We start from the raw sequence: 57671 nt of genomic DNA on the forward strand, positions 1-57671 counted from the left end.
CCAGAGGCGCGTAACTGGCGGTTTCGACCTGATCAAAAAGAGCGGCACCATCGGCGTGTTCGGCCACATGGGTATGCAGCACCGAGGACTTGGGAATGCGTTCCTGCAACAGCAACAAGGTGGCCTGAAACAAGGGGTCGGCGGCAAACCGGCGCTGCATGGGGCGATCCAGCAGCAGGTGCGCCAGCGCCAGCAAACTCATGCCCTGGTGGTGAACCATAAAGGATTGCACCAGTGCACTGGTCTGGCCGCGCGCCAAACGCGAGTCGGTATAGTCCACCGCTTCATAAAAGCCGAACCGCCCTTCTACTCCGGCGCTGGCCAACCGCTCCAGATTTTCACAGGCCGCTTCGGGTGCCACCATCAAGGCCAACACAGAAGCATAAGGGGAGATCACCGCATCCTCCGCCAAGCCGCGCTTAAAGCCCAAACCGGGCACCCCAAAGGCGTGATATTGGTAATTCAGGCTGGCATCAAAGGTGTAGTAACCCGATTCTGATACGCCCCAAGGCAGGCCGCGCTGTTTGCCGTAGGCGATCTGGCGACACACCGCCGCGTGGCAGGTTTGGTCGAGTAAGGTGCCTTCATAACTGGGCATCACCAGCATTGGCATCAAATACTCAAACATGGAGCCGCTCCAGGACACCAATACCGGCTCGCCCTCGGCCATGGTGCGCAAACGCCCCAGAGCGAACCAGCTCTCTTGCGGCACCTGGCCCTGGGCAATAGCAACGAAATTACACAGGCGCGCTTCCGAGGCGAGCAGGTCGTAAAAGCTGTTGTCGCGGCGATAATCGTCGAGGTTGTAACCCACCGCAATCAGGTGACGGGTGCGGTCGTAGAGGAAGTCATAGTCCATCGCGGCAAAGTGATTGGCCTGTGCAGCCAAGTCCACACAACGGGCAATACGTTCGCTGGCACGGGCGCTGGCCGCGTTGATCAAACCACGCAATTCCAGCAGCCATTCACGCTCGGCGGGAGTGCCGGGACGCAGCAATTGTTCATCCAACAGCGGTACCAGTGTCTCGCTGTAACCTGCCAGCCCCTTCAAGGTGGGAATGGCATTGAGCTCAGCAAAGGGCGCGAGGCTGGCCATAAACCCGGTCAATGCCGCAGGGGTAGCACGGAATACTAACCAGGGTGCGAAGAACAACAGTTCATCGCGGGCAGAGCCGCTCTGTTGCGCCAACGCTTGTCCCCAGTGTTTGGCTTCGTCCGCCAGGTTGCCATTGTCCGCGAAGGATGAGCCCATCCTGTCGCTGAGCAACTCACCACTCACCGCCAGGGTTATCCCCGGTTGGGCGGCCAGCCAGGTGTTAATGATGATGGCCGCTTCATTCACCGCTGTCAGGCAGTGCAACACACCGGGAACACTCGCGGTACGGCTACGGTAATCCTGCATACAGGCGCCGGTGAGCAGGCTGCGCAGGCGGATAATGGCATCCTGAATCACGGCGGGCAGTTCATCTTGCAGACGGGCGGCCTGCAGGCTATCGCTGAGCACCAGCAATGTATCGCGCAGGCCTTCAAATACCCGCGCCGCCGGGATTGCCTGCTCCGGCAAGGCGATTAACCCTGCGCGCAGGGTGAGTAAATGGCCCGCGAGGTTGCCACTATCCACCGCCGAAATGTAGCGCGGCGGCAGCGGCTGCAAACTGAGGGTGTCGTACCAATTAAAGAAATGGCCGCGATAGCGCTCCAGCTTGTCCATACTGCCAAAGGTATTGGCGGTGCGCTCAAGCAGTACATCGGCGGAGATAAAACCAAAATCATAGGCCGATAAGTTGCCCAGCAGCGCCAGCCCCATGTTAGTGGGCGAGGTGCGGTGCGCAATCACCGGGCCGGGATTCTCCTGAAAATTATCGGGTGGCAACCAGTTGTCTTCCGCCACCACAAAGCGCTCAAAATAAGCCCATGTTTTGCGGGCGATCCGGCGTAAAAACAGTGTTTGCTGCGGTGATAAACTCGTCTCGCTGCGCACCAGCGGCAGGCCCAGCCACCAGGCTCCCAGCGGGGCAACAAGCCACAATCCCAACAGCGGCAGCGCGACAATCAGGGCCGCAGGCTGCAAAAAGGCCAAGGCAGCCGCCGTTATCAGGGCAATCACTGGTGACGACCACAACAGGCGCCAACTCGCCGACAAACCACCGGCAGCGCCTTGCTCCAGCTCGGCGGAAGCGCGCCATTCCAACAACCGCGCGGGCGCAAACCACAGGCGCCACAAGCTGCGCAGAATCGCCGTCAGGCTATAGCTTGCTTCATGGGGCAAGCAGCTAATGCGGAATAGCGTCTGTATCAGGTGCCGCCCGGCGATAACGCTCACCGCCGCCAAATGCTGGCGCAGGAAGACTTCATCGGGTTTACGCAAGGTATCCAATGCGGTGGTCAGTATGGGTGGCAAAGCGATAAACCCGAGTACAGCCAGGGTCCACGCCAAGGGCGCAGGCAGCAGTACCCAGCCGATTAACAGCAGCAACAGCAGCGCCACCGGTGCCAGGCTGCGCAACAGGTTATCGGCGATTTTCCAGCGCGATAGCAGAGACAATGGATTCACCAACCGCTGCCCATTAGCACCCGGCACCCCCGGCCACAGCCAGCGGGCGATTTGCCAATCGCCGCGAATCCAGCGCTCGCGCCGACTCACATCCAACGAGTAGCGGACGGGCGCATCTTCATAAAGGTGGACATCGCTCAGCAGCCCGGCGCGCGCATAGCAACCTTCCAGCAAGTCATGGCTGAGGATACGGTTGTCAGGAAAGCGTCCGCCCAATACTTGCTCAAAGGCATCCAGGTCATAAATCCCCTTGCCGATAAACGATCCCTCACCAAACAGATCCTGATATACGTCCGATACCGAACGGGTGTAAGGGTCAATGCCCGACTCGCCACCATAAAGTTGCACATAACGCGAACGATTGGCCGCAGACAGTCCCGCCGCCATACGCGGTTGCAAAATGCCGTAACCACGGCGGATGAGGTGTCGTTCCGGGTCGTATACCGGGCGATTGAGCGGGTGCGCCATGGTGCCGACAAACTGGCGGGCGGCATCGCGCGGGAGTTGGGTGTCCGTATCCAGCGTGATCACATAACGCAATTTGGGCAGTGCAGCTATATCGCCCACAATCAGCGAAAAGGCATCAGAATAGCCCTGCCCCTCGCGCAGCAGCTGGTTTAAATCTGCCAGCTTGCCGCGTTTGCGCTCGTGGCCCATCCAGCAATGGGCACAAGGGTTCCACAAGCGCGGGCGATGAAACAGGAAAAAGCGATTCGCGGTGGGGTAGTCGCCCCCGGCACCGGAGGCCTCACCATCCGGTCTGGCATCGGGCGGATAGGCTGTATTGAGCCGTGCGATACCCTCACAGGCATGTAGTAACAAAGCGTTATCGCCGGGCAAGGTCTCGTGGGGGGCATCGCCCAAATCCGTCAACAGTGCAAAATAAATATGCGCATCGCGGTTACCCAAAAAGCGAACCTCAAGGGCTTCCAGCAAATCATCAATCCCGCGCTGATGGGTAAGCAGGCAGGGCACCACCACCAGCGTGGCCAATTCAGGGGGAATACCGCTGGCAAAATCCAGGCGCGGCAAGCGCTTGGGCAATACCCCCAGAGTCACCACCCAATTCACCAGGGTGGAAGCCAGTGGCGCAGTCGCCAGGAGCGCCAACATTGCCAGCAAGCCCCATTGCCAAGGGCCAATATCCGCCCCCTGCGCAAGGCTGAGTAAGCTCAGGCTTGCGCTCGCAACCAGGATCGCAATCGCCCCGAGGTATAAGGACAACCCTGCACCGGCAATCCGGCGGCGCAGGCGCACGATCAAAGGCACCCGCGCTGCCACACGCTGTTCCAATTGCGGCAGGCCGTCATCAATCAGGTAATAGCCCACATGCTGGCTGCACCCGGTCGCGCCACCCTGTTGCGCCAGCAGTATGGCGGCTCTCGCCACTTCGGCTTCTGCCAACTCACTTTGTTTGGCCAAGCGATCAATCACATGGCGGTATTCATCGCGCGTGGCAAAATCCATCTGCCCATAGGCATTGGCATAATTCGCCCCATCGTCCCGGTCCTCGCGCAAGATCTGCTCGACAATGCTCATGGTTTCCACAAACACGCGCCAATCGTAAGCGCCTAAAAACCGCAAGCTGCCGATGCTATTGCTAATAGAAACCTGATCCACCGCCTGCTGCTGGTTTTCGGCATGCACCATTTGTTCAATGGTCAAACTCTCTTCGGCGAGCCGCTGTTCAATCCAGGTCAATGGCAATGCCAACGCCGGGCCGAGGCCTTGTAAACGGCGCACTAATTCAGCGATAAACGCGCTCACCATGGGCGGGTTAGAACGCGCCATATCGGCGATCACAATGATTAGATTTTTCGGATCACTCTCCGCCACCTCCACCATCTGGCTCGCCCATTCGCGCGCCTGATTCAAATAGGCACGCGCAGTGGTAATGCGCAAACTCACACGGCGCAAATTCTCAATCAGCGCCAAGCGCAACATAATGGGAATCGCCCAGAGCTCACCGAGGGTCAGCGGTGTAATGGTTTGATAAGCCGCCACAAAACGGCTCAGCATTTCAGCATCAATACGGCCATCACCATGGGAAATGGCAGACAGCGCCAAATCGTACACGCGCGGCAAACCCGCCGACTGGCCACTGGCCAAACGCGGTAACTCGCGGCTGTAATTTTTAGGGAGATGACGCCTGGCCGTGCGAATTTGCTCTTCGATCATATAAAAATTATCGAGCAGCCACTCACCCGCTGGCGCAATGCGTGAACGGGCTTTTATCGCCTCGGTCAACAGCGCGCAGGCGCGTAACAACACCTGCTCGTTATCATCCAACCGCGTTAACAAACGGTCGCGCGTGCGCACGCTACTCAAGCTATGTTCACTCGCCAGCACTCGCCCAAAATGCTCCATTTGGTCAGCGCTGAATAACTCCGCCCGCAGCGGATTAAGATCCTCCGGCCGCTGTGCGCGCCGGTCATAAATCCCCCGGCGCCACAAACGCAAACTATTACCCACAGAAAAACGAGACAAAAAAGACAGGGACAAGGTTTTACCCCAGCGCGTGTTCAGCATAATGAAAGCCTTGGAAAAGATGGTTCCAACAAGCCTGAACAAATTGCATGGGGTTGTCTGTTCGCTAGCGATCTTTAGTGCGCAATTACTGTTATTTTTTACATTTCCCGTAACACACCTTGCCCTGCGTAGAGCACAACACAAAATTCCTCCAAATTAACGGCATTCAGGTTGCCTAGCGCACAGAGATCCATCATGGATGGGGTCACCCTCTTCATCATTCGCTGAATCACACCAAGGAGAATGCAATGAAGCACCACGACCAAACCCCGACACCACTGCCCGCCATTCAAGCGGCACATGTAGATAACAACAACCAACCTTTAACGACAAATCAGGGAGTGAAAATTGCCGACAATCAACACTCATTAAAAATCGGTTTGCGCGGGCCAACTGCGCTGGAAGATTTTATTCTGCGCGAAAAAATAACGCATTTTGACCACGAGCGAATTCCCGAACGTGTGGTGCATGCGCGCGGTTCGGCCGCCCATGGTTATTTTGAATGCTACAAAGCCTTAAGCGAACTCACCATGGCCGCGCCGTTTAGTGAAGATGGAAAATGCACGCCGGTATTTGCGCGTTTTTCTACCGTCGCGGGCGAACGCGGTTCGGCAGATACCGTGCGCGATGTGCGCGGATTTGCCGTGAAATTTTATACCGATGAAGGCAACTGGGATTTAGTCGGCAATAACATCCCGGTGTTTTTTATTCAGGATGCGATGAAATTTCCCGATTTAGTCCACGCCGTTAAAGCAGAACCGCACAATGCGATTCCACAAGCATCCAGCGCACACGATACCTTTTGGGATTTTGTTTCGCTTATGCCGGAATCCACCCACATGCTGCTGTGGCAAATGTCGGACCGCGCCATTCCGCGTAGCTATCGCACCATGCAAGGCTTTGGTGTACACACATTTCGGCTGGTGAATGCGCAAGGCCTATCCGTGTTTTGCAAATTTCACTGGACCCCCATGGCAGGCACTCACTCATTGGTGTGGGATGAAGCGGCAAAAATTATCGGCGCCGATCCGGATTTTCATCGCCGCGATTTATGGGAGGCCATTGCAGCAGAAGCCTTTCCCGAATACGAATTAGGCCTGCAAATCTTTACCGAAGAAACCGCCAATAGTTTTTCGTTTGATGTACTCGACCCCACCAAACTGGTACCAGAAGAATTGGTGCCCATTACCCCGGTGGGCAAAATGGTGTTGAATCGCAACCCGGATAATTTTTTTGCTGAAACCGAACAAGTGGCATTTTGTACTGCCCACGTTGTGCCCGGCATTGATTTCTCCAACGACCCGCTTTTACAAGGCCGCATTCACTCGTACATAGATACCCAAATTAGCCGCTTGGGCGGTGCTAATTTTCATGAGATTCCCATCAACAAACCTTTAGCGCCGGTGCATAACAATCAGCGCGATGGTATGCATCGCCATGAGATCCATTCGGGCCGTGTTAATTACGAACCCAATTCACTGGCCGGAGGCTGCCCATTTCAAACGGCCATGTCGGGTTACAAAAGTTATCCTGAACCCATTGCCGCCGATAAAGTGCGCGGCAGCCCGGAATTATTTTCCGATCACTATTCACAAGCGCGTTTATTTTGGCAAAGCCAATCGCCGGCAGAGCAAACCCACATTATCAGCGCTTTTCGTTTTGAACTGACGCGCGTGCAAACACTCGCTATTCGCGTGCGCGTATTGTCGCTGCTGGTTAATGTCGATGGGCAATTAGCCGAATCTGTTGCCAAGGGTTTGGGCATAGCCGTGCCGCCACCTATGCCGCTCGCCTCCACTGCACCCATTCCGTCTTATCCCATCTCACCCGCGCTCTCGCTGTTATCGCACCCAGGTACAACCGGTATAGCCACTCGTCAGGTAGCAATTTTAATCAGCAATGGTGTTGACCATCACACAGTTGCGGCGCTCGCAGAAGATTTGCGCAACAGCGGCGCTGTGCCGACCTTAATCAGTTCGCGCCTCGGCAACCTGAAAACGGCGGATGGCAGCACCCTGGATATTGACACCACGCTGGAGGCAAGCGCCCCGGTGCTCTACGACGGAATGATCGTCATCCAGGCGGATGAACAGCTTAAACATAATATCGATGCAATTGATTTTGTGCGGCAACAATATCGCCATTGCAAACCTATTTATGCCATCGCCAGCGATAGCATCTTAGCGGCAGCAGGAATTCCTTCGCGATTTTCTGACGGCACAGTTGATCCAGAACTCATGGTTGATCAAGAAACAATACAAGCCGATTCGCTTACGCAATTCAAAACGGCGCTGGCGGGGCATCGCTCGTTTGAGCGCGAAAAAAATCTACTCACCGGATAAAGACCTTATCCACCAACCTGTGTTTTATTGGAGAAAAATTATGGCTACTGCACAAAAAAATCCCGTTACTGACAACAAACCCAAAGCACAAGAGGCCATTGCCTTACTCAAAGCCGATCACAAACTGGTAAGCATGCTGTTTGAACAGTATGAAACGGCCAAGTCATCCACCAAAAAGAAATCTATAGTGTCGCAAATTTGCACTGAACTCACCGTGCATGCACAACTTGAAGAAGAAATTTTTTACCCGCAAGTGCGGGCAGCATTAAAAGACAAGGAATTAATCCCGGAGGCCATTGTTGAACATGCAACGCTGAAAGAATTAATCGCACAAATAGAGGACGGAGAACCAAGTGATGACCTCTATGACGCTAAAGTAAAAGTATTGTCTGAATACGTAAAACACCACGTAAAAGAAGAGCAGAACGAAATATTTCCCAAGGCCAAAGCCAGCAAATTGGATATGTATGCACTGGGCGAGCAATTACTCCAGCGCAAGGAGCAATTATTGTTCAAACCCTAATTTTACGTTGGCATATAAAACGCCACTGATAAAAATCAGTGCATGCCTTACTTCAAACCTGATACACAAAAACTTACAGGGTGGCAGCCTGACACCCGACTGGAGCTTGAAATGGATACACAATTTGCACAACGCCCGGAGCATAATTATCGCGATGGTGTCATTAGCACTCAGCCAGAAAACGACAGCGTCGTTGCCTGGTGTGCAGTTTTTGCTGGCGCTGTCGCGTCTGCCGCACTATCGCTCATTTTATTATTACTCGGCACCGGTTTTGGCTTAACACTGGTGTCGCCCTGGTCAAGCGAAGGCATTAGCAGCACGAGTTTTGGGGTGTCGAGTATTGTCGGCATCACCTTAATTTCGCTGGTGGCCTCTGCGATTGGCGGTTACATCGCCGGGCGCATGAGAACGCGCTGGATTAACACACCCAACGACGAAGTATACTTCCGCGATACGGCACACGGCTTTTTATCCTGGGCCGTTGCCACACTGGGCACCGCCGCCTTACTCACCTCCGTCATTAGCGGCATTATGGGCAGCGGTATTAAAACCAGTGGCGCCATTGCTGGCAGCGCAGCCGGTATTGCTGCAAGCGGCGTTTCAGCCGCACTCATGACAGACAAGAGTGACAGCAACACCACACTCACCTATATACTGGACGACCTGCTTCGCAAACAACCGAACGCTGCTGCAACCCATTCCCGGCAACAACCGCTCGCTATGGAAAATTCGGTCGATGGGTCACTCACCAGCGAACCGGCACCACAAACCAGTAACAACATGCCCGCCATGCACAAGGACTCACCCAAAGCTGAACTCATGCGCATATTTGTGTATGCCATAGCGACTGATTCCCTTCCACAACAAGACGTGAAATATGCAGGGCAACTGGTAGCGCAAGAAACAGGCATAGATCAACCAACCGCCGAAAAACACGTAACCGATAACTTCACCCTGCTAAGACAAAAATTAGACGAAGCCGAAACCGCTGCACTCGCCGCCGCAGACAAAGCACGCGAACTATCAGCCTACGCCTCGCTCTGGTTGTTTATTTCATTATTAAGCGGTGCGTTTATCGCCAGCTTGATGGCCGTATACGGCGGACGCCAACGCGATCTTAATTAACATTATTTTTTACGGAGAAAAACATGCGTTCAATATTACTTTTCATGCTCGGTATTCCAATCCCCATTATCATCCTCATCGCCATACTCACCTAAGCGATAAAAAAATGGCCCTAAAGTGAATCACTTTAGGGCCATTTTTTATTACTCAACAAACCATCTTTATCAGGCGCAAACCGCCCTCAACAATGATGACGCTTTTTCAGGTAGCACTCCTCCACCCTCTGGCTCACCCATTCGCAGACATGATTCAAATAGGCTTGACCACTTGGCACCAGGCTGGCTGTCAACTGGCGATCATTGAATTGCAAAGGGCGCTGATTCTTCATAATCGGGAATATGTAATGGGCGGTAATTACATTGATGGCGAAGATCTGTTACACAACCCACCAGCACTTGAATGCTCATTTACATTCTTTACCATGCTCAAAAGCACTACCCAGATAAAAACAAATCCTTTATAGTCAACAGCTTAGCGTGTGCGCCCGGGCATATATCCTGCCCCCGCAAGGTAAATAATTCGCATGCTCGTTTTTCACCAGCTGTTGATTAACGCAACTGAGCTGATTTTTTATTTGAATCAATTGCTTAGAAAGGTTTTTTACAAAAAATCAGAAATTAGAAAACATGCATGCGCGGCATACAAATGTTAGGCTTATTGGAGTCGCTATGAAGAAATTTGGCATATTGCTATTTGTTGTCTTAATCTCATTGGTTGGTATTTCATTCGTAATTGCCAAATGCCTAGGACCAGATGCCTCGACAATGACATCACCTATTTGGTCAAATTTCTGGCAAGTCTTAAATAACCTTGTTTTACTGGCAACACTTCTTGTTGTGGCTTACTACACATACGAAACATATTGCCTCCGTAAAGCAGCCGTCGAAAACAATACTCTCTCGTACCGCCCAATACTCATTTTTGATGCAGGAGCCCAATTTTGCACCGTAAAAAATAAAGGATACGGTCCTGCACTAAACACAGCTTTAATTATTTGGGACGGAAAAACCATGAGGGTCACTGCCGATAGCGCAGTGCCAGGTATCATGGCGCCTGGAATCGACTCATACTGTTTCAATGCACATATAGAAGTCGATTCAGCCGGGTTCAAAAAAAGATTGCCGGGGTTCTCTTCCCTAATAGAACGCATTACAGGTACTAACCATGCGCTATTTTGTTTGACATACCGGGATCTCGCTGGAAATCGCTTTTACAGCATAATTAATGGTAGTAACGAGATAAATTATGAGGGCGTGTTTGAGCATGGCAAAATCGAAACGGCCTAACAACTGGCTCAAATCGTTCGCTGCACTCACTGGGACGGGCTAAAGCCTGCTGGTATTTGGGAGTCTAATTAGCTTTGTGGCTCGTATGGGCAGCTTGGCTAATATTTTCCAGCATGCAAGGTTACACTGAGCTGCTTTTATACAAGGTGGCAACAAGCCTAACAAAGTGTATCAACTCGTGCGCTGGACAGTTTTTAAGTCGCGGCTTTGTGGTTTTGCTGCGCAAAAGTAACCCACAAATCCACAACTTAAAAACTGCCGTTGTACACGGCGTTATGAGGGGATTATACCAACTGAAATTATTCAATTTAGGGAAGTTGAAGGAAATGAAAGCTTCCCTTCTCTTTGTGACGAGCTGAGAGAATTTATATCAAATCAGCTTTCCGATTTTAAATATTCATTAATTGCGGATCTTTCTCATATTGATCAGAGGGCAGCAACATACGAAGATCCGGAAATTGAAAGCATTACGCACAAATATGATAATTGTTTTATTCTAAACTATAGCTATGAATACTACATCGACAAAGGTTGTTCTGACTTTAACGAACAAGGAACAAAAAGTGAGTCTGTTAGTTTCACCTTGGATAGGAATGGAACTATAAAAATAGAAATCCCCGACATAACAAATGCGCGAGGCTATCGAATTTACGACTAGTGCGCCCTAAAAACATTTTCATAACAAGCGACTGTGGCAAAAACAGGCAAATACGACATCAAAATCATCACTTTCGCTCACTGAGCATCCCGCCCGCAATTGGCCGATCACGGCTGCACAAGAAAGCCTTGGGCGTAGCAGCCTTTTAATTTTTGTTAAATCTGGCCTGGAGAGCAACCATAGAGCCTAAAGCAAATCGAACGGTTTTCTATCCAAAAGACAGTCGATGAACGCACCCAGGAGGGCTGGTCGATGCTGTCTGCTCGGATAGTAGAGAAACAACCCCGGGCGCGAAATCGACCAGTCCGCGAGGACCTGGACCAAACGTCCCTGGGCCAAAAGTTCACCCACACCATCTCGCTCAAAGTGATAAGCGATGCCGAGCCCGTTTAGTGCAGCAGCAACGCCGATGTCAGCATGATTAGTCACGATGGGGCCGTCTACTGCCACCTCCAGCCGTTGCCCTTTTTTATTGAACTCCCAGCGATAATACCTACCATCCATCTGGAGCCGCCAGTTGATACAGGCATGATCATGCAACTCGGCAGGTGACTTGGGTGTTCCTCGGCGCGCGAGGTAGTCCGGGGACGCTACAGCAATCATGTTCAGGTCTGGCGTGAGGCGGATGGCAACCATGTCTTTCTCGAGCTGTCCGCCCACGCGGATGCCCGCGTCAAATCGGCCAGTAACAATATCAGCCAGCGAGTCGTCGACCACTATGTCGAGGACAACATCAGGATAGGCTTGATGGAAGCGGGAAAGTCGGGGCGCAATGATAGTTCTCGCGGCGATCCCCAGTGTATTGATGCGAAGCGTGCCGCTCATCTGTCCTGTTGCCTCACTGGCTTCAGCGATGGCCGCCGCCATCTCTCGAAACAGCGGCGCTATGCGGTTGTATAGCAACTCGCCACTTGCCGATGGTGCAACACTTCGAGTAGTACGGTTTAGAAGACGTGCGCCGACGCGACCTTCGAGCTGTCGGATGGTCTGGCTGAGAGCCGAAGGCGATAGCCCCAGATGCTCTGCTGCTCGGGCAAAACTCTGACGCTCCACGACAGCCACAAAAGCCTTTAGCTCAGCAAAATCAGATCCACGCATTATGCACTCTTCTCTTCATACTCCATTTCGATTCTATGGTATTCACTAAACTAATGCCAGAACGCATTCTGTGAACTCACCCACCCAACCAAGGAGTTCACAATGTCTGCACTAACTCTCCCCGATCCGATTGCCGCGTATTTCGTGGCAGACACGCGAGCCCCCGACGACGCTCGTTGTTTCACACCACAAGCCTGGAGATAAGGGTATGAGCTTCAACCTTCATTTGAATGGCCTTCGGGCTGTAGTTACCGGCGGCACCCTGGGCCTTGGCGCTGCGGTTGTGAAAACCCTTGTGGAGGCCGGTGCTAGAGTGGCGACATCCGCACGCACTTTGCCTGCGCAGCCAGTAGAAGGAGTGACCTATGTAGCTGCTGATCTATCAACAGCAGAAGGCGTGAATCACTTTGCTCAGGCCATCCTGCAAAAGTGGGGCGGCGTCGACATCTTGATCAACGTGCTTGGGGGCTCCAATACACCCGGAGGCGGTTTCGCGGCGATCAGCGATGAGCATTGGTTCGCCGAGCTGAATCTGAACTTGATGCCCGCCGTACGCTTGGATCGTGCACTACTGCCAACGATGTTGACTCAAGGCTCGGGGGTCATCATCCACGTCAGCTCCATCCAGCGTGTGCTGCCTCTGCCCGAATCCACTACCGCCTACGCCGCAGCCAAGGGTGCCCTCACTACGTACAGTAAGTCGTTGGCAAGAGAGGTAACGCCAAAGGGAGTTCGTGTGCTGAGCGTTGCGCCGGGATGGATTGAGACCGAAGCTTCCGTAGCCTTCGCGGAGCGGATGGCAGCAGAGGCAGGAACGGATTACGAGGGCGGCAAGAAAATCGTTATGGATTGGCTCGGAGGAATCCCAGTAGGTCGACCAGCCAAACCAAATGAGGTTGCTGATTTAATCGCCTTCCTTGCGTCCCCGCGATCCGCGTCGATCACAGGGACAGAATATAGGATCGACGGCGGCACAGTTCCCACCCTATAACCAACAGTCGGAAGAAGATGAGTGGCGGCGAGCCCTATGGCTTGCCGCACTCCCATCCGAGTTCTAAAAGGTAAGCGCCTAAGCTCTCGTGCCCTGGCCGAATTTCATGATGTTCCGAAAGAATATCTGTCGAAATACTTAACAAATAAAAACTCTATCAGCTAGCACCCAACAACCGCTGCATTTCCTTGCGCACTACGGCATAGCATTCGCAAGCATAGCTCTCCAGACTTTTGCGGTTGAGCACCGAGATATGTCCGCGACGGTAGCTGATGCAACCATTTTCCTGCAAGCTCGCCGCCGCTGCTGTCACGCTTTCGCGGCGTACGCCGAGCATGTTGGCGACTAATTCTTGTGTGAGTATAAATTCACCGGAGGTAATGCGATCCAGTGTGAGCAATAGCCAGCGGCTGAGTTGTTGTTCGACTGAATGATGGCGGTTGCACGCAGCGGTTTGGGAAACCTGGGTGATAAGCGCCTGGGTGTAGCGTAACAATAATTGTTGCAATGCAAGATTGCGGACAAACTCGGTTTTTAACAGCGAGCGCTCCAAGCGATAGGCATAACCACTGGTGTGAACCATGGCAGAGCTAGGCGTGGTATTACCGCCCGTAAATAGCGAAATACCCACCATACCTTCATTGCCTACACCGGAAATTTCCACCGAAGCACCCGAGGTGGTGACATAGTGCAAAGAGACAATGGCGCTGGTGGGAAAATAGGCGTGTTGTAATTGGGTGTTGGGCTCGTAAAGCATATCGCCCAAACGCAATGGCACTAATTCCAAATGCGTCGCAAAGGCGTCGAGTTGCGCACAGGGCAATGCCGCTAATAAATGATTTAACATCGGGCGCTGCTGGGATTCTGCAATCGACATCGATGACCCTTTTGGTTTCTGCACCAAGGCAGGTGTGACTACATCCATCTTAACAACTCGCGGTATTGTTGATAGCGGCATTGCTGTACACCATTTGTTTGCATTCAACACCTATGCCGCGATAGCCAATAAAACGGCAAGATTGATCGAACATGGGTTCACCACTCACACGGTAATGTTGCTGCGAGCCATCGGTATAGGTACGGCTAAAAGCAAAATCAATAAAGGGTTGGCGCGCTTCAATTGCTGCATGCAATTGCGCACGTTCGGCAGCATCCCAGCCGTCGTCATCAGTGTTATGGGCGCTGCCATCCAGGCTATCGACACGAATACCTAGCATATCCAATACCGGGCCGGACACTTTAGTGAAGCGACCCGTTTCATCCTGCTCCCAGTACCAGTCCGATGCCAGTTCAGTCAGGCTGCGAAAGCGCGCTTCGCTCTCGCGCAATTCTGCGGTGCGTTCGGCCACTTTGGCTTCCAGTAATTTGCTGTAATCTTCCAATTTTTTATACAACAATCGCACTTCCAACATATTGTTGATGCGTGTTTTCACTTCAATTAAATCAAAGGGCTTACTAATAAAATCTTTCGCCCCGGCTTGCAGTGCGCGTACTTTATGCGCGGGCTGCGCCGTGAGAACAATCACGGGCAAATAGCCGTCGATAATATTGGTTTTCAGTGCTTCCATCACTTGAAAACCATCCATCGCTGGCATCTGCAAATCCAACAGGATTAAATCGTACTGATGTTGACGATGCAGTGCACACACCTCGGTTGGGTTGAGTGTAGATGTCAGGTTTTTATAGCCAGCTTCGCTCAACAATTGCTCCAGCAATTGCACATTGGTGAGCTGGTCATCCACGATCAAAATGTTTGCTTTCAGCAAATCGCCCTGTGTCAGCATCATAGCGCTTGCTCTGGTTGTGCCGGATGGGCAGCGGCATATTTGAGCGTGAGGTCGAGCGTATCCATAAATTCATTCACTTTAATGGGCTTGGTGAGATAACGAAAAAAGCCCGCCTCCAAGCCCTTGGCTATATCGCGCGGCATGGCATTAGCGCTCAACGCCACAATCGGAATATGTTTGGTTGTAGGGTCTTTGGCGAGAATAAGCAGTGCAGTAATACCGCTGATACCAGGCAAATTAATATCCATCAAAATCATATCGGGCAGCGCACTGCGCGCTAGCGCAACACCTTCCAAGCCATCGCGCGCGGTGATTAATTTAATATCGGGGCGGCGGGCAATCAGATCTTCCACTAGCATCAAATTGGCAGGGTTGTCTTCCACATATAACAACAAGTGCTGCTCTTCATTGGTTTGGCGATAAATTTTTGTTGGTTCATCACTGACTTCGCCCACATCCTGCACGCGGGTATTGGTTAAATCCATTTCCACCCAGAATACGCAGCCCTGACCGACAACACTGTCCAAACCAATTGCACCACCCATTAACTCAACTAACCGTTTGGTCATTACCAAACCTATGCCGGTGCCCTCTTCCGCATTGGCCTCCTGCCCAAGGCGATTAAACGGCTGGAATAATTGTTCAATTTGTTCCGGTGCCAGGCCTGAACCGGCATCCTCTACGGAGATGCGAATGCGCCCTGGTATGCGCTCCTCGCAAGTTACTTTGACACTGCCACCAACACTGTTGTATTTGATTGCGTTGGACAGCAAATTAATCAGTACCTGTTTAACGCGAGTGCGATCTGCCTTTACAAAGTAGCGCATGCCCAGGGGGGGAAAAGTGACATGGATGCCGCGCTTATGGGCTTGAGGCTCAATCATGGCCGCACACTCCAGCATTACATCTGCCAAGCCCATAGGCTCAAGCGACAGCGATAATTTGCCCGATTCAATCAAGGCGAGATCGAGAATTTCATTAATCAATTCCAGCAGATACCAGCCCGCTTGCAGAATCTGATCGATGCTGCGTTTTTGCGTGGCGGTCGGTGGAGGATTACCCGATTCAATTAATTGTGCAAAACCTAAAATCGCACTCAACGGTGTGCGCAATTCATGGCTCATGCTGGAGAGAAAATCAGATTTGGCGAGGTTGGCTTTTTCCGCAATCGCCATAGCCTGATTCAACTTTAACTCAGCCTGTTTGCGCTGCGAACTGTCGGTGCCAATCAGCAAATAGCCGATTAAATTATTTTCATCATCGCGCAGCGCCGTTATCGAAACTATCGCCGGAAAACGGCTGCCGTCTTTGCAGATATAGGTGAGATCGTAAATATCCTCGATGCCGCGCGACGCCTTATAGGACAAGGCATCAAACCCCGGATTAATAGCCGCGCCCAACTCCAGGCTCAAGGCTTGCGCGCGTGCCAGTTCTTCTTCCGGATCGTGAATATCACAGGGGGAAATTTTATTGACAATATCGGCGGCGGAATATCCCAAGGTACGCTCGGCACCGATATTGAATAGTTGAATAATGCCCTTTTCATCGGTGGCAATAATGGAAAAGTTGGCACTGGTCAAAATCGCATTTTGCAAGGCGCCGGTTTTTAATAACGCCTGCTGCCGCGCCACCTCTGTTACACACTCCACATTGCGTGGATTCCCCTGGGGCGACGCACTGTTTTCTGCATTAATCATCCACGCATCCCCTAACAATAAATAGTATCAAGCCACACTGGAAAAGCATGAAAGAGACTGCCCTCACCAGAAAACCGCTCATCATCATGACTTTTTATGCCCCTGTCTGTACGCTAGCGAACATAGCCGCAACATAAAGCCCCTGGTGACCCGACATAAAACAAAAAAAGCCAGCACAAGGCTGACTTTTTGATCACTACGTGAGTGCTATCAAACCCTTATTTTTTCGGGTAGCTAAAAATCACATTCACACGGCGATTATCCTGCTGGCCGGCAGCACTGGTGTTGTAAGAGTGACGACGGTTTTTACCAAAACCTTCCGCACTCAAACGTGAACGCTCAATGCCTTCGTTTTTCACCAGGTAATCCACCACATTTTGCGCACGTTTTAGCGAAATCTCTTGCGCCAGTGCGGGCGTGGTTTGCAAATTCGCGGTGTGCCCTTCTACTGTGGCGGTAACCGTTTTGTTTTCTTTCAGGAATTTACCAACCTTGGACAATTCAGTGTGGTACTGGGGTTTAACCGCAGCACTGTTGTTATCAAACTCAATTAACATTCCCATGGTGACGCGTGCAGCAGCAGGTGTCAGGCCTTCTACATCGTTCGCACAAGAAATCATCGCGTTAATACGACGGTTAGCACGCTTACCCGCTTCTGTGGCGTTATCCGCAATGGGGCGAGTATCGCCATAACCGACAGCACTGATGCGTGCACTGGCAACACGTTGATCGCGTACCAAATAGTTCATGGCGCTCTCGGCACGATTGCGCGACAACACCATGTTGGATTCCGGCGTGCCAACATTATCGGTATGACCTTCAATAACCGCTTTGGTATCCGGGTATTTTTTCAGGAAGGTGCCAACAACCGCTAACTGTTCCAAGTCTTCGCGCTGAATTTCTGAATTGTTGATATCAAATTGCACATCCAGAGTGGTGCAATATTCATCGCGCATTTGATCGCGACGGGTTACTGGCTCGTCGTATACAACGGCCGGTGCAACATTATTTTCACCAAAGCGATAGAGTGCGCCGAGTGAATAAAGGTTAATCGCGCCGTTATTGCCCATGACATCATTGATCGCATAACGCTCTGCTTCCAAACGCATTCCGAAGCGTTGGGTGAAGTCATATTGCAAACCGCCGCCCCATTTAAAATTCACATCGCGATCACGACGGTGCGCATCGGTCACAATGACATCGCCGCTGCCTTGAAAGCGATCTTTTGATTCACTGTAGTGTGCACCGGCACGGGCAAAGGCCGACAGTTTTTCCGTCATTGGCAAGGAGCCAACCAAGTCAATATTAAAGCCGCGCGTTTTGGTTCGGGTTTTTAATGCGCCGACTTGATCCTTTATGGCGCGCGATCCAAATTGTCCCAAATCAAAATAACCGCCTTCCAGCGCGAAATTATCATTCAGTTGATAACCGGCAAATACTTTAAAGCCGTTGTCGCGATCATCATCGGTAATAGAAGTTAAACCGCCACCCAATTCATTGTTGGCAATTAAACCGTCGTTAATACTTTCGTGTGTTTGGCCGATGTTTAAACCACCGTACCAATTAGACGTGAGGTCGTATTTGTTGTCGGCCTGCGCTAACAACAGCGGGCTGCCAACCATGGCAACCAAACCAATAGCCAGTGCAAGGCGAGTTGGCTTGAGACATTGTGTAGATAAATGTTGTGGTGTGTGTTTCATGTATAACTCCGGGAGGATATGCCGTCCGTTGTTGCGCGGAGTGCGCAGCCAGACCTTAGGCTCAATAGGCTGAGCGGCTTCTTCGGTGGCCAGTATCGGAGTTTGCACACTGCAAGTCGGTGCGCTGGCAGACACAGTCTTTTAATTATGGCGACATTCTTTCAGCCACAGCACCATCACCCTGCAACACCTGCAAGCCATTGGCTTAAGGCTTCATTAACACGCAGTGGTTGCTCAAGCACAGAGAGATGGCCGCTGTCATTCACAATAATCAAGCCCGCGCCCGGTATTTCATTCACCATTTCCTGATGTAAACCAATGGGCGTAATGCCATCTTCACGGCCACATAACACCAGGCTAGGGCAGCGAATTAAATGTAAAAACGGAAAACTATTAATGCGTTTCGCCATGGCATGTTGCTGACGGGAAAATACCTGCTCACCCAAATCGTTGGCCATACTGTGGATCAGGTTGACCAACCACACATCATCAAAATGCGCAGGCAATAATTGCTTGGGAATTAATTCATCAACCACTTGCTGGAAATGCGTTTGTGCAGACTGAACCGCCGCATAGCGATTCTCCCGCGTGGTGGGCGTATCTGTGCGCGCACTGGTATCCAATAACGCCAGCCCGGTAATACGCTCCGGTGCCTGACGCATCATTTCAAGTGCAACATATCCACCCATGGATAATCCAGCGAGGGCAAATGCACCGGCCGGGGCCCGTGATAATACTGATGCTGCCATACCGGCAATGCTGGTGGCTTTGGTTAAATCGCCCACCGATACGTGGGCGATGTTAGCAAGACCTGCTGTTTGGTGTTGCCATACTCGTGCGTCGTGCAATAACCCGGGCAGTAGCAATAAATGTGGCAACGAATGACTATTCACGACAGCAACCTTGTTAATAAAAACATTATTTAACGCGCATATCATTTTTGACCGATTTAACGCCCTTCACCTGACGTGCCAAAATCACGGCTTTATTGATATCGCTTTGCGAGCTGACAAAACCACTGAGCTGTACAACACCTTTATAAGTCTCCACATTAATCTCAGCGACTTTTAAGGCTTGGTCTTCCATGATAGAGGCTTTTACTTTGGTAGTAATAACACTGTCATCAATATATTCACCCGTGCTGGAGCGGGTTGCTGTAGAACCGCAGCCCAACAGGGTGGCGAATAACAGGCTAATTAAAAAAGCGACACCAAACACTTTGGTGGTTGGAAAATGCATTGTGTTCATAATAACTCCGTTGAAAAGGATATTTTTTGTCGGTAATACACGGTGGGGCTGCGCATGCTGATTACAGCGAACTAAAATCCACGACATAATCAGGACCGGCTTGAGTGTGCCAGCTTCATCCCGCTCACTCGGTACGCCAGAGCACAAAGGTGACCATATTGGCTGAGGTTTTTAATTGCATCCCATGTACGCTAACGCACGGACAAGCAACACCCGGCCATAGCAGACTGACCTTTCTAAACAGCGCAGAGAAAAATGTATGGATTGGAAAAAAGTTATCGCCTTTGTTCTTATCGGCTTAGGCATTGTTGGCCTTGCTTATGGCGGATTCAGTTACACCAAAGAGACGCACGAAACCAATATTGGCCCGCTGAAATTAAGCGTCAAGGAAGAACAGCGAGTGAATATCCCTCTCTCGCTGGGGATTGGTTTCATTTTGCTGGGCGGGTTACTGCTGGTAGTGAGTAAGAAGCATTAATCATGCACTCAGGTTTCACCCGGTAACAGCAACGTCCGCACAGCAATACAGGGAATAGTATTACTGTGCGCAAGGAGGCAATCGTAGCACCGCTGTCGCACTCGCCGGGCGCGGTGCCACATAAGGGATTAAAGGTTCAGGCATCAGTCGATCAGTTTCTTTTTTTACCACGGCATAGCATTCACAACTTAATTGTTCCAACATCGGGCGATTGAGCACTGTGATTTTTCCACGCGCATACTCAATCACGCCAAGCTTTTGCAATTTACCCGCTGCCTCAGTCACACCTTCGCGGCGCACGCCCAACATATTGGCAATCAATTCCTGGGTCATGGTTAAACAATTACTAGGCAAGCGATCCAACGACAATAGCAACCAACGACACAATTGTTGATCGATAGAATGATGGCGATTACACACCGCCGTTTGTGCCATTTGTGTAATCAGCGATTGCGTGTAGCGCAATAAGAGCATCAGCATTTCGGTGTGGCGATTAAATTCATCTTTGAATTTTTGCCCTAACAACCGATAGGCATAACCACCACTTTGAATAATCGCACGACTGGACGTGCTCTCGCCCCCATGAACAAGGCGATACCAATAATGCCCTCTTTACCAACGACCGAAATTTCCGCTGATGCGCCGTTCTCCATGACATACAGAAGCGACACGATGCAATCGATAGGAAAATATACATAGCGCAGCGTATCGCCAGACTCATACAACACCTTACCCAATGGCAAAGCAACCAACTCCAGGTTAGGCAACAGCCGTCCTTGAACATCAGCAGGCAGAGCGGCAATTAAATGGTTCTGCTGAGGTTTACATGAAGGGTATTTCTTGATTTGCGGCATAGGCGTTGCTCCTTTCGGTGCGATAATTCATCCAAAGTTCATGGGCACATAGTAGCCAAGCCGCCCACTTAGCTATGTACGCTACCGCACAGACTACGCCTAAACGCACCAAATGCACTCATTTCCGCAAAAGATGCCTATTAATCAAGAATTTAATAGCTAAAAGAATGGCTTCCTTTTGCTTTACAGGTATTAGCCCTTATCGCAACAGCCATTACGTACCGCAATTTATTTTCCAGGGCACACCAAAACGATCAACAACGATGGCATAGCACGGAGACCAGAAGGTTTTTTGTGGCGGAAAAATAATGTCGCCACCAACAGAAAGCTGACTAAACGCAGATTTAACAGCGTCCGCTGTGCTTAAACCAAGCAACAAATAAAATCCATTTGGCTTTTGGTATTCCTCTGGCTTGACGTCAGCACCCGCCAGCTCCATGCCATGAATAGAAATATTGGCATGAACAATTTTACCCTGCCAGTCGGCAGAAGCACTTTGTGACATAGGTGAGTTTTTAACTTGAAGCACTGTACCAATTACGCCCTGCAAACTCGCCGCATAGAACTCAAACGCCTCTTGGCATTGACCATTAAAATTGATATGAAATGATAAGCTCATTAATTTTCCCTTTGATGGATGGATTTATATAAAACCGTGCAACAGATTTAGTATTTTTAAAATTAAATCACCCTATTTTTCAATTAATCTCCCCACATCATAGCGCTTCAATGCCGGGACAAATAGTGCTCACTCTTTATCCTTTGGATATGTCCGATAAGGCTATTAAGCACTATCCCACCAAAACCACAAAAACTGAAATTGATGGGTATTACCATCAGGAGTGAGCCGTGGCACGTGCTGCAATGAATTAGCATTAGGGAGGGTGATTAAGGCAAGTTGGGCGGTGAGATGCCCTGCGGTCCGGTTACACAGATGTAACTAAACGTCGAGAAATGTAAATGCGGTTGCTGCTGTGAGATAGGATGCTTAGGCTCACGTACAGGTGTATCTGTACAATAATTTTTCACCCTTTTTAAAACAAAAACAAAGACCTACTTTATCGACTGATCTTCAAATACGGATTTTTCCATGCCTGACTTTCTCGCTCGTTTATCGCCCGGCCAACGTTGGTTAGCCATTCTTGCTTTGATTATTGCGGTGCTTGCTATTTGGTTTTTTGGCTTCCGCGAGGCGGAACAAAAACGCCCGCCGCCGCCGAACCCCTGGATGGGCCCTACCCCGGTGCATACCGTCACGGCGACGAAAGAAAACTTAAATGTGCACATCAAAGCCATTGGCAGCGTGGCACCGCTAAATACGGTAACTGTGCGCAGCCGGGTAGACGGGCAGTTGCTGCGCATTTTGTTTGAAGAAGGCCAGCAGGTAAAAGCGGGCGATTTACTCGCCGAGATTGATCCAGCCACCTATAAAGTGCGCTTGGCGCAAGCGGAAGGTACGCTGCAAGAAACACGCGCGCAGTTGAAAAACGCTGAGGAAGATTTAGCCCTGTACCAACGTTTGCTCACTAAAAACTCTATTGCCAAGCAGCAGTTTGATAAGCAGCAAGCCTTGGTAGAACAATTGCGCGGTACGCTGAAAAACCACAGCGCCCAATTGGATGATGCGCGCTTGCAGCTTTCCTACACCCGCATCACCGCCCCTATTTCCGGTCGCACCGGCCTGCGCAAGGTGGATGTGGGGAATTTGATCAAAACCGGCGATGCCGAGGGCTTGGTCACCATTACCCAAACCCAGCCGATTGCGGTGATGTTTACCATCCCTGAAAACCAGTTAGTCGCGGTGCGCGGAGCCTATGCCAGCGCACAGGAAAATAAGAGCAGCCTGCGCGTGGAGGCTTGGGATCGCAGCGAACAGCAATTATTGGCGACCGGCCAGCTCACCACGCTGGATAACCAGATAGATACCGCTACCGGCACCCTGAAATTAAAAGCACAGTTTGATAACAGTGATGACAGCCTGTTTCCCAATCAATTTGTAAATGCGCGCTTGCAGGTACAAACCCTGAATGATGCCATCACCATTCCCGCCGATGCGGTGCAATACGGTTCCAAAGGCACTTACGTTTACACCATCAAGGACAACAAAGCGACCATGCGCGTACTGAAATTAGGTGCGAGTGAAGGCACCAAAGTCGCGGTGCTGGATGGTTTGGCCGAGGGGGAGCAAGTGGTGCTGGAAGGCTTGGATCGGTTACACGAAGGTAAAGACGTCAAGGTGATGGAATGAGTTTATCCAAACCCTTTATTTTGCGCCCCGTCGCCACATCACTGCTGATGTTGGCGATGTTGCTCGCCGGTATTCTGGGCTATCGCCTCCTGCCGGTCGCGGCGCTGCCGCAGGTGGATTACCCGATTATTCAAGTATTCACTTTTAACCCCGGCGCCAGCCCCGATGTGATGGCACGCACCGTGACCGCCCCACTGGAGCGCAGCCTGGGGCAAATCCCCGGCTTGAAACAAATGTCGTCCACCAGTTCTACGGGCGCGTCCATTATTACCCTGCAGTTTTCACTGGAAATTGATTTGGGTGTGGCTGAGCAGGAAGTGCAATCCGCACTGAATTCAGCCAATAACCTCTTGCCCAATGACCTGCCCACACCGCCGATTTATCGCAAGGTTAACCCGGCGGATACGCCTATTGTGACCCTCGCTGTGACCTCGGCCAGCCTGCCGCTGCCGGAAGTTTATGATCTGGTGAACACGCGCATGGCGCAAAAACTGGCGCAGTTGCCCGGCGTAGGCATGGTGAGTTTGGCGGGCGGCCAACGCCCGGCGATTCGCATCAAGGTCAACCCCAACGCCCTCGCCAGTACCCAACTGAGTTTGGAGCAGGTACGCAATGCGGTGGTTACCGCCAATACCAACCAGCCCAAGGGCAGTTTTGACGGCGAATACCGCTCCACCATGCTGGACGCCAATGACCAAATGCGCTCGGCACAGGAATACCGCGATTTACTGATTAGCTGGCGCGATGGTTCACCGCTGCGTTTGGGCGATGTCGCCACCGTGGAAAACGGCGCTGAGGATCGCTTCCTCGCCGCCTGGGCCAATGATCAACCGGCGGTATTGATTAATGTGCAGCGCCAACCCGGCGCCAACGTGATTGAAGTGGCCGACAGCATCGCTGAACTCCTGCCCAAACTCACGGCTACCCTGCCCGCTGCGGTGAATGTGGCCGTGCTGACTGATCGCACCGAGAGCATTCGCGCCTCCATTCGCGATGTGCAAAAAGAGCTGATTTTTGCCATCTGTTTGGTGGTGGCTGTGACCCTGGTATTCCTGCGTTCAGTGCCCGCCACTATTATCCCCAGCCTTGCGGTACCGCTATCGCTGGTGGGCACTTTTGCGGTGATGTACTTCCTGGATTTCTCCATCAACAACCTCACCCTTATGGCACTCACCATCGCTACCGGCTTTGTGGTGGACGACGCCATCGTCATGCTGGAAAACATCGCCCGTCACCGCGAGCAGGGGGAATCGCCCATGCAAGCGGCGCTCAAGGGCGCGGGGGAAATCGGGTTTACGCTGGTATCGCTCACCCTGTCATTGATTGCAGTGCTGATTCCGCTACTGTTTATGGGTGATCTTGTCGGGCGATTATTTCAGGAGTTTGCAATTACGCTGGCGGTGGCGATTGGTATCTCGCTACTGGTATCCCTCACCCTCACCCCCATGATGTGCGCGCGCATGCTCAAAAATGCGCCCACCCACGGCAGTGAGCCGGATTTTATGGAGCGGGTGATTGTGCGCTACGGGCGCGGGCTGGATGTGGTGCTGCAACACCAAACCGCCGCGATGGCCGTGATGATTGGCACTGTGCTGCTCACCGCCGGGCTTTACCTCGCCGTGCCCAAAGGCTTTTTTCCGGTGCAGGACAGCGGCGCGATTCAAGCCGTGACCGAGGCGCCGCAGGATATTTCCTTCAGCGCCATGGCTGAAAAACAGCAGCAATTGGCCGAGCAGATTTTGCAGGATGAGAACGTAGAAAGCCTGTCGTCCTTTATCGGGGTGGATGGTAGCAATACCACGCTCAACTCTGGCCGCCTGCTCATCAACCTCAAACCTCACAGCGAACGCAGCACCCACGCCAGTCAGGTGATTGGGCAGTTGCAAGAGCGCATTCGCGGCATCACCGGTATTACCGCCTGGTTCCAACCGGTACAGGAACTCAGTATTGAAGACCGCGTGAGCCGCACCCAATATCAGTTCAGCTTAACCACCCCGGATGGCACCGAATTGGATACCTGGGTGCCACGTTTATTGGAGCGTTTGCGCATGGAGCCAGCCTTGGCGGATGTCGCCGCCGACCTGCAAAGCCGTGGCCTGCAAGCCTATGTGGAAATTGACCGCGACGCCGCCGCGCGCCTTGGGGTGCGCATTAGCGATATCGCTGGTGCCCTGCAAACGGCTTACGGCCAGCGCCAGATTGCCACTTTATTTACTCAGGCCAATCAATACCGCGTAGTGCTGGAGGTAGACCCGGACTACGCCCAAGGTATCGCCGCGCTGCAAAACACTTATGTCGCCACCAGCAACGGCACGCCTGTATTGCTCTCCACCATTGCGACTATCAGCCAGCGGCCAGCACCGCTGCTGATCAATAATCAGGAGCAATTTCCCTCCACCACCTTCTCTTTCAACCTGGGCGATAAAGCATCGCTCGGCGAGGCTATTGCGGCCATCGAAACGGTGGAAGCGGAAATAGCCATGCCCGCCACGCTGGAACTGCGCTTCCAGGGCGCCGCTGAAGCCTTCCGCGCCTCGCTCAGCAATACCCTTTGGCTGATCCTTGCGGCCATTGTGACCATGTACATAGTGCTGGGGATTTTGTACGAGAGCTTTATCCACCCGGTTACGATTCTCTCCACCCTGCCCTCAGCAACTGTGGGGGCGTTATTGGCGCTACTAATCACCGGCCAACCGCTGGATTTGATTGCGGTGATTGGAGTGGTACTGCTGATCGGGCTGGTGAAAAAGAACGGCATCATGATGGTGGATTTTGCGCTGGAAGCCCAACGCACCCTCGGCATGTCCCCGCGTGAAGCAATTCATCGCGCCGCCCTGATGCGTTTCCGCCCGATTCTCATGACCACCCTCGCCGCGCTGTTTGGCGCAGTGCCCCTCATGCTCGCCTCTGGCTCCGGCGCCGAATTGCGCCAACCGCTGGGTTTGGTGATGGTGGGCGGATTACTGGTGAGCCAAGTATTAACCCTGTTTACCACACCGGTGGTGTATTTGTTTTTTGATCGCTGGGTGAATAAACCCAAAACCGAATTGGTTCCGGATGAGGTTTAAAAACAAATATGAACATCGCCGAACCCTTTATTAAACGCCCCGTCGCCGCCAGCCTGTTGGCGGTGGCGATTGTATTGCTCGGGCTGCTGTCCTGGCGCTTATTGCCGGTAGCGCCCTTGCCGCAGGTGGATTTCCCCGCGATCCAGGTGTACGCCAGCTTGCCCGGCGCCAGCCCGGAGAGTATGGCATCTACCGTGGCGACGCCGCTGGAGCGCGCGCTGGGCAGTATTCCGGGCGTGACCGCCATCAACTCCAACTCCACCCAGGGGTTCACTAACATCTGGGTGGAATTTACCCTGGATCGCAACCTGGATTCCGCCGCGCGCGATGTACAAGCCGCACTGAATGCGGCGCGTGGTCAGTTGCCTGCCGGTATGCCGGGCAATCCGGGTTATCGCAAAATCAGCCCCTCACAAGCCCCAATTATGGCGCTGGCACTCAGCTCGCCCAACCTTGCGCCCAGCGCCCTTTACGATGCCGCCTCCACCGTGCTCGCGCAAAAACTGGCGCAAATCAAAGGCGTAGGCCAAGTGGGCATCGACGGCGCCTCGCTGCCGGCGGTGCGTATCCAACTCAACCCCAATGCCTTGGCCAACAACGGCATAGCACTGGATGAAGTGCGCAACGCCATCAGCACTGCCAATGTGCTGCGCCCACTGGGCTTGCTGGAAGAGGCCGACACCCGCTGGCAAGTGCGTACCAACGAAAGCCTGCGCAGTGCGGCCGACTATAAAAAACTGGTGATCCGCTATGGCGATGCAGGGCCGGTGCGCCTGCAGGATGTCGCCACCGTGAGCGACTCGGTGGAAAACCGCTACACCGATGGCTTCCACAACCACAGCTCGGCAGTCACCCTCACCGTGAGCCGCCAGACCGGTGCCAATATTGTAGAAACCATCGATGCCATTAACGCCCAACTCCCGGCATTACGTGCACTCATGCCCGCCGATACCCAATTAAAAGTGGTGATGGATCGCTCCCCCGGCATTCGCGCTACCCTCAAGGAAGCCCAAATCACCCTCGCCCTTGCCGTATTGTTAGTGGTGGGCGTGGTATGGATGTTCCTCGGCAGCGCGCGCAGTGCACTTATCCCCAGCTTGGCCATTCCGGTGGCGATTATTGGCGCTTTTGTGGTGATGTACCTTTACGGATTTTCGCTCAACAACCTCTCGCTCATGGCACTGATTGTCGCCGCCGGGCTGGTGGTGGACGATGCGATTGTGGTGCTGGAAAACATCAAGCGCCATATTGAACGCGGCCTGCCGCCAATGGAGGCCGCCATACTGGGCGCGCGCGAAGTAGGCTTTACCCTGCTGGCCATGAACATCACCCTGGTGGTGATTTTTGTTTCCATTTTGCTGATGGGCGGCGTAGTGGAAAAACTCTTCCGCGAATTCTCCATCACCCTCGCCGCTGCCATGCTGATTTCACTGCTTGTGTCACTCAGCCTGACACCTGCACTCTGCGCCCAACTGCTGAAGAAAACGCCTAAAAAATCCGCCGCCAGTACCAGTCTGTTTGATGAGATCAAACAGGGTTACGGCATTGCCCTCAACTGGGCACTGCGCCATAGCCGGATTGTGATGCTGGCACTCGCCGCCGTTATTGGGGTGAATATCTACCTTTATGTCGCCATTCCCAAAACCATGCTGCCCGATCAAGACACCGGCCAAATGACCAGTTGGATTCGCGGCGATGACGGTTTCTCCTTCCAGTTAATGCAACCCAAGATCCAGGAATTCCGTAAGCTACTGCTCGCCGATCCCGCCGTGGAAGATGTATTTGGTGCGAGCGGTGGCGGCAACGGTGTGAGTAATGCGTGGATGCGCATCAGCCTCAAACCCATGGCCGAACGCGGGGTGAGCGTGCATGAAGTGGTGGATCGCTTGCGCCGTCAAATGCCGAGTATTCCTGGCGCCATGATGATGATTGGCCCGGATCAGGATATTCGCCTCTCCTCGCCCTTTAGCCGCAGCGAGCAAGAACTGTTGTTGCTCTCGGACGATTTAAAACTCATGTCCAAATGGGCCGCCAAAATCACCACCGCCATGGAAAGCATGCCGGAAGTCACCGAGGTAGATGGCGTAAAAGAAGAAGGAACCCAACAGGTAGTGCTCACCATTGACCGCGAAGCTGCTCAGCGCCTTGGGGTGGACATGGCAACCGTAGCGACACTGCTCAACAACTCATTCTCCCAGCGACAAGTGTCCACCATGTATGACCGGATGAACCAATACCGGGTCGTCATGGAACTGGAGCCGGGTTATACCGCGACACCAGCAGTGCTGGAGCAACTGCAAGTCATCACTCGCGATGGCCAGCGCGTGCCACTCTCCACCTTCTCCAGCTTTGATTACGGCCTGGCCGAAGATCGGGTGCGCCACACCAACCAGTTTGCCTCGGAAAGTATTGGTTATGGCGTTGCCGAAGGCTTTACCGAAGAACAAGCGCGCCTTGCCATCGAACAAAAACTGGGCGAACTGATGGTGCCCAAAGAAGTCTATCTGGCTACCGCTGGCACCAGCCGCCCGGGTTGGGGGCCAAGCACACCAGGCATGGCACAGGAACCGGCCGTGCTCATCGCTTGCGTATTACTCGCGGTCTACCTGATTTTGGGCATTCTGTACGAGAGCACCATCCACCCGCTGACCATTCTCTCCACCCTGCCCTCAGCGGGCATTGGTGCACTGCTGGCACTGCGCCTGAGCGATACCCCCTTCAGCCTGATCGCCATGCTCGGGCTGTTTTTGTTGATCGGGATAGTGATGAAAAATGCCATTTTAATGATCGACTTTGCGCTGGAGCTGGAACGCAAAGAGGGCTTGTCCTCCCGCGACTCCATCTTCCAGGCCGCCATGATGCGCTTACGTCCGATCATGATGACTAACCTCGCTGGCCTGCTTGGCGCCCTGCCACTGATCCTGGGCAGCAATGAAGGCTCGGAACTGCGCACGCCACTCGGTATTACCATCATCGGCGGCTTGGCGGTCAGCCAGCTACTCACGCTCTTTACCACACCGGTGGTGTACCTCTACATGGAAAAACTGCGCAATTGGGGCCTGGCCAAAAAACAGGGACAAGCCCCACTGACCGCAGCGGACTAAAACGGCGGCCTATTCAGACGACAAGAGGAAAAAGCACAGGCTGACCAACACTACCGAAAGCTCAAAATAAGCACAGGCTGAATAAAAAAAACGCGGGTTCGCTTCGACACCCGCGTAGGGCACTGCTATATTTTTGAGCACATCCTCGCGGGTTCTGAGGGTATTTCCTGAAGGAATGGAAGACCGATGACAGCCTCCTCCGCCAACCATAGTGAATACTACCAACGCGCCGAGCGGCAGTTGCAACACGCCTTGCGTGTCGGCCCCTTGCCCGCATTAACTGAAACAGAGCAGCTCGCCCGCGAGCTGGAGATCTACCGCCTTGCCTTGCAACTGCAGCAGCAAGAGCTGGATCAACTGCGCGAAAAATTCACCGCACTGCTGAACACCGAGCGCGAGCAACTGGAAGCACTACTTACCAGCACACGTATCCTTGAAGCATCACAGGCGATCGCTAAAGTGGGCGGGGTAGAAATGTATGTGCCTACACGTCAAATTTATTGGACAGCAGAAACCTATCGCCTTCACGACACTACCCCTGAAGACTATACGCCCTCCTTTGATGAAGGCTTCTCCCTGTACTTGCCAAGCTCCCGCGAGCGCGTAGAGCAAGCACTACGCCATGCCATGGCAACGGGTGAAGTGTTTGACATTGAAGTGGAAAAATACACATTCAAAGGCCGCAAAATAGACCTGCGCACCACCTGCACCGCCCACCATGAGGACGGCAAACTGGTGCGCCTGACCGGCATCTACCAGGACATTACTGAGCGCAAACAAGCCGAGCGCCGCTACCTGCATCACAACCGCATTCTGGAAATGTTGCTCGCCAAATTGCCGCTGGACGAGGTGCTCAGCGATATAGTGAGCGACGTGGAGTTGCTGGTACCCGGCTCCATTTGCAGCATTTTATTAACCGATGATAGCGGTACTCGCCTCACCCACGGCGCTGCGCCGAACCTGCCCGACTTTTATATCAACGCGATCAACGGAGCCAAGATTGGCCCCGCCACCGGCTCCTGCGGCACGGCAGCCTTTCTGGGCGAGCGCGTGGTGGTGGAGGATACTCAAACCCACCCTTACTGGCGCGACTACCGCGAACTGGCCGCCCAGGCAGGATTGCGCGCCTGCTGGTCACAACCGATTTTTTCGGCGCAGGGCAAAGTACTGGGCACCTTTGCTATCTACCACCGCAACCCCAGCAGTCCGCAAGCCGAGGATCTGCGCCTGATTGAAAGCGAGGCCCGACTCTCGGCACTGGCCATTGAACAATCGCACGTGGAAACGCGCCTGCAACTGGCAGCCAGCGTTTTCACCCACGCACGCGAGGGTATTTTCATTACCGACTTGCGCGGCAATATCATTGAGGTCAACCAAATATTCAGCGATATCACCGGCTACAGCCGCGCAGAAGTGCTTGGTAAAAATCCGCGCCTGATGAAATCCGGCCTGCATGGGCAAGAGTTCTACGCCACCCTTTGGCGCGATCTGGAACAGAAAGGCTACTGGCACGGCGAGCTGTGGAACCGCCACAAAAACGGCAAGCTCTACGCCACCATGATGACCATCAGCGCCGTGCAAGACAGTCACGGCAACGCTCAAAGTTACGTCAACCTATTTACGGATATCACCCCCATCAAAGAACACCAGCGGCAGCTCGAATATATTGCGCACTACGACGCGCTTACCGGCCTGCCAAACCGTGTACTGCTAGCAGATCGCCTCAAACAAGCTATCGCCCACAGCCACCGGCAAAACTCGGCGCTGGCGGTGCTCTATATCGATCTGGATGGCTTCAAAGCGGTAAATGACCAATACGGGCACGACACTGGCGACCAGTTACTGGTGAGCATCGCCCATCGCCTCAAAGCTACACTGCGTGAAGGCGATACCATTGCACGTATTGGCGGCGATGAGTTCGTGGTAGTCATGGCAGACCTGGAATGCATCAACGCCTATGAAATCGTGTTGCAACGACTGTTACAGGAAGCCGCCGAACCCTTGATGCTGAATGAAAACCTGTTGCAAGTGTCCGCCAGCATTGGCGCCACTATTTATCCACAGGACGCCGCCGATGCCGACCAACTGTTGCGCCATGCCGACCAAGCCATGTATATCGCCAAGCAAGCGGGCAAAAATGGTTACCACCTGTTTGATGTGGCCAAAGACATAGCCGTAAAAACCCAGCGCGAAACCCTTGAGCACATTCGCATCGCGCTGGATAAAAAAGAATTCGTGTTGTTTTATCAACCCAAGGTCAATATGCGTACCGGTGAAATCATCGGCGTCGAAGCGCTGGTGCGCTGGCAACACCCACAACAAGGCCTGATACCGCCCGCCAAATTTTTACCGGTTATTGAGGATCACCCGCTCAGTATTGAATTGGGCGATTGGGTAATCGACGAAGCACTCAACCAAATTGAACGCTGGCAAGCACAAGGGCTAAAAATGCCGGTCAGCGTCAATGTGGGCGCACTGCAATTGCAGCGTAGCGATTTTGCTGCACGCCTCGCCGATCAACTCCTCGCGCACCCACAAGTACCACCGACATTTTTGGAATTGGAAATTGTGGAAACCAGCGCCCTCAAGGACATAGCCGAGGTCGCCGACCTGATGCGCGCCTGCTGTGCCTTGGGTGTACATTTCGCCGTGGACGATTTTGGCACCGGCTACTCATCGCTCACCTACCTGAAACGCCTGCCCGCCGATTTGCTAAAAATTGATCAGACCTTTGTACGCGATATGCTGGAAGACCCGGATGATTTGGCCATAGTCAAAGGGGTTATAGGCTTGGCCAATGCCTTCCATCGCCGCGTGATTGCCGAAGGCGTAGAAACTATCGCCCACGGTGAATTATTAATTCCACTCGGCTGCGAATTGGCACAGGGATACGGCATTGCCCGCCCCATGCCCGCCAGCGAACTCCCACAATGGGCCCTGCAGTGGCAGCCCGATGCCGCGTGGCGCAATCTCGCCTGAGCACACGCGGGAGCACGCAATCCGGCTATTCTCAGATTGTATTATCAATAATAAATCGTTAATCTTCAGCGATCTTTTTTGCTTATCCGGACGACAAAAACAATGGCGATTCTCGACCGCAACTTCAACCTTTCACAACGCATGGTACAAGAGCTGGGACGCACCATTATTTGCGGCGAATTCAGTGACGACAGTTTGCCCACCGAAGCGGAGCTGTGTGAGAAGTTTGGGGTGAGCCGCAGCGCTGTGCGCGAAGCGGTCAAAATGCTCTCCGCCAAAGGCCTTATTTCCAGCAAACCACGTCAGGGCATTCGTATCCAGCCCGAAGACCAATGGAATATTTTTGACCCGGACTTGCTGCGCTGGACACTGGAAAGCCGTCCCACGCTCAAAGTATTAAAAGAATTTTTGCAGGTGCGTATCGCCATCGAGCCCGAAGCCGCCTCACTCGCCGCCCGCTACGCTGACGACAAAAAAATCGATGCTATTGAACAAGCGCTGGAACAAATGCGCAACGCTGACGAAAACAGCAAAGAAGATCTGGAAGCCGACATCGCCTTCCACGTCAGCATCCTGTACGCCAGCAACAACCGCTTTTACATTCGCCTGCGCGACTTTATTTCCACCGCCTTGCGCGTAAGCATCAGCCACACCAGCCCCATCAAAGGCAACCACGACGGCATAGTGGAAGACCACGCCAAGGTTTACAACGCCATCAAAAATCGCAACCCCGAACGCGCCAAACAATCCATGCTAGCCCTCATCGACGAAGCCCTGAACTTTATTGAAGATGAAATTGTAAAGCAGGAAAGTGCAAAATAATTTCCACTCGAAATACAAAAAAACCAAAAGGCAGAACGCAAGTTCTGCCTTTTTTATTATCGAAAACAAATACCGAAACCTCGCTTGGCATACGCATGTTCAGTAGGTATTTATAGTCGCCAGCAATGAGATGGCGTGGTTATTTCACCGTACAATATGCTTCTAGAAAATCGGTATGTGACGGCATTTTTTTAACCGCGTTTGCAATTTTCTCCTTCATGGATGTCAGACCGGAAAATATTTTCTCATCACTGATGACATGAGGAAAATGATGGTACCCCTGAGGCACTATTCTCTGCCCCGTCATCACCTTCAGCCAGGACGTTACACCAAAGACCTCATCTGAATTATGGTGCACATAACCCGTGGCTCTAAACAACTCCAATCGCTCCGCAAGAGAATCCGGAATCGCCATATCGCGGCAGTCACGCCAATAAGGGGTATCATCGCGCTCGGTTGCCTTGTAGTGCAATATAATAAAATCGCGAATATTTTCATATTCGATACGCGACAACTCATTGTAACGACGGATCAAATATTCGTTGCATCCCTCAAAGGGAAATAACTTTAATAGCCTGTGCACACCTATTTGAATCAAATGTATGCTTGTTGATTCCAATGGCTCCACAAAGCCACCAGCCAACCCTATAGCAACACAATTTTTCACCCAAGCTTGCTTTCGTCGTCCGGTGTTGAATTTAAGCAGGCGAAGTTCTGCTCGAATATCCCCGTCCAAATTCTGCAACAGGGTATTCCTGGCATCCTCATCAGAAATGTATGCACTGGAATACACATGACCAGTGCCTTGACGATGCTGCAGCGGAATTTTCCACTGCCAACCGCTATCGTGAGCAATAGCGCGCGTATAAGGAGGAATATCACCGGAAAATTCAGTCTGCAAAGCAACAGCACTATCATTGCGCAGCCACTGCCCCCACGTCTCATAACCGGCGTTTAGTGTTTCTTCAATCAATAATCCACGAAACCCGGTACAGTCGATGAACAAATCGCCTTCAATAGCAACACCGGATTCCAATACCACTGACTCAATAAAACCATTGTCCAGATGCTGCTTAACCTGAACGATTTTCCCTTCAATACGATGAACGCCTTTCTCCTCGCTAAGCTTACGCAAAAATTTCGCATATAACGCAGCATCAAAATGATAGGCATAGTTAAGTTTTGGATTTTCAGTAATTGCAAACTTATGGGACTTGGCTGCCTGTAACTCAAAGCATATATCGTCAAGCTCACCGTCATAACCACGTGCTTTGGCAGCCAACCAGTAATGGTAAAAATCACCAATCCAGGAAGCGTTTCCAAACGAACCGAATGGGTGAATATACCTGTCGCCCTTGCGCGCCCAGTTCTCAAAGGAAATAGCAAGCTTGATACTGCCTTTGGTAGCACTTAAAAATTCTTGTTCATCAATACCGTGAATTTTATGGAAAGAACAGATAGTGGGAAATGTTGCCTCCCCAACACCCACTGTGCCAATTTCAGCGGACTCAATTAATGTGATATCCAACAAGGTTCCAAATTGCCGCGATAAGGCAACTGCCGTGCACCACCCGGATGTTCCACCACCAGCAATTACCACTTTTTTTATTGTTTGAGACATATCCCCCCCTGGGATCAAATTATATTAACGCTAAAGCCAACACGCCTTGGCTTTAGAGCCTTGTTTTTTACCTTGGTGGAAGCGAGTGAAGCAATCAAAAGCCAATAAATTTAGACTATGGATAAACCATGATAAAGACGGTAGATAGGTAAGGATATGTAGAGGTTATTCGCAAAAGCATTACCTATATAACACTTAAAATTTTTTATTAGCAAAAATCGATGACAACGCATAAAACATATCTCACACGAAAAATGACCCTATAAATTATTGACCAGTAATAGGTGAAATTTTTTGTTAAGACTTTCCATATCACCCAAGTGCACCTGTTATAGTCACATTGAAATTAATATTTTCTTTGATTGGAAATCTTACTATGCAAAAAATACAGCGGCTTTTTTTGATATTCATGCTATCCATGGCTACGTCAGTGTTTGCTGATGAACCGACAAAACGTCTTATTGAAAATGGTGGAAGCGGAAAATTTCCTGCCATTATGCTGACTGAGGAATCACTTCCCACACATACTATTTTTCGCCCGCAACAGCTTGATGCTGTTTCAAGCAAAAAAGGTTCAAGTAAGGAAAGCTTACCTTTAATTGTCTGGGGCAATGGCGCCTGTTTTGACTCGCCATTCGAGCATGTCAATTTTTTAAATGAGATTGCATCACACGGCTTCATGGTGATTGCCATAGGCACACTGCCAAAAGAAACGGGAGAGCAAAACAAAGAGCGATCAACCTCTGAAAAATTAACCGCCGCGATTGACTGGGCTGTCGCTCAAACTACAAACGCCGACAGCATTTACTTCAAAAAAATTAACACCAAAAAAATTGCCGTCGCCGGGATGTCCTGCGGTGGACTGCAAGCACTGGAAGTTGCGGGCGACCCGCGTATCTCCACATTAATTGTCGCCAACAGCGGTATATTTATCGAGCCTATGCGCGGAAATGCAATGCCAATGATGCCGCAACTGGACAAAACCCATCTGCAAAAAATCCACACACCCACCCTCTATTTACTCGGTGGCCCTTCTGATATTGCCTATAAAAATGGTATGGATGACGTAGCTAAAATAAATCATGTGCCTGTTTTTGTCGCCAACCTGGATGTTGGCCACGGCGGTACCTATGCCCAACCACATGGGGGAGAATACGCAAAAGTCGCAACTGCCTGGCTTAACTGGCAACTAAAAGATGATAGGAAGTCTGGGAAATTATTCACCGGGAAAAAACCGCAACTCGCCACAAAACCAGGCTGGGTTGTTGATAAAAAGAATATGGATTGATATTGGTTCTTCTAACGGTTCGCTGCATGCCAGTTATATATCTGCATAAACAAAAACGCCCCGTCGGGGCGGGGCGTTTTTGTAGGTATGTAGCGGCAACAAATTACATATAAGCCTTGGCAAAAGCCGCTTTGGACTCTTGGATATAAGCGCGAACTTTTACCGCATGGGATTCCCACACAGCGCGGTCTTTGTCGTTGGTGAAGGGGTTTTGATCCTTGGCGACAGAGCGATCAAATTTGTCGTAGAAGGTGATGACCGATGACGCGATTTGGTTGAAGCGCTCTTTAAATACCTGGGTTTCTTCCATGGTGCGTGTAGCCTTCATCATGAACTGCACAAATTCCGTGTTGGAACTGGAATAGTTTTGATAGCTCTCCGCTTGCACCATAAAGTAGTTGTCAATTTCCTGCAGCGCGGCTGCGCGCACGGGTTCGTCTTTACTCATTACCCGATTATAGTTTTCCTTGCCACGCCCCATTCCACCGGCAATAAGCGATTCTTTTAAATGTTTATCCAGGTCTTTGCGGAATTTATCTACCTCGCGCTGAATATCCAGCAGGTCTTTGTCCAGCGCCGTTACGGTATTGAGTTCTTTTTCAATTTCACCTAAAAAGGTTTCGGTTTTTTTGAATGTTTCCAACCCGTTGGCTTCTGCAAACTTGCGGGATTTGCGATCAATGCCGGCATTCTCATAGGATGAACGATCAAACGCTGTTGCCACGATTGTTTTGAAGGGTTCAGCGAAGGCAGCATAGGTGCCATTGGTCATAATGTTGAGCGTGGCAGTGGCGATATCGCCCAAGGGACGCAGCATGGAATCCATACGCGCTTTTTGGATAGGCGAGGCCACGGTGCGTACATCGTTCACCACGCCTTTAAAGGTTTGATAGCCGAGCGGGTTGGCCATTTTGCCGCGCTCCGAGGTGGCGAGTACCAGCGTCACACTGGAGTAAATACCGTTGGCGTATTCCAAATATTGGCGTTGCACATCCACCTGTGCAGCGTAATTTTTACCCAGGGTACGCAGGGCATCGGCCTGGACTTGATAGTTTTTATCATCGCGCAATTTGCCCAACACTTCGGCGATTACTTTTTCCTGATTTTTTTGCAGCGCGGTATCCAACAGAATTTTTTCCACGCTTAAATCATCAATCCACAACTGGCCGTTGATGACCTCAATATCCAGGCGCAGGAATTTTTTACCCGGATCGTCGATAGAGACACGCTTGGCATAATATTCAGCAGTGTCGTTACTGCCGTTAATGCGCCCCACATTCACCCAGCCGCTATCACTGTTTTGGCTGGTTGCCACCAATACATTAATTTTGTATTGGGTGGCGGGTGATGATGTTTTCAGCCACAACTCCAGCGTGCCCTGCTCGCTCAAGCTAATGCGACTGCGTATTGAGGCCTCGCCTTGCTCTATCAACAATGCTCCTGTGCCGGTGCGCGCATCGGTTTCCACAAAATTAGCGCCGTACATTAATGCCCATTTTTTGCTGTCGTTACCGGCTTCAAAACCATTTTTAAAAATAACGGTTTTTTGTTGCGCCGATACACCTGTCGCCAGCAGTGCGGCGATCATCACCGCCGTGCAGTGGGTAATAGCCCGCGCGCTCCACGCGGCGAAACCCGGTGCGCTTTTTGTTGCAGCTGTCGTTTGCATGATCGTTATAAAACTCCCTCAAAAAAACAATTAGTGTTCAAGTAAACCGGGAATCCGGCCTTGTATAAAATTATCCACATAAGCTTTGCGTTCACCCAATAGTCGCGGGTAGGCAACGCGACTATCTGGCAGGCCTGTAACCACAGGCCACACGCTGTTTGCGCCCCAACTGCTGGTAAATAAGGGGTTGGCAATTGGCGCATCGACCAAACGTTGCGCGCTCGTCATTTGCCAGCCCTGCGCTGTTAGTTCATCAATCAGGGCCACAACAAAATACGCGGCCAAATCATTTTCTTGCAGCACCAACGTTTGTGGTGGCGAGTAGCCGAGCAGGTTAAAGGCCAGGGCATCCTGTTCGGTTAAGCCCTTCACCAGTAAATCCACATAGGCACGCTCAAGCTTGGCCATATCTACCGGGCGATTGCGTTTAATGCGCGCCTGATACAACTGATCCAGATAAGCATCCACACCGCGCCACTCATTGAAAGTGGTAAACGCCGGGCGATAGCCGCGTTTTTTAACAAAATCGATCAGACCACGCTGAATACGGTTATCGCCCTGCTCGTGCAAATAGGAAAAATGCAGGTGTTTTTTGTAGCCGGGATAAGGCAACAGTAAGCGGTTGGCCTTAAGGATGCCCACTTCATACGCATAGAGATCGCCTTTGGTGACCAGGCTGTGGTCATAACCCGCATTGACCAACAAGTGGCCACGATCACTGTAGAGACGCAAGCGGGATCGGTCTTTGCTGTCCAGTGCGCGAGGTTTTATCAAAAACATGGCTTGGGGTACGTCGGCCATGGCCAGATTGCGCATCAGCATTTGTGAGCGCGCCATGGCGTCGAGCGAGGTGGAAGGTTGAAGGCTATTTTCAAAGGCTATCACCAACTCGCGGGCATTGGCCGCAAGGCTGGTGACAACAAACAATAAACTGGCAAGGAGGCAGCGTTTAATCACAGTCATTACTCGCGCGGTTAATGGTTTGCACTCCAAAGAGGCCGCTCATAGCATTCAGGTGGCAAGGATAAGCCAAAGCAGACTATAGGTCATCGTCTGAATGGAGAATTAACACTCACCTTAGGTATTGCATAGCCTTGTATTCCCTAACAAAAAAAGCACCTCGCGGTGCTTTTCTTTACTCAGTTATACACTTGGCACTGATTAGGGCTGGATATCGCCACAATTGCTGCCAAGCCACGTGCCTTCTATGGCGAAGCTTACCTTATGCTGTTGGCCATTGAGCGTCTGACTCATCTGACCGGTACCGGTATAGCGTTTGGGCGAGCTGAAAATAACTTCTCCCTCGCTGCGCGATGTATTCTCGCCGGTACAAACTTGAACAGATTTAAAACGATTTTTACTCACCTGCGTCAGGGTCGATGTGCAGCCTTCGCTGTCATCTATACCCATATCGCCACTGTCGATCTGCGCCTGGGTCACGCAGTTTTTTGCCGTCACACCATCCGCAGAGATGCTGACCTGGTTATTCTCAAACGACACGCCCTGATCTGTCACTTGCATACCGGACTGCGCCATAATTGCTTCCATTTGCTGGCGCTGTTCGGCAGGCATAGCGGCAAATTGCTTTTTCATTTCAGCCATAGCCGCCTCCATTTGGGTCGACTGCATTTGCTGCATTTGCGCGGCGCCATCGCCAGTGTATTGCATTTTGTTTTCCCACAGACCGGGCGCCATGTCTACCTTGATCGGCTCAGCCAGAGCAGGCAGCGCCAACATCAGCATTGAGCCAATCAGCAGGGTTTTATTCATTGTAGCGTTCATTGTTTTATCTCCTTGGAGTGGTAAGTTAAAACCTAAACCAACCTTATAGGCAGCGGGCACTGAATATAACATTAATTGCGCTTGCAGCTTATTCAATGGTTATTTATCACCCCAGAAATAATCCTGCCCGGCTTGGGTGGGCACATCGATGAGATAGGTATTCGCCAGGGATAACAGGGGCATCACTTTGCGGGTGTTTTTCAGTGGCGGTTTTATGTTTGCCTGGGCATAAAACGGATTGGGGTTTGCTTTATTGCCACGTACTTTTCTCACGGTAAAGCCTGAGGCATCAGGCAAGGGAGCATAAGTACGTAAACGCAAGTTACCGCCCAGACGCGAATGAATTTTTAGTGACTTAACCTGCCCTTCCGCCCAGCGCATATCCACCACAAAACCTCCGCGCATCAATAAACCTTTTACTTCACCCTCGGGCCATGCCTGGGGCAAGGCCGGTAATAAATGGATGGCGCCGTCATGGCTTTGCGCCAGCATTTCAGCCATGCCGGCAGTAAAACCAAAATTGCCATCAATTTGGAATGGAGGGTGTGCATCAAACAGATTGGGATAGGTGCCACCGCTTTCATTTACGCTGCCATCCAAGGTCATTGCCGGGCTGATTTGCTCGCGCATTAATTTCAACGCGCGGTCGCCATCCAGCAGGCGCGCCCATAAATTAATTTTCCAATTCATAGACCAACCGGTGGAGGGATCTCCGCGCTGTTCCATAGTCACGCGCGCAGCACTGAATAATTCCGGCGCCGTCAACGGCGAAATTTGATTGCTGGGATACAAACCATAAAGGTGCGACACATGGCGATGTTTATCCTGCGGATCATCCCAATCGTCCAGCCACTCTTGCAGTTGGTGATATTTGCCAATTTGCATAGGCGGCAGGCGCGATAACATTTTTTTCCACACCGGGATTTGGGTTTTGTCTTCGCCAAGAATACCAGCGGCTGCAATGGTATTGGATAACAAATCAAACAAGAGTTGATTATCCATGGTGACACCGGCAGCAATTTTAGTACCTGTTGCTTTGGGTTCATTTTCCGGCGACATAGAGGGCGAGACAATGAGCCATTTTTTATCGGGTGTTTCTATTAAGAAATCTTCATAGAAAGTGACTGCCGATTTCATAATGGGATACACACTGGCCAGATACTCTTTATCGCCGCTGTATAAATATTTTTCCCACAGGTGCTGACTCAACCAGGCATTACTGGTAGGCCATGAGCCCCAGGTGTAGTCGATACCGCCGGTAACGCGCCAAATATCGGTATTGTGGTGCGCCATCCACCCGCGTGCGCCATACATTTCTTTTGCGCTCTGCAGCCCGGTTTGTGCCAGGTCTTTTATCATCTGGATAAAAGGTTCGTGCAGTTCATTTAATTGCGTTACTTCAGCAGGCCAGTAATTCATTTCCGCATTGATATTCAAGGTGTATTTGCTGTCCCAAGGCGGATCCATGCGGTGATTCCAGATGCCTTGCAAATTAGCAGGCTGCCCGCCAGGTTGCGAGGCGGATATCAGCAGGTAGCGACCGAATTGAAAATACATACTGGCCAATTCAGGATCATGGCGACTGGCAAATAAACGAATGCGTTGATCAGTAGGCTCCTGCGCAAATTCGCTGGTGCCCAAATCCAGGGTGACGCGATCAAAATAGTGTTTGTAAAAATCGCTGTGGGCTTTTTTGCGCGCGGCATAGTGGTCGGGCAAAAATTGTTGCTTGGCGGTGGCCAAATAGCGGCGTGCGCGAGCCAATGCATCCGCACTGATATCCTTGTAATTGACAAAATTGGTAGCCATGGAGATCAGGATTAGCGCCGAATCCGCATTGTTGACAGCAATACGATTATTGGTCTGGGTAAGGCTGCCGCCATCAATACTGACATCAACCAAGGCAGCCAGTTTAACTTGCCCTTTAACGCCTTCGTGATCTTTTGACATGCCTTGCATCAACAAGGTGTGATTATTTTCTGGCGAAAATTGCATAGTCGCGGGGTGGGATAAATACGCCGAAAAACTAAGCTGCCCCGGTTTACTGGCCGATAGCTTCACCGCGATGACCTGATCCACAAAGGAGCTGAAAACCTCGCGGGTATAAACCACATCGCCAACCTGATAACGGGTAGTGGCAATGGCATTACCTATATTCAAATCGCGGTAGTACTGGGTAAATTTTTTGTGCGCCGGAAATTCCAAATGCAAATTACCGGCGGTGTGATAAGGCATTCCGTGGGAGCCTTGGCTGGTAATGGTATTGGCGGCCATGGTTTCTGCCGCGCGATAGTCACCTGTTGCAATCAAGCGCTGAATTTCCGGGAGTGATGTCAGCGCTTTAAGGTTTAGATTGTTGTGCGGACCACCGGCCCAAAAGGTATTTTCATTTAATTGGATATTGTCACTGACCACATCGCCGTACACCATGGCCCCTAAGCGGCCATTACCCAGAGGCAATGCTTCTTCCCAATGTTGCGCCGATTTCTCATACCACAGCGTGTCAGGGATCGCGAGGGACGGCAAGCTAAAACAAAAAATAATCAGGCCGATAAAACAATGTCGCGAGGCGTTATTCATACCGATATTCTCGTGCAGTTGATGGTTATATTATTAGTCGTTTTGTTATTCGCAGATAGAAAAACGGCGCCCAAGGACGCCGTGATCGCTATTATTTCAGCAGTTTTTGCAGATGCGGTTCCAGCGCCTCAGCCCACAGGCGATAACCTTTTTCATTGGGGTGTAACAAATCCGGCATAATTTCTTTAGGCAATACGCCATCACTGGTTAAAAATACGGAGTTGATATCCGCAAAAAAGATACGTTTGTTATCGGCATAATGTTTAATGATCGCATTCACACCATTATTGATTTGACGTAATTTCCCATCGGGCTTTTCATCGCGCGGAAAAACAGCCAGCAATAAAATTTTTGATTCCGGCAGGCGCTGCTGCAATTCAGCCAAGAGTGTTTTGATGCCTGCGGCAGTCGTCGCAGGGTTCTCATGACGGTGACCGGTATTATTGGTGCCGATCATCATCACTACCAGTTTCGGCGACATATTTTCCACCGCGCCATGTTGCAAGCGCCACAACACGTTCTCGGTGCGATCACCACCAAAACCAATGGCGAAGGCATTGCGCGTGGCGTAATTGTCTTGCCACACAGGCGCGCCTTCTTTTTCCCAGCCTTGGGTAATGGAATCACCAATAAACAGCAAATCGATTTTGCCACCCTTGGCAGCAATGGCTTTAGCATCCGCTAATTTTTGTTCGTGACGCGGCAGCCACCAATCAATAGACCACCATTCATTCAGCATGCCCGGTGTAACGGACACGGTTTTGTAATCAGGACAGGCATGCAGCGCAACATTGGCAGGCGCCGCTTTTAATAGCGCCACATTGGCAACCGACACGTCGCCCTTGCCGCCCACTTCCAATGCAAATGGCATAGTGGTCGCACTAAAGTCATCCTGCTCTTGCACAAAACAACTCAGCGGTACATAAACGGTTTGCCAACCTTTACCACGCAGTTCACGCGCAGCCATAGTGAACGGCACTACGCGCTCACAATTTTCTGGCTGGCACTCCATTTTGAAGGAGACGCCACCTTTTTCCAGTTCGTTGATTTTAATATCCAGCGCTAACACACCGGTTTTCATGATCGGCGCTACATTTAATGGCTTGCCCGCCTCCAGGGTCATACCCGCGCGCCAGGCGTCTTTCCACGAGAATGTCAGTGCATCTGCAGCTTTATCCTTAGCGCTGGTTTGCAACTGGACATCACCCTTGGGCAGTTGGGTAAGAGTCCCCTTAAATGGTTGCTGTTGCTCCGGGTTTTCAATAAACACTTGCCAGCCAGCCAAGGCTTTACTCTGGTAAAGCGTAATAGTGTCCGCCGCAGAAACGGCGACGGAAAAGATGGCGCCGGCGACTATAAACATACCATTAAATAGATGGATTTTTTTCATCGTGTATTACTCTCTTTGCTTTTTGTCATTCGTTTTGTCTTATGAAATCTGCCTAATGGGCAAACAACTCGGGCCGATCGGTTCAAAGGCTTTATAGGTTAATATAAATTCCTGATGCCCAAGCGCTTCCGACACGCTGCGTTTTCCTGAGGCGACATCAATTAGGTTTTGCAAAATTTCTGTACCCACTTCATCGAGCGATGCTTCGCCTTCCAGAATGCGCCCCGCATTCACATCCATATCATCCGCCAAGCGACGATAGGTTTCAGGATTAGCGCAAACTTTGATTACTGGCGAAATAGCAGAACCGACAACAGATCCACGACCGGTAGTGAATAAAATCACATGCGAACCGCAGGCAATTAATTCAACAATTTCCGCGTTGTCAGAAATATTGGGAAAACCAAAACGCGGTTCGCCATCGGGTACTACATCCAACAAATACAATCCACCAGCGGGTGGAATATCGCCGGGCTTAATCAAGCCACTGATTGGCGATGAGCCGGATTTGGAATAGGCACCCATGGATTTTTCTTCAAGTGTGGTGAGCCCACCATCGGCATTACCCGGTGCAAAGCTGCCAAAACCCATCACCCGATAATAGTGTTCGGCTTTGGCAACACAGGCTTCAATTTCGGCACCTAATTCCGGGGTGATGGCGCGATCCGCCATAATGGTTTCGCAACCGATTAACTCACCCGTCTCTTCAAAAATACAAATTGCATCGGCGGCAACCAGCGCATCAAAACAGCGGCCAACGGCAGGGTTAGCACTGATCCCGCTGGTGCCATCGGAGCCACCGCAAATGGTTCCCACAATTAATTCGTTTAGATACATGGGCACGCGCGCTACCTTTGCCGCTTCGCGTTGCAAACTTTTTACCGCCGCCACACCTGATTCAATCGTGCTCCTGGTGCCACCTTCGTCCTGAATCACTAATAATTCTGCAGGGCGACCACTTGCGAGAATGTCACTCAATAACTTTTCGCGATTCATACTTTCACAGCCGAGCGAGACCAACAGGGCGCCGCCGACATTGGGGTGTGTACAAACCGCACGCATCATCTCGTAAGCGTATTGATTGGGATAACAGCCGGGAAAACCAATTAAATGTACATCAATGTCGTCAACGAGATTTACTATTCTGCGCGTAACATGGTGCGCACATTCCACCAAATAAGCGACCACAATCACATTGCGGATACCTTTGCGTCCATCAGCGCGCTGCCATCCGGAAAAACTGACGGTATCCGTCATGATTCACTCCGGTCTTTGTGTTGGCGGCTGCGAGTGTGACTGGGAATGTAATCACTTTTCATATTGTGCATGTGCACGTGTTCGCCTTTTGTCACAGGCGCTGTCATGGAGCCTATAGGTGCGCCATAGCGATATACTTTTTCGCCCGCTGCCAAAGTTGTGCGCGCCATTTTGTGGCCCAAAGCAATATCCATAGGCACGCGAATTTTTTCACCGTCAATTATCAATTCATCACCGGCGCTGATCTGCTTTACGCAGACCACAATATTATCACCAGGGTGCAATAAGATGATGGGGGATACCGCGCCCATGCGACTTACTGCCGATACCTCTGTTTGTGTCATCACTATCTGTCCGTTTGTTCAGTTATTTTTCCGGTACTGGTGGCGCCAAAGGAACTGGTGAGGCCGGGTGGATAAGCCCGCGCTGACGCAGCGCCTGCCAATATTCCGCAGGAATAGCGGTGTTCATCCAATGATTGGCTTGCTGCACTTGTTCAGGGCTGGCAAGCCCGGCCAGCACAGAACAAATTTGCGGATGGGCCGCTGGAAACTGCAGCGCGGCAGCGGCTAAGGGCACATTAAATTCCGCGCCAATTCGCTCCAATTGCGCCACACGGTCAATGATGCTTTGCGGCGCTAACTCGTAGTTGTAATACACCGGTTGTTTGCCCGAGGCGACAGCCGGTGCAGTCACGCCAGTTGCGAGAATGCCGGAATTAAACAGCCCTCCCAGAATCACAGAGGCACTGCGCTGTGCGCACAGCGGCAAAAAGGTGTCGCAAGCGCTCTGCTCTAACAAGGTGTAGCGCCCGGCCAATAAAAAACCGTCAAAATCCCCATGCCTTAAGGCTGCCTCACAGATTTGCCATTCATTGGCTCCCAAGCCTATCGCCTCTACTTGGCCAGAGGCTTTTAACTCGCTCATGGCGCGATAGCCGCCCTCCATAAACTCGCGAAACCGTGTCGGGTGATCAGCGCCGTGGGTCAGTGGGCCCAGATCGTGGGCCCAGAGGATATCCACCTTATCGCACCGCAACCGGGCGAGGCTTTCAGCAAAAGAGCGCATCACACCGTCGTAGCTGTAATCAAATACCGGTTCCAGTGCCGGTGTATCGGCAAAACCATGTCTCAGCGGCGCATTGGTGTTAGTTGGCACCAACAAACGACCAACTTTGGTAGAGATAACCACCTGCCCGGCCGCAACAGAGGCACGCGCCAGTGCCACACCTACACGGCTTTCGCTCAGCCCAAAACCATAGTGAGGTGCGGTATCGATATAGTGCATACCGGCGGTGAGCGCAGCAGTGACTGTGGCAGAGGCCTGTGCATCGCTGAGCGGCTGGTAAAGGTTGCCAATAGGTGCCGCGCCAAAACCCATGCGCGGCAGCGTGATGCGGGTGCGACCAAAGTGGCGCCCCTTACAGTGGCCAGTATCGAGTGAAGCTGTTAAGGAATCGTTCACACCGCCCCTTTTTTATGATTGAAATGCGAACTACCAATAAAACCGATCTTATCCGAGCCACAGGGAAAATCACATATAGTTAATATGACTTTTTGATTAAAGATGCGCAAATAATACGGGCGATGGCGCCATCGCCCTATTGGATATTCACAGGTGAAAAATGGCTTAGTCGATAAGACCCTGGCTGATTTTGTCAGCAGCCTGCATCAATCGCTCCAGTACACGCTCGGTACTGATCGACTGGGCTTTGATGTTGATGAACGGAATAATCAACACCGCCACCGCGCCCTGTGCACCAATCACCGGCATACAGAAGTCGGTTACGCCATCGACAAAATCACTGTTGAGTTGGATGTAACCCTGATCCACGCCCCGACGGGCCCTGGCCAAAAAGCGCTCGATACGCTCCAGATCCACCGTGGCTGAAAGTTGTGGCAGCCAGCTTGCCTGCACATCCGGTGAGGCAAAACCGTAGAGCAAAGCGCCGGAATTGGTATCAATCAAGCGGCGGCGATAGCCCACCCGCACTGAGAAGCCCAAATCCATCGGGCTTTCCTGGCGGGCAATAACCACAATCTGATCGCCAGAAGGAACCACCAGGTGACAGGATTGACCCAGCTCGCGGCACAGGTCTTTCATGGTAGGCAGAGCCACTTCCAGCAGGGTTTTGGCCGTGCCTTGGGCTATTCCGAGGGTAAACAGCTTGTTGGTGAGCATGTAGCCATCGCGCCCATCACTCATTTGGCTGATGTAGCCGCGATACTCCAGTGCCAACACCATACGAAACAACTCACTCACTGAACGGCCCAGTTGAGCCGCCATTTGCGAGGTGGTGAGAGGCGATGAGCTGCGTGCCAACAGCTCCAGAATATCCAGCCCCTTCTCTAGCGCCGGGGCGCGATATTTACGTTCAGTATCTTCTGCCGATTCAAGCTCCATTGGTTCTACCGCGTTCATCATTGTTGTCATAGCGAATTACTCATTATTAGTGTTAGAAATTTTGATCATTATTGGTATCAGGTAAAGCCATAAACGCCTGCGCTAGTGCCGCCAAAAATAGCCTCAATAGCTGCCGGATCGACACCGGATAAAGCCATGCGCACCACATCCAACCAGCCGGAATAGGTCGCCCAACGGGGGTTGGCCGCCAGCGTCAGTACGGGCCAATCGCTCCCCCACATCAGCCGCTCAGCCCCAAACAGCACCACCAGTTGGGTGATGTAATCCGCCAGCAATTCAGGCGTTTGGTTCGCGCCCGCCTCAACCGGCAAGCCGGAAATTTTGCAATACAGGTTGGGCAATACCGCCAGGGCGGCCAGGGCATCGCACCAATCGGCTGCCAACTGATTACTGACCGCGATGGGCGGTTTGGCACCATGGTCGATTACCACTGGCAGCGTCGGATGGCATCGCGCCAATTCGACGAGGTATGGCAAGTGACGCGGATAAACCAGCGCATCCAGCGCCAACCCATGGTGTTTCATAGCAGCCAACGCGGGCTCCAGCTCCGGCCGCAAGATCCAGTCATCCTCCGGCAGTGACTGCAACATTGGCCGCAGGCCGCGCAGTGCCGACGCCCGCCCATTCGGTGATGGCGCCATCAATCGGGCAATACGCGCGGGGGCATGGGGTGAGGCTAAATCCACCCAGCCCACGACCGCCTTAACAAAGTCTGACTCTGCCGCCAGCGCCAACAGGTAATCAGTATCCGCATCGCACGGCTGTGACTGCACCAGTACCGAACCTGTAACGCCCGCCGCGCGGGCAATAGCTACAAATTCCGGCAACTCGACATCGCGATAAATGGCGCGCAAGTCGGGCGTGGGCCATTGGCAGCCATTAGCGCCCAATTGCCAGACATGGTGATGGGCATCAATCACCCTGCACCACCGGCTGCCCAACCAGCGCTAACCGATCACGCTGGCTGGCAAACGTCGCAATCACTACAAAACAAATCAGGGGCACAATCACCGCAATATGGACACTGCTGTGATCCGACAACAAGCCCATACATGCCGTGAGCACCGCTCCGCCGACAATCGCCATCACCACCAGCGACGATCCCGCCTTTGCCAGAGAGCCCAGATTCTTAACACTCAAGGCAAAGATGGTAGGAAACATCAGCGACATAAAAAAACTGGTAGCGACTAATGCCAGAAACCCGCTGTAACCCGGCTGCACAATCGCATACGCACAGAGCAGTACATTGATCGATGCATAAAGCCACATGAGCCAGGCAGCGCGAAAACGCGACATCAACGCCGTGGACACAAAGCGGCCGAGCATAAACAGCGCCAGCGACGCCATGAGGTAACTGGCGAGGGTTTTCTCACCTGTGCCAGGAATGGCCTCCTGCCCATAGCGAATCAAAAAACTCCACACACAGACCTGGGCGCCCACGTAAAAAAACTGCGCGGTCACACCAAACATAAAATGGCCATTGCGCAATAAGGTACGGTAATCCGCCCAACCGCCGTACGACTCCTGGCTGCGCTGCGTGGCGATGCGTGGAAATCTCACCAACAACACCAGGAGCGCCCACAAAATCACCACTACACCCAATACCAGGTAAGGCATTTGCACAGCTTGCGCCTCGGTGCTGTAAAACTGCTCCAACTGCACATCGCTCATGGCGGATAACTCTTCCGCCGTAGGCTCGTGGCCTGAAAAGATAAACTCCCGCCCGATGTAAATACCGGCAAGACAACCAAACGGGTTGAACGATTGGGCAAAGTTCAAACGTCGCTCCGCTGTGGCTGGATCACCCATGGCAACAATTAGCGGGTTGGCCGAGGTCTCCAAAAATGCGAGGCCGCTGGCAATTACAAACAGCGCCAGTAAAAACAGGCTGTACTCGCGCAGGTCAGCCGCCGGGTAAAACATAAAGGCGCCTACGCCATACAGCAGCAGGCCGAAAACTACTGCGGCCTTGTAGCCAAACCGTTTCATCCACAGGGCAGCAGGAATCGAGAACACAAAATAACCGGTATAGAACGCAGACTGCACCAAACCAGCCCTGAAATCGGAGAGTGTGAACAGCTTTTTAAAGTGGGTAATCAGTATGTCATTGAGGTTATTTGCCATACCCCACAGGAAGAACAAGCTGAAAACCAGCATCAAAGGCAGCAACACTTTGGCCGCGCCGGGCGTTGTGTTCATGTCTACTCCATTGGCAACACTTGAGTGCAGCCACTTATTCATTATTAGGATGGAGATGGCTCACAGAGCCGCACTACAACTAGTGGTTTAGGTTGCTCCTGATAATATAAATATGTTCATAAGCGAAACACAGTTTATATCTAAAACATGCTAGCATAGAGTCAAATAAACTATAACACTTTTTTACGAATAACAACGCCTGAGATAAAATTCAGCCGCCTATGCCTGTTTCACACATGGTGCGATAAAGGATTCACAAAACCAGAAACAAAAAAACCAGCACTGAAGGCTGGTTTTTTACTTTGCACAGAAGGGACTATCGAGTGATGAGCCGGCTATTTGATGAAATTGTTACTTGATAGGCTTGTTAGCCAAGCGACGACGCCACAACAAACCGCCCAACAACAACCCGAGTAGCGACACGCTGGCTGGCTCACTTACAACAGTCGGCGGCGGTACGGGAATATCCACACTGACCCCCTCAAACAAAAAAACATTGTCGTTGAAGTCGCGATCACCACCACCCCAAATATCTTCAAAGCCTACGAGAAAACGATTGTTACCCAGATTCAAAACCTTGGTATGTACCTGACCATCGTTCCAACCGCGATTATCCTGATTGTTGGTTGCATCGCCGCTGAAAAAATAATTGGTATTGGGGTAGTGAATATTGTCGCTGTTGTAATGCAGCACCAGCGCTTGCAAACCAAAAATCAAACTGTCGCCCACCGTCAAACCGGAAATCACCCGCGATTGCCCCAGGTTATCCGGCACACAGCTATTACCTGCTTTTGCCTGTGCGTACTCGCAACCACCGCGCGTTTCAAACAGGCGATTAGCATCATTCACCGGGTTGTAAGCCAAGAGGTTATTGCTACCGCCACTGGCGTAAATAGGATCCCAAAAGGCATTGCGATCCAACAAGGCACTGCCCTGTTGCGCCAGAAACAACACCGAATTACGCGCAGCGCCCGTGCCTAAAAACGTCACCCGTACTGACTCGGATGCCGCCGCCAAACCGGCGCCGGTATTGTCTTGCAAGGGTGCATTTTTAAATTGCCCAAGAATCGATTCATCAATATTGAAACGGCTATCGCCATTGCCTCGGGTATAACGGGAAAACCATTCGTTAGTACCTGGCGTCGCACCGGGCGTCGCAATAATCTGGTAGTCAGCTGTCTCGCCCGACCATCCACTGCCATTAATACTGGCATCCTGCAAATCACTCATACTGTAAGCTTGGGTAACTGCACTAAACAGCGACAGGCTCCCAGCGATTAAGCAAGTGTTAAAAACATAGCGTGAATAGCGCATATAACTTTCCATTAGCCTCTAGCTGAAATTTATGATTATTGGTTTGGACAAAAAACAAACGGAAAATTATCACGCCGTATTTTGTGATGCTATCGACAGTTCAATGAATACGAATGCAGTTTTGCGTGTACCATCAATACGCTGAATTCGTCAGATTTATTGCGTACATTTCATCGCACATGGGCTAGGGTTATAGTCAACACAACACTCTCCTCATGCCACAGGGAACTGCTTTATGGCCATATCGCTCACACTCATCACTAACCTCGTCATCGCCGTTATTGCACTGCTTCACTTGTACATTTTGGTGCTGGAAATGTTTCTGTGGGAAAAACCCGCTGGCCTGCGCGCCTTTCGCAACACACCGGAAAAAGCGGCGGCTACGCGAGTGCTCGCCGCGAATCAGGGTTTATACAATGGTTTTTTAGCGGCGGGTTTACTCTGGGGGTTGTGGCTGGGTGATGCCGGGTTACACATTAAAATTTTCTTTTTACTGTGCATCGCCATCGCCGGTATTTACGGCGCACTGACAGCAGCACGCAAAATTATTGTTATCCAAACTGTGCCGGCGGTGATTGCGTTGGGGCTGTTAGCAACGACTTGAGTAACGGTCACACATGACAGAAAAATTCAAAGAAAAATACAGAGCCACAGCATGCGATTCATTTAAAAAATCACATTACAACCTGCAGCAACACTAACCCTACTGGTAAACCTTATGAATCTCGACAAATCAAAAAAACGTATCGCCAAAAGAGCCAAAATGGGTTTTCAGGGCTTCCCGACTATTTCATTAACTTACTACGGCAAAACCACCAGCCATGCCAATGAAGTGATGATTGAGTTTGTATTGGAAGAAGGCGCCGACACACAAGTAGAACGATTCTCCAGCAAAATAGATGCACGTGAAGATGAGGTTATCCAGTCGGCGATTGTAAAAATGATCGAGCGTTCGGAGGCTAAAACCGTGGTGCAGATTGATGGCGTATTGATTGCTGCCTAATCCATGAAGTTGGTAGCCCCCGAAACTACACGCGCCCTTAAGCTATCGCAGTAACTGAATCATCAATTCCCAGTAAAGATTCAAATTGCGATACAGGCATAGGCGCGCCAAAAAGATAACCCTGTGCCTCATTGCATTGTTCGCTGCGCAGGTAATTGTATTCGGCTTCTGTTTCTATACCTTCAGCGATGATTTGCAAATCAAAACTGCGCGCCATATCGATAATGGCACGCACGACTGAGGCATCGCGTTTGGAGGTTAAAATACCGCGCACAAAGGATTTATCAATTTTAATGCGCGATAAGGGATAGGTTTTTAACAAGCTGAGGGAGGCGTAACCTGTACCAAAATCATCAAACGCAATCCCCACTCCTTGTTGCCGCAAACGCTGCAAAATTCCCAGCACAATATCGTCGTTATCGAGCACGATATTTTCTGTCACCTCCAGCTCCAGCGCTTCCGCAGGCAAACCGTGGCGTGCGAGGGTTTCCATAACTTCTGTGGCTAAATCGCCTACACGAAATTGCGCGCCGAATAAGTTGACGCCAATGCGAAACTCCGGCGCGCCCCGGCGACGCCAGTAAGCCGCTTGCGCGCAAGCTTCGTCCAACACCCAGGAACCAACAGCAGCCGCTAATGGCCCACCCTCCAGTGCCGGTAAAAACGCGGCGGGGGCCAGGATGCCACGCTCAGGGTGATGCCAACGAATCAAGGCTTCGGCGCCGGTTACAGCGCCATTGACCATGCTGATTTGTGGTTGATAGAACAACAGGAATTCACCTTTGTCGACGGCGCGATGCAGTTCAAGCCCATATAACCGCCGCGCCATGGCTTCCATGCGCAGCGCGGGGATAAACATAAATACTCGTCCGCGCCCGTTACTTTTCGCTTTGAATAACGCCAGGTCCGCATTGCCCACCAACTCCAGTGCCTCTTGTGCTTGTGCAGGCGCCTGCGCAATACCGCAACTCGCCGCAACACGAACTTCATTACCATCGACATTAATTGGCTGGGCGATAGCGGTGAGTATGGTATCGGCCAGCTGCATTGCAGCTGTCGCATCCGTAACATGTGGCAGGAGTATCGCAAATTCATCTCCGCCGATTCGCGCCACCAAATCCTGGCGGCTTACTCCTTGCAATAAACGGTTGGCGACTTCGCGCAAAATAGCATCACCGAGCGTGTGACCAAGGGTATCGTTAACGTCTTTAAAGCCATCGAGGTCAATCATCAAAACGGTGGCAGGTGCGGGGCTAAGTAATATTTCTTCTACGTGGCGATAAAATTTTCCGCGATTGGCAAGCCCTGTAAGCCCGTCGATGGTGGCCTGCTGGCGCAAGGCTTCCTCTTCATACTGCTGCGCACTCAGGTCTTTTAAGATGACTTCAAATTTCATATGGCCAGCATCGCGCCAACCAAACAGGGAAAAACCAAAACGAAATTCACCGCCATCTTTGCGCAAGCCATTTGCCTCGGCGGGAAGTTCAAGGCGATCAAGGGAGTGAACATCAATGGCATGGCCTATCAGTGCGCGAAAATTAGCGCGCTCGTGCTCGGCAAGCAACTGATCAAATTGCAATGCGTTTTTATCTTTCAAGTCATAGCCAACCATAGCGGCGGCGGCAGCATTCCATTCAAGAATATGCAGTTGCTCATCAAACCAGATAACCGCGGAGGAAGAATTGCCTGCGTATTCCTCAAATGGTGGACGGGTTCGCTCGGATGACACTTCAATGCGCCGCAATTCCAAGCGATCAGAAGCCATTTTCGCCAGCTCTAACAATCGCTGCTGATCGTCCTGGGAGAAATCATTGTGGGGGCGATCATCAATGACGCAAAGCGCGCCTAATGCGAGGCCGTCGGGCGACAATAATGGCACCCCGGCGTAAAAACGCAGATTGGTTTCACCGATTACCAATGGGTTATCGTGAAAGCGATCATCCAGAGTGGCATCGGGTACTACCATCACATCGGACTGATTAATAGCGTGAGCGCAGAAGGATACATCGCGGCGCATATCCACCGCTCCCAAACCTACACTGGCAGCAAAAAAAACATGGTCGCTGCCAATCATATTGACAGCGGCAACAGGCATATCAAACATTCGCGAAGCAATACGCACTACCGGGTCAAGACTCTGCAGCATTTGCTCTCCATCCAATCCGTAATTGGATAAGGCATTTAAGCGTGCAGATTCATTTGCAAATTTGGCAGGGCACTTCATCGCTGCATCCTCCTACATAGATTTTCCCTGAGCAAACCGTTGAACTCTATGAGTATAGAAAAAGAAAAAAATAGCGAGTCAGGATGCAAACATCGATGCCAAAATAATGCTTCAGGTGTTGGTATTGCCGGTCATCTTCTCAAGCAGATAATCAACAAAGACACGTATTCTTGCGGGAATGTTGTGGCCACCAATAAAAACCGCATGAATCGCTTCGCGATCCTGTGGGTTGTAGTCTTCGAGCAAGGGCACAAGTTGGCCATTTGCCAGCGCTTGCTGCACATGAAAACGGCCTACCCGTGTAATGCCTATCCCTTGCAACGCCAGTTCCACTAGCGTTTCACCATTATTAGCGATCACATTACCGCTGACGGCGAGCATGTAATCCTGATCATTTTCACGAAATGGCCAGCCGGGCTCCAGGCGTCGAAAACTGAAATCCAAACAATTGTGATGGGCTAAATCCGCAGGTGTTTTTGGTACGCCTGCAGTGGCCAGATACTCGGGCGAGGCAAGCACAACTCGCCCGGTATCCCCCAAACGACGGGCATGCAGGCCGCTATCCGGCAAGTGCCCAAAGCGGATGGCGACATCAACCTCGCCTGCATGGACATCCCTGATTTGGTCGGACACATCTATTTCAATCTTGATATCCGGATAACGCTGCAAAAACTCTTTCAGTAACGGCACTATGGTGAGGCGACTATGCGCCGTTGCAGTGCTGACTTTAATAGTGCCGCTCGGGCTGCCGCGGTTGGCAATACTGGTTTCTGTATCCTCCACATCTTTCAGAATCCGCCGGGCAGCAAGCGCATAAGATTCGCCTTCACTGGTTAACCGGAGTTTGCGTGTGCTGCGCACAATCAGCCTCACCCCCAGGCGTTTTTCAAGGCGAGTCATCATGCGGCTCACGGCAGAGGGGGTAAGCGCTAATTCCCGCGCGGCGGCGCTTAAACTGCCGCTGCATGCAACGGATAAAAAGGTTTCCATCTCAGTGGTTCGGTCTACCTTTCCAGTGCTCATTTGTGACTCCAAAGCAAAACTGCATGTATTCAGGCCTACTTTTTAGGGGATTTCCGATTAGTTATATTCCTCGGCATCACAAATTATCGAGACCTTGCATGAAAATCAATATTCCTTTACTCGCCCTTGCCCTGGGAGCTTTTGGCATAGGCGTGACCGAGTTTTCCCCCATGGGGATGCTGCCAATCATTGCCGAAGATTTAGCCGTTTCTATTCCAACGGCGGGTATGCTGATCAGTGCCTATGCCTTTGGTGTCCTGATCGGGGCTCCCTTTATGACCCTGGTTTTTGCCAACATGAGCCGCCGCAACCTGCTGCTGCTATCCATGGGAATTTTTACCTTGGGCAATCTGATTTCTGCGATGGCGGATAGTTATAACCTGTTGTTGTTTGGGCGAATTGTCACCTCATTCAATCACGGGGCTTTTTTTGGGGTTGGCTCTGTGGTCGCCATGAGTATTGTGCCGCCTGAAAAGCGGGCTGGTGCAGTCGCCGCCATGTTCTCCGGCTTGACCATTGCGACTATAGGGGGCGTTCCCTTAGCTGCTTATATTGGTGAAGCGATTGGCTGGCGCCCTGCTTTTTTTGCAATGGCCATCATAGGCGTAATCACCATGCTGGCGTTGCGTATGTCACTGCCACCCCTCGCCAATGAAGGTAAAGCCAATGTGGGTAATGAGCTGAGGGTTCTGACCAAAGGATCGGTTTTAGCGGCGCTGCTGTTAACCGTGGTCAGCTCAAGCGCTATGTTCACTGTCTTTACCTACATTGTGCCCATGTTGCAGGATGAAACTCAGGCCTCAACGGCTTTTGTCACCGCTATGCTGGTGTTGTACGGTGTAGGTTTGGCAGTAGGGAATTACCTGGGAGGCCGCTTTGCCGATCGCTCGCTGGACTTAACGCTGATCGTTTCGCTGGTCGCAGTGACCTTGCTATTAACGATTTTCTCAATCGCACTCTCATCAAAGATGATTGTTGTCCCGGTGATTTTTTTGTGGGGAATCGCCAGTTTTGCACTGGTGCCGCCATTGCAGTCATTAGTGGTGCAGGAAGCCAAAGCAGCCCCCAATTTAGCGGCTGCGATGAACATAGGCGCGTTTAATCTGGGTAATGCCTTGGGTGCGATGCTGGGCGCTGCCATGATCAAAACAGGTTTGGGATTGAGCTATGTGCCCTTAGCAGGTGCAGCGACCGCGATCCTTGGGCTGATAATGGTTGTGTGGTTTATGCGCAGTCGCCATCAACGAGCGCAACAAGCTCCGGCGCCATGCTGCTAGAGCCATCTAACCAGCGCAAGCCCCCTTTAGCTGACGCCAGTCGGCTATATACCTGAGGTTATTGGCATGCTGACGCTTCAATGTGCCGGAGGCATTAACAATCAGCTTGTGGCGACCGCCGTCCTGAACATGAATGCTGGAGGTATAAGTTGCCAGATTATTATCTGTAAGCCCCAGCATCGCCTCGGCGATAAAGGTCTGAGGCCCATCCAACGATAAGGCGTCATCGTGAAAGCTGACTTCGGACTCCGTCGTTGCGCAGTAGCCCAGGGCTTGGTATCCCACCGCACGGGCAAGGCAATCCAATGCACACCCAAGCGCACTGGTAATGTGGCTGGTTTTGGCAAATTCGCTACGCAGCACAAAGCTGAGGCGAACCCTGCCGCCGTCATAATCCAGAGGTCGGATAACAAAAAAGAAATTGGCAGAGTGGTTGATGAGTATTGAGGTAATTACGTCAGGCAATTCGCGCATAGTTATGAGTCACACGGCATAAATGAAGTGCCAGTGTAGTAAGCGCGCCTATTGCACAATAACGCTTTAACTTAAAATTGCTGTACTGATACAAAAGTTGAAAAATTTTTCATTTAATTGCTAATTTTAGCGCGTGGAATTTACTGTTTTTTACAAACACTTTTATAGGTTTTCGGGGTACAGCCGTATTCCTCTTTAAATAGCTTGTTGAAGTAAGAGGTATTTTTGTACCCCACTGACCCGGCAATTTCCCCAACATTAGCCTCGGGTTTTTCAGCCAGCAAGCGCGCCGCCTCGGTTAAGCGTAACTTGTTCAAATAGCTGATAAAGGTATAACCCAGCTCGGACTTGAGGATGTCATTAATCTTGGCTCGGGTGACATTGATCGCCGCCACCATGGTGTCCAGATCCAGCTCAGGGTTGGCATACTCGCTCGCCATGTACTGCAAAATGGCGGTCTTCTCCCTATCGCGCAGCGGTGCAATGGATAGCTGCTGGTAAGCCAGCAAAGGTCTGTCGCGCTCCTGCTTCTGTGCCAGGCTGGCAATCAGGCTGCGGGTATATTGTTTAAATAGCCAGGCCGCAAAAGCACCCCATGCCAGTACCAAAAACACCGCAAAAAAATACAGGTAGCGCCAATCGCGCCCGCACAGGGTGACGTTGTTTATCAGTACCGACACCATCTTGTCGGTAGGGGTTTGAAAACTGGAACCAATGGCAATACGCGGCACTTTATTGAGTTGATATTGCTGGCGCGACAAATCGAGCTGGTGCAGGTCAAACCACCATTGGGGTGTTTCAAGCCGTGAAAGGTCAAGGTTGATACGCGACCATACCTCGGTACAGGAAAAAAATGCGCCGGGGGCGCGGTAGCTCCCCAAATCATCGCTCACCGACAACCCTTCCTCCACGGTCCAGGCACTAAACACCATGGTATTGGTTAGCGAGCAACGTATATTGAAAGAAATGGAATCGTAGGCGGTTAAATCAATCAGGGTGGGTGCACCGGAGGCATCAACAAACTCAAGCGCAATTTCAGCATAAGGGTATTGCGC

The 57671-nt window shown here is 51.5% G+C and carries 43 protein-coding genes (2 of these 43 cut by a window edge); 15 read left to right on the forward strand and 28 right to left on the reverse strand.

Annotated features, from left to right (window positions below; all coding sequences use genetic code 11):
- A protein-coding gene (locus tag B0D95_RS10185) for a GH36-type glycosyl hydrolase domain-containing protein (protein ID WP_078043806.1) crosses the window boundary here: on the reverse strand, positions 1–5083 show its 5' portion. 3848 nt of this gene lie to the left of the window's left edge; 5083 of the gene's 8931 nt are visible here — the first part of the coding sequence; it begins with the start codon at positions 5081–5083; the stop codon falls past the left edge of the window.
- Between the two features lie 248 nt (positions 5084–5331).
- Here B0D95_RS10185 and B0D95_RS10190 point away from each other — a divergent pair, with 248 nt between their 5' ends.
- The 4 genes from B0D95_RS10190 (at position 5332) to B0D95_RS10210 (ending at position 10359) form a co-directional block, all read left to right on the forward strand.
- Complete coding sequence (locus tag B0D95_RS10190; protein ID WP_078043807.1) at positions 5332–7425, forward strand: catalase; 2094 nt, start codon at positions 5332–5334, stop codon at positions 7423–7425.
- A 40-nt stretch (positions 7426–7465) separates the two neighbouring features.
- A complete protein-coding gene (locus B0D95_RS10195) occupies positions 7466–7948 on the forward strand; it encodes a hemerythrin domain-containing protein (RefSeq protein ID WP_078043808.1) in 483 nt (160 codons plus the stop codon).
- 111 nt (positions 7949–8059) lie between these two features.
- Entirely contained in the window at positions 8060–9073 is a 1014-nt protein-coding gene (locus B0D95_RS10200) for a hypothetical protein (protein WP_078043809.1), read from the forward strand.
- A 668-nt stretch (positions 9074–9741) separates the two neighbouring features.
- Positions 9742–10359: a hypothetical protein gene (locus B0D95_RS10210; RefSeq protein ID WP_078043811.1), complete on the forward strand. Its 618-nt coding sequence runs from the start codon at positions 9742–9744 to the stop codon at positions 10357–10359.
- Positions 10360–11203: 844 nt separating this feature from the next.
- Here B0D95_RS10210 and B0D95_RS10220 read toward each other — a convergent pair.
- On the reverse strand, positions 11204–12115 hold the full coding sequence (locus tag B0D95_RS10220) for a LysR family transcriptional regulator (protein WP_078043813.1): 912 nt from the start codon (positions 12113–12115) through the stop codon (positions 11204–11206).
- Between the two features lie 208 nt (positions 12116–12323).
- Here B0D95_RS10220 and B0D95_RS10225 point away from each other — a divergent pair, with 208 nt between their 5' ends.
- The gene (locus tag B0D95_RS10225) at positions 12324–13106 is read left to right on the forward strand and encodes an SDR family oxidoreductase (RefSeq protein WP_078043814.1); all 783 of its coding nucleotides are present in this window, start codon (positions 12324–12326) and stop codon (positions 13104–13106) included.
- A gap of 157 nt (positions 13107–13263) precedes the next feature.
- On the opposite strand, the gene B0D95_RS10230 is transcribed toward B0D95_RS10225, so the two are convergent.
- The 6 genes from B0D95_RS10230 to B0D95_RS10255 all read right to left on the reverse strand — a co-directional run bounded on the left by B0D95_RS10230 (position 13264) and on the right by B0D95_RS10255 (position 19538).
- Positions 13264–14064: a Crp/Fnr family transcriptional regulator gene (locus B0D95_RS10230; protein ID WP_246841771.1), complete on the reverse strand. Its 801-nt coding sequence runs from the start codon at positions 14062–14064 to the stop codon at positions 13264–13266.
- The gene (locus B0D95_RS10235; RefSeq protein ID WP_078043815.1) at positions 14033–14893 is read right to left on the reverse strand and encodes a response regulator; all 861 of its coding nucleotides are present in this window, start codon (positions 14891–14893) and stop codon (positions 14033–14035) included. The genes B0D95_RS10230 and B0D95_RS10235 overlap by 32 nt, the downstream gene beginning before the upstream one ends.
- Positions 14890–16590: an ATP-binding protein gene (locus B0D95_RS10240; protein WP_078043816.1), complete on the reverse strand. Its 1701-nt coding sequence runs from the start codon at positions 16588–16590 to the stop codon at positions 14890–14892. Before B0D95_RS10240 ends, B0D95_RS10235 begins: the two co-directional genes overlap by 4 nt.
- A 218-nt stretch (positions 16591–16808) precedes the next feature.
- Positions 16809–18290, reverse strand: coding sequence for an OmpA family protein (locus B0D95_RS10245; RefSeq protein ID WP_078043817.1), 1482 nt, complete (start codon positions 18288–18290; stop codon positions 16809–16811).
- 176 nt (positions 18291–18466) lie between these two features.
- Entirely contained in the window at positions 18467–19183 is a 717-nt protein-coding gene (locus B0D95_RS10250) for an alpha/beta fold hydrolase (RefSeq protein ID WP_246841772.1), read from the reverse strand.
- A 25-nt stretch (positions 19184–19208) separates the two neighbouring features.
- On the reverse strand, positions 19209–19538 hold the full coding sequence (locus tag B0D95_RS10255; RefSeq protein ID WP_078043819.1) for a BON domain-containing protein: 330 nt from the start codon (positions 19536–19538) through the stop codon (positions 19209–19211).
- Positions 19539–19797: 259 nt separating this feature from the next.
- On the opposite strand from B0D95_RS10255, the gene B0D95_RS10260 reads away from it, so the two are divergent.
- Positions 19798–20016 (forward strand): hypothetical protein, encoded by a 219-nt coding sequence (locus B0D95_RS10260; RefSeq protein WP_078043820.1) that lies wholly within the window; start codon positions 19798–19800, stop codon positions 20014–20016.
- A gap of 60 nt (positions 20017–20076) precedes the next feature.
- Here the strand turns inward: B0D95_RS10260 and B0D95_RS20825 are convergent, their stop codons facing one another.
- From B0D95_RS20825 to B0D95_RS10270, 3 genes are all read right to left on the reverse strand, one after another.
- Positions 20077–20490 (reverse strand): Crp/Fnr family transcriptional regulator, encoded by a 414-nt coding sequence (locus B0D95_RS20825; RefSeq protein WP_246841773.1) that lies wholly within the window; start codon positions 20488–20490, stop codon positions 20077–20079.
- A gap of 44 nt (positions 20491–20534) precedes the next feature.
- Positions 20535–20870: a Crp/Fnr family transcriptional regulator gene (locus B0D95_RS20830; protein ID WP_246841774.1), complete on the reverse strand. Its 336-nt coding sequence runs from the start codon at positions 20868–20870 to the stop codon at positions 20535–20537.
- Positions 20871–21084: 214 nt separating this feature from the next.
- On the reverse strand, positions 21085–21489 hold the full coding sequence (locus B0D95_RS10270) for a VOC family protein (RefSeq protein ID WP_078043821.1): 405 nt from the start codon (positions 21487–21489) through the stop codon (positions 21085–21087).
- A 471-nt stretch (positions 21490–21960) separates the two neighbouring features.
- Between B0D95_RS10270 and B0D95_RS10275 the strand changes: the two genes are divergently transcribed.
- The 5 genes from B0D95_RS10275 (at position 21961) to B0D95_RS10295 (ending at position 33091) form a co-directional block, all read left to right on the forward strand.
- Positions 21961–23118, forward strand: coding sequence for an MdtA/MuxA family multidrug efflux RND transporter periplasmic adaptor subunit (locus tag B0D95_RS10275; protein WP_078043822.1), 1158 nt, complete (start codon positions 21961–21963; stop codon positions 23116–23118).
- Positions 23115–26186, forward strand: coding sequence for a multidrug efflux RND transporter permease subunit (locus B0D95_RS10280; protein ID WP_078043823.1), 3072 nt, complete (start codon positions 23115–23117; stop codon positions 26184–26186). The genes B0D95_RS10275 and B0D95_RS10280 overlap by 4 nt, the downstream gene beginning before the upstream one ends.
- Before the next feature lie 8 nt (positions 26187–26194).
- Positions 26195–29290: an efflux RND transporter permease subunit gene (locus B0D95_RS10285; RefSeq protein WP_078043824.1), complete on the forward strand. Its 3096-nt coding sequence runs from the start codon at positions 26195–26197 to the stop codon at positions 29288–29290.
- A gap of 186 nt (positions 29291–29476) precedes the next feature.
- On the forward strand, positions 29477–32269 hold the full coding sequence (locus B0D95_RS10290; RefSeq protein ID WP_078043825.1) for an EAL domain-containing protein: 2793 nt from the start codon (positions 29477–29479) through the stop codon (positions 32267–32269).
- A gap of 102 nt (positions 32270–32371) precedes the next feature.
- Complete coding sequence (locus B0D95_RS10295; protein ID WP_078043826.1) at positions 32372–33091, forward strand: FadR/GntR family transcriptional regulator; 720 nt, start codon at positions 32372–32374, stop codon at positions 33089–33091.
- Positions 33092–33230: 139 nt separating this feature from the next.
- Here the strand turns inward: B0D95_RS10295 and B0D95_RS10300 are convergent, their stop codons facing one another.
- Positions 33231–34712 (reverse strand): tryptophan halogenase family protein, encoded by a 1482-nt coding sequence (locus tag B0D95_RS10300; protein ID WP_078043827.1) that lies wholly within the window; start codon positions 34710–34712, stop codon positions 33231–33233.
- 376 nt (positions 34713–35088) lie between these two features.
- Here B0D95_RS10300 and B0D95_RS10305 point away from each other — a divergent pair, with 376 nt between their 5' ends.
- A complete protein-coding gene (locus tag B0D95_RS10305) occupies positions 35089–36000 on the forward strand; it encodes a dienelactone hydrolase family protein (RefSeq protein WP_078043828.1) in 912 nt (303 codons plus the stop codon).
- A 103-nt stretch (positions 36001–36103) separates the two neighbouring features.
- On the opposite strand, the gene B0D95_RS10310 is transcribed toward B0D95_RS10305, so the two are convergent.
- The 12 genes from B0D95_RS10310 to B0D95_RS10365 all read right to left on the reverse strand — a co-directional run bounded on the left by B0D95_RS10310 (position 36104) and on the right by B0D95_RS10365 (position 50615).
- Positions 36104–37669, reverse strand: coding sequence for a hypothetical protein (locus tag B0D95_RS10310; RefSeq protein WP_149867895.1), 1566 nt, complete (start codon positions 37667–37669; stop codon positions 36104–36106).
- A gap of 30 nt (positions 37670–37699) precedes the next feature.
- A complete protein-coding gene (locus B0D95_RS10315; protein WP_078045703.1) occupies positions 37700–38626 on the reverse strand; it encodes a hypothetical protein in 927 nt (308 codons plus the stop codon).
- 204 nt (positions 38627–38830) lie between these two features.
- Positions 38831–39451, reverse strand: a complete 621-nt coding sequence (locus tag B0D95_RS10320) for a DUF3617 domain-containing protein (protein ID WP_246841775.1) — start codon at positions 39449–39451, stop codon at positions 38831–38833.
- 99 nt (positions 39452–39550) lie between these two features.
- Entirely contained in the window at positions 39551–42031 is a 2481-nt protein-coding gene (locus B0D95_RS10325; protein ID WP_078043829.1) for a glycoside hydrolase N-terminal domain-containing protein, read from the reverse strand.
- 91 nt (positions 42032–42122) lie between these two features.
- On the reverse strand, positions 42123–43421 hold the full coding sequence (locus B0D95_RS10330) for a GDSL-type esterase/lipase family protein (protein WP_078043830.1): 1299 nt from the start codon (positions 43419–43421) through the stop codon (positions 42123–42125).
- A 39-nt stretch (positions 43422–43460) separates the two neighbouring features.
- Positions 43461–44678, reverse strand: a complete 1218-nt coding sequence (locus tag B0D95_RS10335; RefSeq protein ID WP_078043831.1) for a UxaA family hydrolase — start codon at positions 44676–44678, stop codon at positions 43461–43463.
- Entirely contained in the window at positions 44675–45022 is a 348-nt protein-coding gene (locus tag B0D95_RS10340; protein ID WP_078043832.1) for a UxaA family hydrolase, read from the reverse strand. The genes B0D95_RS10335 and B0D95_RS10340 overlap by 4 nt, the downstream gene beginning before the upstream one ends.
- A 22-nt stretch (positions 45023–45044) precedes the next feature.
- The gene (locus tag B0D95_RS10345) at positions 45045–46142 is read right to left on the reverse strand and encodes an aldo/keto reductase (protein ID WP_246841776.1); all 1098 of its coding nucleotides are present in this window, start codon (positions 46140–46142) and stop codon (positions 45045–45047) included.
- A 165-nt stretch (positions 46143–46307) separates the two neighbouring features.
- The gene (locus B0D95_RS10350; protein WP_078043833.1) at positions 46308–47111 is read right to left on the reverse strand and encodes an IclR family transcriptional regulator; all 804 of its coding nucleotides are present in this window, start codon (positions 47109–47111) and stop codon (positions 46308–46310) included.
- Positions 47112–47158: 47 nt separating this feature from the next.
- The gene (locus B0D95_RS10355; RefSeq protein ID WP_078043834.1) at positions 47159–48022 is read right to left on the reverse strand and encodes an amidohydrolase; all 864 of its coding nucleotides are present in this window, start codon (positions 48020–48022) and stop codon (positions 47159–47161) included.
- The gene (gene fucP / locus B0D95_RS10360) at positions 48015–49301 is read right to left on the reverse strand and encodes an L-fucose:H+ symporter permease (RefSeq protein ID WP_078043835.1); all 1287 of its coding nucleotides are present in this window, start codon (positions 49299–49301) and stop codon (positions 48015–48017) included. Before fucP ends, B0D95_RS10355 begins: the two co-directional genes overlap by 8 nt.
- A gap of 351 nt (positions 49302–49652) precedes the next feature.
- Positions 49653–50615, reverse strand: a complete 963-nt coding sequence (locus B0D95_RS10365) for a DUF4114 domain-containing protein (RefSeq protein WP_078043836.1) — start codon at positions 50613–50615, stop codon at positions 49653–49655.
- A 235-nt stretch (positions 50616–50850) separates the two neighbouring features.
- On the opposite strand from B0D95_RS10365, the gene B0D95_RS10370 reads away from it, so the two are divergent.
- Positions 50851–51219 carry a DUF1304 domain-containing protein gene (locus B0D95_RS10370; RefSeq protein WP_078043837.1) on the forward strand — a complete coding sequence of 123 codons (369 nt, stop codon included), beginning with the start codon at positions 50851–50853 and terminating at the stop codon, positions 51217–51219.
- A 114-nt stretch (positions 51220–51333) separates the two neighbouring features.
- Positions 51334–51618: a hypothetical protein gene (locus B0D95_RS10375; protein ID WP_078043838.1), complete on the forward strand. Its 285-nt coding sequence runs from the start codon at positions 51334–51336 to the stop codon at positions 51616–51618.
- Positions 51619–51655: 37 nt separating this feature from the next.
- On the opposite strand, the gene B0D95_RS10380 is transcribed toward B0D95_RS10375, so the two are convergent.
- The gene (locus B0D95_RS10380) at positions 51656–53842 is read right to left on the reverse strand and encodes a bifunctional diguanylate cyclase/phosphodiesterase (RefSeq protein ID WP_078043839.1); all 2187 of its coding nucleotides are present in this window, start codon (positions 53840–53842) and stop codon (positions 51656–51658) included.
- A 111-nt stretch (positions 53843–53953) separates the two neighbouring features.
- Positions 53954–54865: a LysR family transcriptional regulator gene (locus B0D95_RS10385; protein ID WP_078043840.1), complete on the reverse strand. Its 912-nt coding sequence runs from the start codon at positions 54863–54865 to the stop codon at positions 53954–53956.
- Positions 54866–54963: 98 nt separating this feature from the next.
- Between B0D95_RS10385 and B0D95_RS10390 the strand changes: the two genes are divergently transcribed.
- Positions 54964–56142 carry an MFS transporter gene (locus tag B0D95_RS10390; protein WP_078043841.1) on the forward strand — a complete coding sequence of 393 codons (1179 nt, stop codon included), beginning with the start codon at positions 54964–54966 and terminating at the stop codon, positions 56140–56142.
- A 6-nt stretch (positions 56143–56148) separates the two neighbouring features.
- Here B0D95_RS10390 and B0D95_RS10395 read toward each other — a convergent pair whose 3' ends face one another.
- Both B0D95_RS10395 and B0D95_RS10400 read right to left on the reverse strand, forming a co-directional pair.
- Positions 56149–56616 carry a hypothetical protein gene (locus B0D95_RS10395; RefSeq protein ID WP_078043842.1) on the reverse strand — a complete coding sequence of 156 codons (468 nt, stop codon included), beginning with the start codon at positions 56614–56616 and terminating at the stop codon, positions 56149–56151.
- 140 nt (positions 56617–56756) lie between these two features.
- A protein-coding gene (locus B0D95_RS10400) for an AraC family transcriptional regulator (protein WP_078043843.1) crosses the window boundary here: on the reverse strand, positions 56757–57671 show its 3' portion. The gene runs 240 nt beyond the window's last position; 915 of the gene's 1155 nt are visible here — the last part of the coding sequence; the start codon falls outside the window, past its right edge; it ends in the stop codon at positions 56757–56759.

It is taken from the genome of Cellvibrio sp. PSBB023 (genome assembly GCF_002007605.1).
In the GTDB taxonomy this organism is placed as follows: Bacteria; Pseudomonadota; Gammaproteobacteria; order Pseudomonadales; family Cellvibrionaceae; genus Cellvibrio.

Excerpts from the sequence above, each read along its gene's own strand:
- B0D95_RS10190 (WP_078043807.1), top strand. The coding sequence starts at position 5,332 with ATGAAGCACCACGACCAAACCCCGACACCACTGCCCGCCATTCAAGCG.
- B0D95_RS10195 (WP_078043808.1), top strand. The coding sequence starts at position 7,466 with ATGGCTACTGCACAAAAAAATCCCGTTACTGACAACAAACCCAAAGCA.
- B0D95_RS10200 (WP_078043809.1), top strand. The coding sequence starts at position 8,060 with ATGGATACACAATTTGCACAACGCCCGGAGCATAATTATCGCGATGGT.
- B0D95_RS10210 (WP_078043811.1), top strand. The coding sequence starts at position 9,742 with ATGAAGAAATTTGGCATATTGCTATTTGTTGTCTTAATCTCATTGGTT.
- B0D95_RS10220 (WP_078043813.1), bottom strand. The coding sequence starts at position 12,115 with ATGCGTGGATCTGATTTTGCTGAGCTAAAGGCTTTTGTGGCTGTCGTG.
- B0D95_RS10225 (WP_078043814.1), top strand. The coding sequence starts at position 12,324 with ATGAGCTTCAACCTTCATTTGAATGGCCTTCGGGCTGTAGTTACCGGC.
- B0D95_RS10230 (WP_246841771.1), bottom strand. The coding sequence starts at position 14,064 with ATGCCGCTATCAACAATACCGCGAGTTGTTAAGATGGATGTAGTCACA.
- B0D95_RS10235 (WP_078043815.1), bottom strand. The coding sequence starts at position 14,893 with ATGATGCTGACACAGGGCGATTTGCTGAAAGCAAACATTTTGATCGTG.
- B0D95_RS10240 (WP_078043816.1), bottom strand. The coding sequence starts at position 16,590 with ATGATTAATGCAGAAAACAGTGCGTCGCCCCAGGGGAATCCACGCAAT.
- B0D95_RS10245 (WP_078043817.1), bottom strand. The coding sequence starts at position 18,290 with ATGAAACACACACCACAACATTTATCTACACAATGTCTCAAGCCAACT.
- B0D95_RS10255 (WP_078043819.1), bottom strand. The coding sequence starts at position 19,538 with ATGAACACAATGCATTTTCCAACCACCAAAGTGTTTGGTGTCGCTTTT.
- B0D95_RS10260 (WP_078043820.1), top strand. The coding sequence starts at position 19,798 with ATGGATTGGAAAAAAGTTATCGCCTTTGTTCTTATCGGCTTAGGCATT.
- B0D95_RS20825 (WP_246841773.1), bottom strand. The coding sequence starts at position 20,490 with ATGCTCTTATTGCGCTACACGCAATCGCTGATTACACAAATGGCACAA.
- B0D95_RS20830 (WP_246841774.1), bottom strand. The coding sequence starts at position 20,870 with ATGCCGCAAATCAAGAAATACCCTTCATGTAAACCTCAGCAGAACCAT.
- B0D95_RS10270 (WP_078043821.1), bottom strand. The coding sequence starts at position 21,489 with ATGAGCTTATCATTTCATATCAATTTTAATGGTCAATGCCAAGAGGCG.
- B0D95_RS10275 (WP_078043822.1), top strand. The coding sequence starts at position 21,961 with ATGCCTGACTTTCTCGCTCGTTTATCGCCCGGCCAACGTTGGTTAGCC.
- B0D95_RS10280 (WP_078043823.1), top strand. The coding sequence starts at position 23,115 with ATGAGTTTATCCAAACCCTTTATTTTGCGCCCCGTCGCCACATCACTG.
- B0D95_RS10285 (WP_078043824.1), top strand. The coding sequence starts at position 26,195 with ATGAACATCGCCGAACCCTTTATTAAACGCCCCGTCGCCGCCAGCCTG.
- B0D95_RS10290 (WP_078043825.1), top strand. The coding sequence starts at position 29,477 with ATGACAGCCTCCTCCGCCAACCATAGTGAATACTACCAACGCGCCGAG.
- B0D95_RS10295 (WP_078043826.1), top strand. The coding sequence starts at position 32,372 with ATGGCGATTCTCGACCGCAACTTCAACCTTTCACAACGCATGGTACAA.
- B0D95_RS10300 (WP_078043827.1), bottom strand. The coding sequence starts at position 34,712 with ATGTCTCAAACAATAAAAAAAGTGGTAATTGCTGGTGGTGGAACATCC.
- B0D95_RS10305 (WP_078043828.1), top strand. The coding sequence starts at position 35,089 with ATGCAAAAAATACAGCGGCTTTTTTTGATATTCATGCTATCCATGGCT.
- B0D95_RS10310 (WP_149867895.1), bottom strand. The coding sequence starts at position 37,669 with ATGCAAACGACAGCTGCAACAAAAAGCGCACCGGGTTTCGCCGCGTGG.
- B0D95_RS10320 (WP_246841775.1), bottom strand. The coding sequence starts at position 39,451 with ATGAACGCTACAATGAATAAAACCCTGCTGATTGGCTCAATGCTGATG.
- B0D95_RS10325 (WP_078043829.1), bottom strand. The coding sequence starts at position 42,031 with ATGAATAACGCCTCGCGACATTGTTTTATCGGCCTGATTATTTTTTGT.
- B0D95_RS10330 (WP_078043830.1), bottom strand. The coding sequence starts at position 43,421 with ATGAAAAAAATCCATCTATTTAATGGTATGTTTATAGTCGCCGGCGCC.
- B0D95_RS10335 (WP_078043831.1), bottom strand. The coding sequence starts at position 44,678 with ATGACGGATACCGTCAGTTTTTCCGGATGGCAGCGCGCTGATGGACGC.
- B0D95_RS10340 (WP_078043832.1), bottom strand. The coding sequence starts at position 45,022 with ATGACACAAACAGAGGTATCGGCAGTAAGTCGCATGGGCGCGGTATCC.
- B0D95_RS10350 (WP_078043833.1), bottom strand. The coding sequence starts at position 47,111 with ATGACAACAATGATGAACGCGGTAGAACCAATGGAGCTTGAATCGGCA.
- fucP (WP_078043835.1), bottom strand. The coding sequence starts at position 49,301 with ATGAACACAACGCCCGGCGCGGCCAAAGTGTTGCTGCCTTTGATGCTG.
- B0D95_RS10365 (WP_078043836.1), bottom strand. The coding sequence starts at position 50,615 with ATGCGCTATTCACGCTATGTTTTTAACACTTGCTTAATCGCTGGGAGC.
- B0D95_RS10370 (WP_078043837.1), top strand. The coding sequence starts at position 50,851 with ATGGCCATATCGCTCACACTCATCACTAACCTCGTCATCGCCGTTATT.
- B0D95_RS10375 (WP_078043838.1), top strand. The coding sequence starts at position 51,334 with ATGAATCTCGACAAATCAAAAAAACGTATCGCCAAAAGAGCCAAAATG.
- B0D95_RS10380 (WP_078043839.1), bottom strand. The coding sequence starts at position 53,842 with ATGAAGTGCCCTGCCAAATTTGCAAATGAATCTGCACGCTTAAATGCC.
- B0D95_RS10385 (WP_078043840.1), bottom strand. The coding sequence starts at position 54,865 with ATGAGCACTGGAAAGGTAGACCGAACCACTGAGATGGAAACCTTTTTA.
- B0D95_RS10390 (WP_078043841.1), top strand. The coding sequence starts at position 54,964 with ATGAAAATCAATATTCCTTTACTCGCCCTTGCCCTGGGAGCTTTTGGC.
- B0D95_RS10395 (WP_078043842.1), bottom strand. The coding sequence starts at position 56,616 with ATGCGCGAATTGCCTGACGTAATTACCTCAATACTCATCAACCACTCT.